Origin of the sequence: Enterobacter sp. 725m/11 (assembly GCF_011683705.1) — a bacterium.
GTDB lineage: Bacteria > Pseudomonadota > Gammaproteobacteria > Enterobacterales > Enterobacteriaceae > Enterobacter > Enterobacter bugandensis.
Window position 1 is genome coordinate 1 of record NZ_JAAQOK010000009.1, and the last position, 57671, is coordinate 57671.

General features: G+C 56.5%; 46 protein-coding genes, 1 tRNA gene, 1 other RNA gene and 1 pseudogene. 30 read left to right on the forward strand and 19 right to left on the reverse strand.

Annotation, left to right across the window (positions count from 1 at the left end):
- Nucleotides 1–220: 220 nt before the first annotated feature.
- Both ychF and pth read right to left on the reverse strand, forming a co-directional pair.
- Nucleotides 221–1315, reverse strand: coding sequence for a redox-regulated ATPase YchF (gene ychF / locus HBA26_RS05400; protein ID WP_003856650.1), 1095 nt, complete (start codon nucleotides 1313–1315; stop codon nucleotides 221–223).
- A gap of 126 nt (nucleotides 1316–1441) precedes the next feature.
- Entirely contained in the window at nucleotides 1442–2026 is a 585-nt protein-coding gene (pth, locus tag HBA26_RS05405) for an aminoacyl-tRNA hydrolase (RefSeq protein WP_008499504.1), read from the reverse strand.
- 274 nt (nucleotides 2027–2300) lie between these two features.
- Between pth and ychH the strand changes: the two genes are divergently transcribed.
- Entirely contained in the window at nucleotides 2301–2576 is a 276-nt protein-coding gene (ychH, locus tag HBA26_RS05410; RefSeq protein ID WP_028013466.1) for a stress-induced protein YchH, read from the forward strand.
- A gap of 121 nt (nucleotides 2577–2697) precedes the next feature.
- Complete coding sequence (locus tag HBA26_RS05415; RefSeq protein ID WP_063154402.1) at nucleotides 2698–3756, forward strand: MerR family transcriptional regulator; 1059 nt, start codon at nucleotides 2698–2700, stop codon at nucleotides 3754–3756.
- Here HBA26_RS05415 and dauA read toward each other — a convergent pair.
- The 4 genes from dauA to lolB all read right to left on the reverse strand — a co-directional run bounded on the left by dauA (nucleotide 3742) and on the right by lolB (nucleotide 8096).
- Nucleotides 3742–5421, reverse strand: a complete 1680-nt coding sequence (gene dauA / locus HBA26_RS05420) for a C4-dicarboxylic acid transporter DauA (RefSeq protein ID WP_063154400.1) — start codon at nucleotides 5419–5421, stop codon at nucleotides 3742–3744. The two genes, HBA26_RS05415 and dauA, sit on opposite strands and share 15 nt — an antisense overlap.
- A 124-nt stretch (nucleotides 5422–5545) precedes the next feature.
- A complete protein-coding gene (prs, locus tag HBA26_RS05425) occupies nucleotides 5546–6493 on the reverse strand; it encodes a ribose-phosphate diphosphokinase (protein WP_003856663.1) in 948 nt (315 codons plus the stop codon).
- Between the two features lie 125 nt (nucleotides 6494–6618).
- Nucleotides 6619–7488 (reverse strand): 4-(cytidine 5'-diphospho)-2-C-methyl-D-erythritol kinase, encoded by an 870-nt coding sequence (gene ispE / locus HBA26_RS05430; protein WP_028013463.1) that lies wholly within the window; start codon nucleotides 7486–7488, stop codon nucleotides 6619–6621.
- Nucleotides 7485–8096, reverse strand: a complete 612-nt coding sequence (lolB, locus tag HBA26_RS05435; RefSeq protein WP_028013462.1) for a lipoprotein insertase outer membrane protein LolB — start codon at nucleotides 8094–8096, stop codon at nucleotides 7485–7487. The genes ispE and lolB overlap by 4 nt, the downstream gene beginning before the upstream one ends.
- Nucleotides 8097–8297: 201 nt before the next feature.
- Between lolB and hemA the strand changes: the two genes are divergently transcribed.
- The 6 genes and pseudogenes from hemA to kdsA all read left to right on the forward strand — a co-directional run bounded on the left by hemA (nucleotide 8298) and on the right by kdsA (nucleotide 13342).
- Nucleotides 8298–9554 (forward strand): glutamyl-tRNA reductase, encoded by a 1257-nt coding sequence (gene hemA / locus HBA26_RS05440; RefSeq protein WP_021240361.1) that lies wholly within the window; start codon nucleotides 8298–8300, stop codon nucleotides 9552–9554.
- A 41-nt stretch (nucleotides 9555–9595) separates the two neighbouring features.
- The gene (prfA, locus tag HBA26_RS05445) at nucleotides 9596–10678 is read left to right on the forward strand and encodes a peptide chain release factor 1 (RefSeq protein WP_021240360.1); all 1083 of its coding nucleotides are present in this window, start codon (nucleotides 9596–9598) and stop codon (nucleotides 10676–10678) included.
- Nucleotides 10678–11508 carry a peptide chain release factor N(5)-glutamine methyltransferase gene (gene prmC, locus HBA26_RS05450; protein ID WP_045261109.1) on the forward strand — a complete coding sequence of 277 codons (831 nt, stop codon included), beginning with the start codon at nucleotides 10678–10680 and terminating at the stop codon, nucleotides 11506–11508. The genes prfA and prmC overlap by 1 nt, the downstream gene beginning before the upstream one ends.
- Nucleotides 11493–11600, forward strand: a pseudogene (locus HBA26_RS22865) (siroheme synthase); the annotation flags it as partial. The gene prmC and the pseudogene HBA26_RS22865, both read left to right, overlap by 16 nt.
- Nucleotides 11601–11641: 41 nt before the next feature.
- Nucleotides 11642–12451, forward strand: coding sequence for an invasion regulator SirB1 (gene sirB1, locus HBA26_RS05460; RefSeq protein ID WP_028013460.1), 810 nt, complete (start codon nucleotides 11642–11644; stop codon nucleotides 12449–12451).
- A gap of 36 nt (nucleotides 12452–12487) precedes the next feature.
- Nucleotides 12488–13342, forward strand: coding sequence for a 3-deoxy-8-phosphooctulonate synthase (gene kdsA, locus HBA26_RS05465; protein WP_028013459.1), 855 nt, complete (start codon nucleotides 12488–12490; stop codon nucleotides 13340–13342).
- A 74-nt stretch (nucleotides 13343–13416) separates the two neighbouring features.
- Here the strand turns inward: kdsA and chaA are convergent, their stop codons facing one another.
- Nucleotides 13417–14517, reverse strand: coding sequence for a sodium-potassium/proton antiporter ChaA (gene chaA / locus HBA26_RS05470; protein WP_008499517.1), 1101 nt, complete (start codon nucleotides 14515–14517; stop codon nucleotides 13417–13419).
- 269 nt (nucleotides 14518–14786) lie between these two features.
- On the opposite strand from chaA, the gene chaB reads away from it, so the two are divergent.
- Both chaB and HBA26_RS05480 read left to right on the forward strand, forming a co-directional pair.
- Nucleotides 14787–15017, forward strand: coding sequence for a putative cation transport regulator ChaB (gene chaB, locus HBA26_RS05475; RefSeq protein WP_049138199.1), 231 nt, complete (start codon nucleotides 14787–14789; stop codon nucleotides 15015–15017).
- A gap of 177 nt (nucleotides 15018–15194) precedes the next feature.
- Nucleotides 15195–15890: a gamma-glutamylcyclotransferase gene (locus HBA26_RS05480; protein WP_028013457.1), complete on the forward strand. Its 696-nt coding sequence runs from the start codon at nucleotides 15195–15197 to the stop codon at nucleotides 15888–15890.
- Nucleotides 15891–15919: 29 nt separating this feature from the next.
- Here HBA26_RS05480 and HBA26_RS05485 read toward each other — a convergent pair whose 3' ends face one another.
- The 3 genes from HBA26_RS05485 to HBA26_RS05495 form a co-directional block, all read right to left on the reverse strand.
- Nucleotides 15920–16159 (reverse strand): DUF1883 domain-containing protein, encoded by a 240-nt coding sequence (locus tag HBA26_RS05485; protein ID WP_013096243.1) that lies wholly within the window; start codon nucleotides 16157–16159, stop codon nucleotides 15920–15922.
- 193 nt (nucleotides 16160–16352) lie between these two features.
- Complete coding sequence (locus HBA26_RS05490; protein WP_126345827.1) at nucleotides 16353–18137, reverse strand: methyl-accepting chemotaxis protein; 1785 nt, start codon at nucleotides 18135–18137, stop codon at nucleotides 16353–16355.
- A 106-nt stretch (nucleotides 18138–18243) separates the two neighbouring features.
- On the reverse strand, nucleotides 18244–18597 hold the full coding sequence (locus HBA26_RS05495) for a DsrE/DsrF/TusD sulfur relay family protein (protein ID WP_028013455.1): 354 nt from the start codon (nucleotides 18595–18597) through the stop codon (nucleotides 18244–18246).
- A 73-nt stretch (nucleotides 18598–18670) separates the two neighbouring features.
- Here HBA26_RS05495 and nasR point away from each other — a divergent pair, with 73 nt between their 5' ends.
- The 7 genes from nasR (at nucleotide 18671) to HBA26_RS05530 (ending at nucleotide 30986) form a co-directional block, all read left to right on the forward strand.
- Nucleotides 18671–19855 (forward strand): nitrate regulatory protein NasR, encoded by a 1185-nt coding sequence (gene nasR, locus HBA26_RS05500; protein WP_045261104.1) that lies wholly within the window; start codon nucleotides 18671–18673, stop codon nucleotides 19853–19855.
- Nucleotides 19856–20082: 227 nt separating this feature from the next.
- Complete coding sequence (locus HBA26_RS05505; RefSeq protein ID WP_045261103.1) at nucleotides 20083–21330, forward strand: CmpA/NrtA family ABC transporter substrate-binding protein; 1248 nt, start codon at nucleotides 20083–20085, stop codon at nucleotides 21328–21330.
- 2 nt (nucleotides 21331–21332) lie between these two features.
- Entirely contained in the window at nucleotides 21333–22211 is an 879-nt protein-coding gene (gene ntrB, locus HBA26_RS05510; RefSeq protein ID WP_028013452.1) for a nitrate ABC transporter permease, read from the forward strand.
- A 9-nt stretch (nucleotides 22212–22220) separates the two neighbouring features.
- On the forward strand, nucleotides 22221–23009 hold the full coding sequence (locus HBA26_RS05515) for an ABC transporter ATP-binding protein (RefSeq protein WP_045630583.1): 789 nt from the start codon (nucleotides 22221–22223) through the stop codon (nucleotides 23007–23009).
- 13 nt (nucleotides 23010–23022) lie between these two features.
- Nucleotides 23023–27009, forward strand: a complete 3987-nt coding sequence (gene nirB / locus HBA26_RS05520; protein ID WP_126345828.1) for a nitrite reductase large subunit NirB — start codon at nucleotides 23023–23025, stop codon at nucleotides 27007–27009.
- Complete coding sequence (locus HBA26_RS05525; protein WP_126345829.1) at nucleotides 27006–29504, forward strand: nitrate reductase; 2499 nt, start codon at nucleotides 27006–27008, stop codon at nucleotides 29502–29504. Before nirB ends, HBA26_RS05525 begins: the two co-directional genes overlap by 4 nt.
- 75 nt (nucleotides 29505–29579) lie before the next feature.
- Nucleotides 29580–30986 carry a YchO/YchP family invasin gene (locus HBA26_RS05530; RefSeq protein ID WP_059354254.1) on the forward strand — a complete coding sequence of 469 codons (1407 nt, stop codon included), beginning with the start codon at nucleotides 29580–29582 and terminating at the stop codon, nucleotides 30984–30986.
- Between the two features lie 3 nt (nucleotides 30987–30989).
- Here the strand turns inward: HBA26_RS05530 and narL are convergent, their stop codons facing one another.
- On the reverse strand, nucleotides 30990–31640 hold the full coding sequence (narL, locus tag HBA26_RS05535) for a two-component system response regulator NarL (protein WP_003856701.1): 651 nt from the start codon (nucleotides 31638–31640) through the stop codon (nucleotides 30990–30992).
- Nucleotides 31633–33429 (reverse strand): nitrate/nitrite two-component system sensor histidine kinase NarX, encoded by a 1797-nt coding sequence (gene narX / locus HBA26_RS05540; protein ID WP_032644884.1) that lies wholly within the window; start codon nucleotides 33427–33429, stop codon nucleotides 31633–31635. The genes narL and narX overlap by 8 nt, the downstream gene beginning before the upstream one ends.
- A 309-nt stretch (nucleotides 33430–33738) precedes the next feature.
- On the opposite strand from narX, the gene HBA26_RS05545 reads away from it, so the two are divergent.
- From HBA26_RS05545 to narI, 5 genes are all read left to right on the forward strand, one after another.
- Complete coding sequence (locus tag HBA26_RS05545) at nucleotides 33739–35136, forward strand: NarK family nitrate/nitrite MFS transporter (RefSeq protein WP_047364940.1); 1398 nt, start codon at nucleotides 33739–33741, stop codon at nucleotides 35134–35136.
- A 381-nt stretch (nucleotides 35137–35517) separates the two neighbouring features.
- Nucleotides 35518–39261, forward strand: coding sequence for a nitrate reductase subunit alpha (locus HBA26_RS05550; RefSeq protein WP_126345830.1), 3744 nt, complete (start codon nucleotides 35518–35520; stop codon nucleotides 39259–39261).
- Nucleotides 39258–40793, forward strand: coding sequence for a nitrate reductase subunit beta (narH, locus tag HBA26_RS05555; RefSeq protein ID WP_028013444.1), 1536 nt, complete (start codon nucleotides 39258–39260; stop codon nucleotides 40791–40793). Before HBA26_RS05550 ends, narH begins: the two co-directional genes overlap by 4 nt.
- Entirely contained in the window at nucleotides 40790–41500 is a 711-nt protein-coding gene (gene narJ, locus HBA26_RS05560) for a nitrate reductase molybdenum cofactor assembly chaperone (RefSeq protein WP_045261096.1), read from the forward strand. Before narH ends, narJ begins: the two co-directional genes overlap by 4 nt.
- On the forward strand, nucleotides 41500–42177 hold the full coding sequence (gene narI / locus HBA26_RS05565) for a respiratory nitrate reductase subunit gamma (RefSeq protein WP_021240339.1): 678 nt from the start codon (nucleotides 41500–41502) through the stop codon (nucleotides 42175–42177). Before narJ ends, narI begins: the two co-directional genes overlap by 1 nt.
- Here the strand turns inward: narI and HBA26_RS05570 are convergent.
- A complete protein-coding gene (locus HBA26_RS05570; RefSeq protein ID WP_126345878.1) occupies nucleotides 42174–43070 on the reverse strand; it encodes a DMT family transporter in 897 nt (298 codons plus the stop codon). The genes narI and HBA26_RS05570 overlap by 4 nt on opposite strands.
- A gap of 107 nt (nucleotides 43071–43177) precedes the next feature.
- Here HBA26_RS05570 and HBA26_RS05575 point away from each other — a divergent pair, with 107 nt between their 5' ends.
- On the forward strand, nucleotides 43178–43621 hold the full coding sequence (locus tag HBA26_RS05575; RefSeq protein WP_041909598.1) for an Lrp/AsnC family transcriptional regulator: 444 nt from the start codon (nucleotides 43178–43180) through the stop codon (nucleotides 43619–43621).
- A gap of 5 nt (nucleotides 43622–43626) precedes the next feature.
- Here the strand turns inward: HBA26_RS05575 and HBA26_RS05580 are convergent.
- From HBA26_RS05580 to HBA26_RS05595, 4 genes are all read right to left on the reverse strand, one after another.
- A non-coding RNA gene (locus tag HBA26_RS05580) (RtT sRNA) lies at nucleotides 43627–43744 on the reverse strand.
- Nucleotides 43745–43788: 44 nt separating this feature from the next.
- A tRNA-Tyr gene (locus tag HBA26_RS05585) sits at nucleotides 43789–43873 on the reverse strand.
- Nucleotides 43874–44031: 158 nt separating this feature from the next.
- Nucleotides 44032–44874 (reverse strand): formyltetrahydrofolate deformylase, encoded by an 843-nt coding sequence (gene purU / locus HBA26_RS05590; RefSeq protein WP_028013439.1) that lies wholly within the window; start codon nucleotides 44872–44874, stop codon nucleotides 44032–44034.
- Nucleotides 44875–44920: 46 nt separating this feature from the next.
- Nucleotides 44921–45379 (reverse strand): YchJ family protein, encoded by a 459-nt coding sequence (locus tag HBA26_RS05595; protein WP_041909602.1) that lies wholly within the window; start codon nucleotides 45377–45379, stop codon nucleotides 44921–44923.
- Nucleotides 45380–45493: 114 nt separating this feature from the next.
- Between HBA26_RS05595 and rssA the strand changes: the two genes are divergently transcribed.
- From rssA to galU, 3 genes are all read left to right on the forward strand, one after another.
- Nucleotides 45494–46396 (forward strand): patatin-like phospholipase RssA, encoded by a 903-nt coding sequence (gene rssA, locus HBA26_RS05600; protein WP_028013437.1) that lies wholly within the window; start codon nucleotides 45494–45496, stop codon nucleotides 46394–46396.
- A 91-nt stretch (nucleotides 46397–46487) separates the two neighbouring features.
- Entirely contained in the window at nucleotides 46488–47501 is a 1014-nt protein-coding gene (rssB, locus tag HBA26_RS05605; RefSeq protein WP_028013436.1) for a two-component system response regulator RssB, read from the forward strand.
- A gap of 200 nt (nucleotides 47502–47701) precedes the next feature.
- Nucleotides 47702–48610, forward strand: a complete 909-nt coding sequence (gene galU / locus HBA26_RS05610) for a UTP--glucose-1-phosphate uridylyltransferase GalU (protein WP_028013435.1) — start codon at nucleotides 47702–47704, stop codon at nucleotides 48608–48610.
- A gap of 198 nt (nucleotides 48611–48808) precedes the next feature.
- On the opposite strand, the gene hns is transcribed toward galU, so the two are convergent.
- On the reverse strand, nucleotides 48809–49222 hold the full coding sequence (hns, locus tag HBA26_RS05615) for a histone-like nucleoid-structuring protein H-NS (RefSeq protein ID WP_028013434.1): 414 nt from the start codon (nucleotides 49220–49222) through the stop codon (nucleotides 48809–48811).
- Nucleotides 49223–49770: 548 nt separating this feature from the next.
- Between hns and tdk the strand changes: the two genes are divergently transcribed.
- A complete protein-coding gene (tdk, locus tag HBA26_RS05620; RefSeq protein ID WP_028013433.1) occupies nucleotides 49771–50385 on the forward strand; it encodes a thymidine kinase in 615 nt (204 codons plus the stop codon).
- A 65-nt stretch (nucleotides 50386–50450) separates the two neighbouring features.
- Here the strand turns inward: tdk and adhE are convergent, their stop codons facing one another.
- Nucleotides 50451–53129 (reverse strand): bifunctional acetaldehyde-CoA/alcohol dehydrogenase, encoded by a 2679-nt coding sequence (gene adhE, locus HBA26_RS05625; RefSeq protein ID WP_028013432.1) that lies wholly within the window; start codon nucleotides 53127–53129, stop codon nucleotides 50451–50453.
- Nucleotides 53130–53607: 478 nt separating this feature from the next.
- On the opposite strand from adhE, the gene HBA26_RS05630 reads away from it, so the two are divergent.
- From HBA26_RS05630 to oppB, 3 genes are all read left to right on the forward strand, one after another.
- Nucleotides 53608–54255, forward strand: a complete 648-nt coding sequence (locus HBA26_RS05630) for a YchE family NAAT transporter (RefSeq protein WP_041909604.1) — start codon at nucleotides 53608–53610, stop codon at nucleotides 54253–54255.
- 771 nt (nucleotides 54256–55026) lie between these two features.
- Nucleotides 55027–56658 (forward strand): oligopeptide ABC transporter substrate-binding protein OppA, encoded by a 1632-nt coding sequence (oppA, locus tag HBA26_RS05635; protein ID WP_028013430.1) that lies wholly within the window; start codon nucleotides 55027–55029, stop codon nucleotides 56656–56658.
- 83 nt (nucleotides 56659–56741) lie between these two features.
- On the forward strand, nucleotides 56742–57662 hold the full coding sequence (oppB, locus tag HBA26_RS05640) for an oligopeptide ABC transporter permease OppB (RefSeq protein ID WP_028013429.1): 921 nt from the start codon (nucleotides 56742–56744) through the stop codon (nucleotides 57660–57662).
- Nucleotides 57663–57671: the final 9 nt, after the last annotated feature.

A 57671-nucleotide genomic window follows, 5' to 3' on the forward strand; every position in this document is an offset into this window, starting at 1 on the left:
TCCGTCGTCGGCAGCGTCAGATGTGTATAAGAGACAGCTATAATTTCACTCTTGTATCGGCAAAAGAAGCTATTGCTGCTAAGTTTTTGCTAGATGACCCTTGGGGAGGAATAAAAGATCATCCTCTCAAAGAAGGTATTTTTTAAATTAATACTATCAGGGGAATTTATCTCGAAAAAAAATCCACGCCAAAGCGTGGATTTTTCCCATTAAAAACAAATCAAACGTTAAACAGGAAGTTCATCACGTCGCCATCTTTAACGATATAATCTTTCCCTTCCGCACGCATCTTGCCTGCTTCTTTCGCGCCTTGCTCACCCTTGTAAGTGATAAAGTCTTCAAACGCGATAGTCTGCGCACGAATAAAGCCTTTCTCGAAGTCAGTGTGTATTTTACCAGCCGCCTGAGGCGCAGTTGCACCTACAGGGATGGTCCACGCACGCACTTCTTTAACGCCAGCGGTGAAGTAGGTCTGCAGGTTCAGCAGCTCATAGCCCGCGCGGATCACGCGGTTCAGGCCCGGCTCTTCCAGACCCAACTCGGCCATGAACTCTTCACGGTCGGCGTCGTCCAGCTCGGCGATATCGGACTCAACGGCTGCGCAAACCGCCACAACCACAGAACCTTCTGCCGCGGCGATTTCACGGACTTTGTCCAGGTACGGATTGTTCTCGAAACCGTCTTCGTTAACGTTGGCGATGTACATGGTTGGCTTCAGGGTCAGGAAGCTCAGGTATTTGATCGCCGCTTTGTCTTCGTCAGTCAGGTTTTTCAGCGCTCGCAGCATGCCCGCGTTTTCCAACTGTGGCAGGCATTTTTCCAGCGCAGCCAGTTCCGCTTTCGCGTCCTTGTCGCCGCCTTTGGCTTTCTTCTGCACGCGGTGAATTGCACGTTCGCAGGTGTCGAGGTCAGAGAGCGCCAGCTCGGTGTTGATAACGTCGATATCGTCAGCCGGATCCACTTTGTTGTTTACGTGGATGATGTTGTCGTTCTCGAAGCAGCGCACAACGTGGCCGATCGCTTCAGTTTCACGGATGTTGGTCAGGAACTGGTTGCCCAGGCCTTCACCTTTGGATGCGCCTTTTACCAGGCCCGCGATGTCCACGAACTCCATGGTGGTTGGCAGAATGCGCTGCGGCTTCACGATTTCCGCAAGCTGGTCCAGACGCGGGTCCGGCATTGGCACCACGCCGGTGTTCGGTTCGATGGTACAGAACGGGAAGTTCGCCGCTTCGATACCCGCTTTGGTAAGCGCGTTAAACAGGGTGGATTTGCCCACGTTTGGCAGACCGACGATACCGCATTTGAATCCCATTTCTAAATCACCTTAATATCTTGATAATCAATCCGTTAACGATAACCGATTGATGAAAAGTAAATAACTACGCCTATTATACACGTAACCCGCATGACGCGCGGTAAAAAAGCCGTATCGGGCGGATTATTGCGCTTTGAAAGCGTGTAAGCGATTTGTCGCTTTGGTTAAGCCGTCTTGCAGCCAGATTTCAGTGCAGCGCGCCGCTTCGTCTACCGCCTCGTCAATCAGTTTTTGTTCGGAAACCGGGGGTTTACCGAGCACGAAACCGACAACTTTGTTTTTATCGCCCGGATGGCCGATTCCCACGCGCAAACGGTGGAAATTCGGGTTATTGCCCAGCTTGCTGATGATGTCTTTAAGACCGTTGTGGCCGCCGTGCCCGCCGCCCAGCTTGAATTTTGCTACGCCAGGCGGGAGATCCAGCTCATCGTGGGCGACCAGAATTTCATCCGGGTTAATGCGATAAAACGTTGCCATCGCCGCCACCGCTTTACCACTCAGGTTCATAAAGGTGGTCGGCACCAGCAGGCGAACATCCGCGCCAGCAAGGTTGATACGTGAGGTGTAGCCGAAGAATTTAGGTTCTTCACGCAGGGGAGCACGTAACCGTTCGGCCAGCAGATCGACGTACCAGGCTCCGGCGTTGTGGCGGGTGGCCGCATACTCCGCGCCCGGGTTGGCGAGGCCGACAATCAGTTTAATCGTCACGATTCAATTCCTAATGGGTTCCAGATCTGGCGCGTAGTTTACTGTCTGGCGCGCCGCTTGACAAAATTCTGCGGTTATCCCGGCGAAATTCGAATAATTACTCATCTGAACAATTAGAATTTCAAACTGTTCAACGCCTTATTTGTAAACTTTTGTCTGTGCGTTATCCGTAATTGTGATCATTCACGCAACTCATAAAAGGGGCGTTGTCTATACTTTACACACAAGGATTAGGGGCTTTTCCCCTGACAACCCAAAGTTCCGGAGGTGACATATGAAACGCAAAAACGCTTCGATGCTCGGTAACGTGCTAATGGGGTTGGGACTGTTCGTGATGGTAGTCGGCGTAGGTTATTCCATTTTAAACCAACTGCCGCAGCTTGATCTCCCACAATACTTCGCGCATGGCGCGGTATTGAGCATCTTCCTCGGTGCAGTATTGTGGCTCGCCGGGGCGCGCGTAAGCGGACATGAGGAAGTGTGCGATAAATACTGGTGGGTGCGCCACTACGACAAACGCTGTCGTCGCGACCAGCATAAGCACAGCTAGTGCCTGATTAAGAACATCGAAACGACTCCATCCGGAGTCGTTTTTTTTTGCATAGCATATTGACCCTCACGTAACGTAAGGCTCCAGAGTGGTGGCACTGGCAAAGTAAAAAGGAGCAGTTATGTTGATTCAGGTGGGTGAGCTGGCGAAACGAGCCGGTATCACCGTGCGGACATTGCATCACTACGAGCAAACAGGGCTGTTGCTGCCTTCTGCCAGAAGCGCGGCAGGTTACCGGCTTTACAATCTGGCGGATGTCCAGCGTCTGCACATGATCCAGGCGCTGGCAAAAGCGGGGCTGGAACTTGCCGAAATCAGGGATTTTCTGGAAAAGGAGTCGCTGTCGTTGACCGAGCTACTCGATGCGCAAATCACGCTGCTGGATAAACAGCTGCGCAGCATACACACGCTGCGCGACCGGCTGGTGGAGCTGCGTACCGGGCTTACCGACGATGCGACGCCGGATCTGGAGTCCTGGCTACAGACTCTGGAGTTAATGAATATGTACGATCGCTGGTTTAGCAAAGAAGAATTACAGCAGTTGCCGTTTGCGGTACAGAAGGATGCGCTGGCGGCTATCTGGTCAGGGCTGGTGGCAGAGGCTAACGCGCTGCTGGAACAGGATATACCCGTTACTGACACGCGGGCGATGGATCTGGCGACACGCTGGATGGAACGTCTTGAACAGGACACGGCGGGCAAGCCGGAGTTTCTCACCCGGCTGAACGAGATGCACAGCGTAGAGCCACAGATGCAGGCGCAGACCGGCATCACCCCGGACATGACAGATTACATCACGCGGGCGTTTGCGGAATCTAAGCTCAGCATATGGGAGAAGTATCTCACTGCCGAAGAGATGGCTTTTACCCGGGCGCATTACTTTGACCGCATGATGGAGTGGCCGCCGCTGGTGGCGAAACTGCATCAGGCGCAGCGGGACAATATCGCTCCTGACTCGAAGGAGGCGCAAAAGCTGGCTGAAAACTGGCTGGCATTGTTCCAGTCCTACGCAGGCACCAACCCCGAGACCCAGCAAAAGTTTCGTACGGCTATGCAGCAGGAGCCGCATCTGATGAAAGGAACCTGGATGACGCCTGCCGTGCTTGCATGGCTCCAGCAGGCGATCGGGGTGATGATGCAGAGACGTTTCTCTGCATCAGATAATTCACAGATCCGCTAACGCGGCTTCACGGTTAGGATAAAAGGCAAGGCGGCCAGGGATCGGCTGCACGCCCGCACGCGCCATGGTGCGCAGGGGCTGGAATTCCAGGTTGCTGACCCGCAGCTCGCAGCCTTCCGGCAGACGTTTCACAAAGCGCTGGAAGGCATCCAGACCGCCGGCATCCAGCACCGGGACGGCATCCCACTTCAGCACCACAACCCGTTTCCCCGCGATGCGGGACTCCAGATCGCTGAACAATCCTTCCGCCGCGGCGAAGAATAGCGGGCCAATCACGCGCAGCACCAGCACATCCTCAGGCACCTCGACGTTTACCGACGAGAGGCGCGTCATCTGCGCGATGCGGCGCATAAACAGCAGGGAAGCCAGCACGATCCCGACGCTGATGGCGATAACCATGTCGAACAGCACGGTCAGCGACATGCAGATTAGCATCACGATGATGTCGTCTTTCGGCGCGCGACGCAGCAGGTTCACCACCTTGTGCGCCTCGCTCATGTTCCAGGCCACCATCAGCAGCAGGGCGGCCATGGCGGAAAGCGGCAGCCAGGAGAGCAGTGGGGCAAGGATCAGCAGCGCCAGAATCACCAGCACGGAGTGGATAACCGCTGAAACGGGGGAGGTCGCACCTGCGCGCACGTTTGCCGCAGAACGGGCGATGGCTGCCGTGGCGGTAATCCCGCCAAAGAATGGTGCGATGAGGTTGCCTAAGCCCTGACCGACCAGTTCGCTGTTGGCTTTGTGCTTGGTGCCGGTCATGCCGTCGAGCACCACGGCGCACAGCAGGGATTCAATCGCTCCCAGCATCGCCATAGAGAACGCGGCGGGCAGCAGGGCGCGAAGGGAATTCCAGCTCAGGGTGAAGCTCGAACCAGGCATGTCCCACGGCAGCACCAGCTGCGGCAGCAGCTGCGGAATGCCGTTACCCTGCGAACCGTCCGCCAGAACATAGTGGAACTGCGAGCCGATAGTCGCGACATGACCGCCGAACATATTGACGATAGCCATCACCGCGCAGCCCAGCAGCAGGGCGGGCAGATGGCCCGGCAGGCGAATACCGAGGCGAGGCCAGACGATCAGCGTCCCCAGGGTGACTATTCCGATGGCGGCGTCGCCCAGGTTGGCCGTTGGCAGCGCCATAAACAGCGCCCCCACTTTTTGCAAATAGTGTTCCGGAATATGAGCCATCTGCAGGCCGAGGAAATCCTTGATCTGCATGGTTCCGATGGTGATCCCAATCCCCGAAGTGAACCCCAGCGTCACGGAAAGAGGAATATATTCAATCAGGCGACCAAAACGGGCCAGACCGAACAGAATCAAAAAGACGCCGGACATCAGGGTGGCAACCAGCAGGCCTGCCAGACCAAACTGTTGTGAAACCGGGTAGAGGATAACCACAAAGGCGGCGGTCGGGCCGGAGACGCTGAAGCGCGAGCCGCCCGTCAGGGCAATAACAATCCCGGCAACGGCCGAGGTATACAGACCGTACTGTGGCGCAACGCCGCTGCCAATCGCCAGCGCCATCGCCAGCGGGATGGCAATAATTCCGACGGTGATCCCGGCAATCAGGTCACGGATAAAGCGTGACGAGGTGTACTTCTCTTTCCAGCAGGCGTCGATGAGGGCGCGAAAGGGCAGAACATGTGAGGAGGCTACGTTTTTCACAATTATCTATCATCCGTGTGCGCATCATCTGTCATATGAATGGCAGGTGAAGGAGGCATTAATCATACAAATAAAACCCAGAGACAAAAAAACCCGCCGCAGCGGGTTTTTTGGCCGTGTTCGATTAGTGTTCGAACATTGCAGAGATGGATTCTTCGTTGCTGATACGACGAATCGCTTCGGCCAGCATCCCGGACAGGGTCAGGGTACGCACGTTTGGCAGTGCCTTGATCTCGTCGCTCAGTGGGATGGTATCGCATACCACAACTTCGTCAATGACGGAGTTGCGCAGGTTGTTCACGGCATTACCGGAGAAGATCGGGTGGGTCGCGTAAGCGAACACGCGCTTGGCACCGCGCTCTTTCAGCGCTTCAGCGGCTTTACACAGCGTACCGCCGGTATCGATCATGTCGTCAACCAGCACGCAGTCGCGGCCAGCCACGTCACCGATGATGTGCATCACCTGAGAAACGTTAGCGCGCGGACGACGCTTGTCGATGATCGCCATGTCGGTATCGTTCAGCAGCTTAGCGATAGCACGGGCACGTACCACGCCGCCGATGTCCGGAGAAACCACGATTGGGTTGTCCAGGTTCAGCTGCAGCATGTCTTCCAGCAGGATTGGGCTGCCGAATACGTTATCAACCGGGACGTCGAAGAAGCCCTGGATCTGCTCTGCGTGCAGGTCAACGGTCAGTACGCGGTCAACGCCGACGCTGGACAGGAAGTCAGCGACAACTTTTGCGGTGATTGGCACACGCGCGGAACGGACGCGACGGTCCTGGCGGGCATAACCAAAGTAAGGGATAACAGCAGTGATACGGCCTGCGGAAGCGCGACGCAGAGCGTCGACCATAACAACCAGTTCCATCAGGTTGTCGTTTGTTGGAGCACAGGTGGACTGGATGATGAAAATATCACCACCGCGTACATTTTCGTTAATTTGTACGCTGACTTCGCCGTCGCTAAAGCGACCTACGGCGGCGTCGCCGAGGGAAGTGTACAGGCGGTTGGCAATACGTTGTGCTAGTTCCGGGGTGGCGTTACCAGCAAAAAGCTTCATATCAGGCACGAGAAGAACCTCAGGCATGCGTCCAGTGGTGGATAGCGTTCGCCGCAAACTGCGGGGCCTAAGCGAAGGCTATCCAGGCGGTGTATTAAAGAGCGCGATGCAACGTCTGGAACAGGGTGACGTTGTCACCGAAACTCAGTCTGCGCCAGAATGGCCTGCTGTAGGGGGGAGGTGTTCATCCCGCGCGCTACAAAACCATGCAGCCAATCCGGCGCTTGCTCAAGCACCTGACGGGCGGCGGATTCGGTGTCAAATTCAGCAAAGACACAGGCCCCTGTACCGGTCAGGCGCGACGGCGCGTATTCTAACAGCCAGGAAAGCACCGCATCAACCTCGCGAAAACGTTTTCTTGCGATATCCTCGCAATCGTTGCTGAATTCACAATTTAATAACGTTTCTATTGACCGTACCGGGGTATTTCTTTTCAGGTCAGGATCTTTAAAGATGACCGGGGTCGGAATGCTCACGCCGGGGTGGGCAACCAGATACCATTTCTCCGGCGGGTTGACCGGGGAGAGGATCTCGCCCACGCCCTCGGCAAAGGCCGCGTGGCCGCGAACAAACACAGGGACATCTGCGCCCAGCGTTAAGCCCAAACCAGCCAGTTCATCCGTCGACAGCCCGCAGCCCCAGAGGTGGTTCAGCGCAACCAGCACGGTGGCGGCGTTGGATGAGCCCCCGCCGAGACCGCCACCCATCGGCAGACGCTTCTCAATGCGGATATCCGCACCGCTTCCCGCCGGCAGACGGCCCGATTCCGCGGCGGCTTTCATCAGCAGGCGCGCGGCGCGGACGATCAGGTTGTCCTCATGCGCCACGCCGTCGACCGGCGTCAGCAGGCAAATCTGCCCATCCTGACGCGGCTCGATGGCAATCGTGTCGCCATAGTCAATAAACTGAAACAGCGTCTGCAGAGTGTGATAGCCGTCAGCACGCTGGCCGGTGATGTATAAAAACAGGTTCAGTTTTGCCGGAGAAGGCCAGTGGGTCATCATTTAACGATCCAGTTGTCCATTTTCAGCTTGATGCGCTGGCTGCCCTGGGTCAGCTCCATGTTTGATGGCAGCGAGGGTTTACTCTTGCTGTCATAGGCGCTGTACACCACTTTCCAGGTTTTGCCGTTCTGGGTGTAGTTGACCTGGCTCAGACGGTATTGATCGTCAAGCGTATAGTCGGTCGCTTCGCCCGGCAGGCCGAGGATCCACTGGCGCAGGCTGTTCAGCGGAATTGGCATCCCGGTCAGCTTGCCAATCATCTCTTCAGCATCGGTCGCCGTGTAGTGCTGGCCTTTGTTATCGGTGATCTGCGCTTCGCCCGGTTTGGCGATAAGCTCCAGCTCGGTGCTGCCAAGCGGGTTCAGCAGCAGCAGGCGATAGTTGTCCTGCCCCGTTTGCTGCCAGAAGAAGCGGGCATAAACCTTTTGTTCGTCAGAGAGATACGCGAAGGCGCCGCGCGTCTGGTACTGCTTCAAATTAAGGACGTCCTGCTGGTGCTGACGCCACTGCGGTGAATCAGGGCTTTTGCCCGGGCCTTTTGGTTGGGTGACAGTACAGGCGGTCAGAACCAGTGCTGCCAGCGGCAGCAGGCGAATCAGTCGGGTCATAATGAGGACAAATCCTTGAGATACGTTGCAGTTATAACTGTTAATGCTAGCGCCCCGCAGTGCTACCGTCTACGTTCAAATTATCTCAAAGCGTTGAGTAACCTATTACTCCGAAAGGAGGCGGTCTCTTTTATTGATCTCGCGCATCCTGTATGATGCGTCCTGCTAACCTTATTAACGCTGGTACTACTCCCGCTCAACATGACCCTATTAGCACTCGGCATCAACCACAAAACGGCCCCGGTTTCGCTGCGAGAACGCGTTACGTTTTCGCCGGATACGCTTGACCTGGCGCTGGACAGCCTGCTTGCACAGCCGATGGTGCAGGGTGGCGTGGTGCTTTCGACGTGCAACCGTACCGAGCTGTATTTGAGCGTGGAAGAGCAGGATAACCTGCACGACGCGCTGATCCGCTGGCTATGTGACTACCACAATCTCAACGAAGACGAGCTGCGCAACAGCCTGTACTGGCATCAGGATAACGATGCGGTCAGCCATCTGATGCGCGTCGCCAGCGGTCTGGATTCGCTGGTGCTTGGCGAGCCGCAGATCCTCGGCCAGGTAAAAAAAGCCTTCGCAGATTCCCAGAAAGGGCATCTCAAGGCCAGCGAGCTGGAGCGTATGTTCCAGAAGTCCTTCTCCGTGGCGAAGCGTGTGCGAACCGAAACCGACATTGGTGCCAGTGCGGTTTCTGTTGCTTTCGCGGCTTGTACCCTTGCACGGCAAATCTTTGAATCCCTGTCGACCGTCACCGTGATGCTGGTAGGCGCGGGCGAAACCATCGAGCTTGTGGCGCGCCATCTGCGCGAGCATAAAGTGAAAAAGATGATTATCGCGAACCGCACCCGCGAACGCGCGCAGGTGCTGGCGGACGAAGTGGGTGCCGAGGTGGTTGCGCTGAGCGATATTGATGAACGTCTGAAAGAGGCGGACATTATTATCAGCTCTACCGCCAGCCCGCTGCCGATCATCGGTAAAGGGATGGTGGAGCGTGCGCTGAAATCCCGCCGTAATCAGCCAATGCTGCTGGTGGATATCGCCGTTCCGCGCGATGTTGAGCCAGAGGTTGGCAAGCTGGCTAACGCCTATCTTTACAGCGTGGATGACCTGCAAAGCATTATTTCGCACAACCTCGCCCAGCGTAAAGCGGCGGCGGTGCAGGCGGAAACCATTGTTGAGCAGGAAACCAGCGAATTTATGGCCTGGCTGCGCGCGCAAAGCGTCAGCGAGACCATCCGCGAGTACCGCGGGCAGGCGGAGCAGGTGCGTGATGACCTGACTGCCAAAGCGTTAGCGGCCCTGGAACAGGGCGGCGACGCGCAGGCGATTATGCAGGATCTGGCGTGGAAGCTGACCAACCGCCTGATCCATGCGCCAACCAAATCTCTTCAACAGGCTGCCCGTGACGGGGATGATGAACGCCTGACTATTCTGCGCAACAGCCTCGGGCTGGAATAGCGCCCTATACCCATTTTCTAAGACAAGGTGCACTTACGCCTATGAAGCCTTCTATCGTCGCTAAACTGGAAGCTCTGCACGAGCGCCATGAAGAAGTACAGGCGCTGCTCGGCGATGCCGGGACTATCGCAGACCAGGAACGTTTTCGCGCGCTTTCGCGTGAATATGCGCAGTTGAGTGATGTATCAAAATGCTTTACCGACTGGCGACAGGTTCAGGAAGATATTGAAACCGCGCAGATGATGCTCGACGATCCTGAGATGCGCGAGATGGCGCAGGAAGAGCTGCAGGATGCAAAAGCGCGTTCCGAAGAGATGGAGCAGCAGCTTCAGGTGCTGCTCCTGCCGAAAGATCCGGACGATGAACGTAACGCGTTTGTCGAAGTGCGCGCCGGTACCGGCGGTGACGAAGCGGCGCTCTTTGCCGGGGATCTGTTCCGCATGTACAGCCGCTACGCCGAATCGCGCCGCTGGCGCGTGGAGATCATGAGCGCCAACGAAGGTGAACATGGCGGCTACAAAGAGGTTATCGCCAAGATCAGCGGCGACGGCGTGTACGGACGTCTGAAGTTTGAATCCGGCGGTCACCGCGTGCAGCGCGTTCCGGCCACCGAATCTCAGGGCCGCATTCATACCTCCGCCTGTACGGTGGCGGTGATGCCGGAGCTGCCGGAAGCGGAACTGCCGGACATCAACCCGGCGGACCTGCGCATCGACACCTTCCGCTCCTCCGGGGCGGGTGGTCAGCACGTTAACACCACCGACTCCGCCATCCGCATTACCCACCTGCCGACCGGCATCGTGGTGGAGTGTCAGGACGAACGTTCGCAGCACAAAAACAAAGCCAAAGCGTTGTCCGTGCTGGGCGCGCGCATCCACGCGGCGGAAATGGCGAAGCGTCAGCAGGCGGAAGCCTCTACGCGTCGTAACCTGCTGGGCAGCGGCGATCGCAGCGACCGTAACCGCACCTACAACTTCCCTCAGGGGCGCGTGACCGACCACCGCATCAACCTGACCCTGTACCGTCTGGACGAGGTGATGGAAGGGAAGCTGGATATGCTGATTGAGCCTATCGTGCAGGAATACCAGGCCGACCAGCTGGCGGCGCTGTCCGAGCAGGAATAATGGATTTTCAGCGCTGGTTACGTGAGGCGGCCGCTGAGCTTTGCAAAAGCGAAAGCCCGAAGCGAGACGCCGAAATTTTGCTTGAGCATGTGACGGGTAAAGCCCGCACGTACCTGCTGGCATTCGGCGAAACTGAGCTAACTGCAGAGCAGGAAGCACGGCTCGCCGCGCTCCTTGCCCGCCGTAAAAACGGCGAGCCGGTGGCGCACCTTGTCGGTGAGCGCGAGTTCTGGTCGCTACCGCTTTACGTCTCGGCGGCGACGCTGATCCCGCGTCCGGATACCGAGTGTCTGGTGGAGCAGGCGCTGGCACGTTTACCCGCAGCGGCCTGCCGCATTCTCGATCTCGGTACTGGCACTGGTGCTATCGCGCTGGCGCTGGCCAGCGAGCGGCCTGACTGCGATGTGACGGCAGTGGATGTGATGCCCGACGCGGTGGCGCTGGCGCTGCGTAATGTGGAACGTCTCAGGCTCAGCAACGTAACGGTGCTGCAAAGCAGCTGGTTTGCCGCGCTGGAGAACCGCTCATTTGCGATGATTGTCAGCAATCCTCCTTACATTGACGAACATGATCCGCACCTTGCGCAGGGAGATGTTCGCTTCGAACCGCTGACGGCGCTTGTGGCCGCCAACGCGGGATTAGCCGATCTTGATCACATTGTGACAACGTCACGAGAGCATTTGCTTCCCGGCGGCTGGCTGCTCGTGGAGCATGGCTGGACGCAGGGAGAATCCGTGCGGGCACTGTTTACCCAGGCAGGCTACGCCGCTGTCGAAACCTGCCGCGACTACGGCGGCAACGAACGCCTGACGCTGGGGCAGTGGTCTTGAGATCCGGGTATCTGCCATTTACTGATAAAGGCGTAAGGCTGACTGAAAGGCAGTTTGGCGTTATCATCTACATCGTTTTGAGTTTTATCGCGCCTGAGCGTCATTGTTCGCTCAGTCGTTACTGGGGTAAGTCATGAGGTCCTTAGCCGATTTCGAATTTAATAAAGTGCCGCTTTGCGATGGCATGATCCTGATTTCGGAGATGATACGCGACGATTTTACGTCGCAGTACGTCTACGATGAGCTGGAGAATCTGGTCAGCCTGGCGCGTGAAGAGATCAATCAGGCGCGCCCGCAGGACTGGCAATTAGAGAAGCTTCTGGAGCTTTTCTACGGCGAATGGGGTTTCTGCGACACGCGTGGCGTGTATCGCCTGTCTGACGCATTATGGCTGGACCAGGTCTTAAAAAATCGTCAGGGCAGCGCCGTTGCGCTGGGCTCTATTTTGCTGTGGGTTGCGCACCGCCTGGATATTCCGCTGGTGCCGGTTATTTTCCCGACGCAGATGATCCTGCGTGCGGAGTGGCTGGACGGTGAGATGTGGCTCATTAATCCGTTTAACGGCGACACGCTGGACGAGCATACGCTGGACGTCTGGCTGAAAGGCAACATCAGCCCGGTGGCCGAGCTCTTTAACGAAGATCTCGACGAAGCCGACAACGCCGAGGTCATTCGCAAGCTGCTGGATACGCTGAAGTCAGCGCTGATGGAAGAGCGTCAGATGGAGCTGGCCTTGCGTGCCAGTGAAGTGCTGCTGCAGTTTAATCCGGAAGATCCGTACGAAATTCGCGACCGCGGGCTTATCTATGCCCAGCTCGACTGCGAGCACGTGGCGCTGAACGATCTGAGCTATTTCGTCGAGCAGTGTCCGGAAGATCCGATTAGCGAAATGATTCGCGCGCAGATCAACGCGATCTCGCACAAACAAATTACACTGCATTAATCTTAATTCCGATTCACACCTGAATAAGGCGATCCTATGAAACAAAAAGTGGTTAGCATTGGTGATATCAAGGTAGCAAACGACCTGCCGTTCGTGCTGTTTGGCGGTATGAACGTGCTGGAATCCCGCGATCTCGCCATGCGTATCTGCGAGCACTACGTGACCGTGACCCAGAAGCTGGGCATTCCGTACGTGTTTAAAGCCTCTTTTGACAAAGCCAACCGCTCCTCCATCAACTCTTACCGTGGCCCGGGCCTGGAAGAGGGGATGAAAATTTTCCAGGAGCTGAAGCAGACGTTTGGCGTGAAAGTGATCACCGACGTGCATGAGTCCTGGCAGGCGCAGCCTGTGGCAGACGTGGTAGACGTAATCCAGCTTCCGGCGTTCCTGGCGCGTCAGACCGACCTGGTTGCCGCGATGGCGAAAACCGGTGCCGTGATCAACGTGAAAAAACCGCAGTTCGTGAGCCCTGGCCAGATGGGTAACATCGTTGATAAGTTTATCGAAGGCGGTAACGACAAGATTATTCTGTGCGACCGTGGCGCTAACTTCGGTTACGACAACCTGGTTGTGGACATGCTGGGCTTCAGCGTCATGAAGAACGTCTCTAACCAGTCGCCGGTGATCTTCGACGTGACCCACGCGCTGCAGTGCCGCGACCCGTTTGGTGCAGCCTCTGGCGGCCGTCGTGCTCAGGTGACCGAGCTGGCGCGCGCCGGTATGGCGACCGGTCTGGCAGGTCTGTTCATTGAAGCGCACCCGGATCCGGCTAACGCGAAATGCGATGGCCCATCCGCGCTGCCTCTGGATAAGCTGGAGCCGTTCCTGAAGCAGATCAAAGCGATTGACGATCTGGTGAAAAGCTTCGACGAGCTGGATACCAGCAACTAATAAAAAAACCCGCTTCGGCGGGTTTTTTTATGGGACATATTGCCGGGTAAGCGCAGCGCCGCTGGGCAAAAAGACTACGCAAAAATTGTCATCAAATACGCTACAAACAGCGCCATATGCGCCGCGCCGTTCAGGACATTGGTGCGGCCAGTGGAGAATGAAATCTGGCACAGCAGCAGCGAGGCCACCATCACAATCATCTCCGGCGCGCCCAGCGCAAACTGCAGCTCGTTACCGGTCATAAAGGCAATCAGCGTCACCACCGGCACGGTGAGTGAAATGGTCGCCAGCACGGAGCCGAAGAACAGATTCATCGCACGCTGCACCTGATTGTTCAGCACCGCCTTCAGCGCACCTAAACCCTCAGGGGACAGGATCAGCAGCGCCACCAGGAAACCGGTAAAGGCCACCGGCGCGTTCAGCTCGGTTAACAGCGTCTCCAGCGGGTTGGCGTTCATCTTGGTGACGGCAATCACCGCAATCAGATGCACGATCAGCCAAACCGTGTGCCACGCGCTGCTGTGGGCCGACGGCTTGCCGTGGTGCGGGTCATCGTCGTCGCTGTCGTCTTCATGCTCATACACAAACAGGCTCTGGTGCGTTTTGGTCTGAATGAGCAGGAACACGCCGTACATGGCGGCGGAAATCAGCGCGACCAGCAGCGCCTGGCCGGTGGAGAAGTTTGCACCCGGCAGCGCCATCGGGAAGACAAGCACAATGATGGCCAGCGGGAAGAGGGCAATCAGATACTGTTTAATGCCGAAAAGATTCATGTACTGAGTCGCAAATTTGCGCCCGCCCAGCAGCAGAGAGAAGCCTACCAGGCCGCCCGTCACAATCATAATGATGGAGTAAAGCGTATCGCGCATCAGGGTCGGGGCGGCATCGCCGGTTGCCATCAGCGCGGAAATCAGGCTGACTTCGAGAATAACGACGGAAAGGCTGAGAATTAAAGAGCCATAAGGCTCGCCCAGGCGGTGGGCTAATACGTCCGCATGGCGAACGACGCTAAATGCGCTGGTTAAGATACCGACTAGGGCAAGAATATTGATACCAACCACCACTGGCAGTGACTGACTGCTTCCCCAGAAGAGCAGCACAGCCAGTGCCAGAACCGGGAAAATGAGAGACGTCTCCTTGTGGCGGGTCTTTACCGCCTCGTGTGTTGCTGTCATGTGCTTCTCCATCAATGCAGGTGCTTGTAATTATAGATAGATTTTAAGGGCAATAAATTAACAGAAATCTGTTAAATAACCTTTATTTTTTACTTAATTTTACCCTTTGTTATGGTTTTCTTGTTTAATGCCTATAATAAGATATCTCTTTTAAATATAGTTTAAATAACAATGAATTATGAAATTCATTCGTTCATTGTTTATGACCAGCTGGCACACCGGCGTATCGTCGTCCACACTTAACTCTTTAGGCAAAAGAGAGGTTAGTGATGCCATATAAAACGAAACGCGAATTACCCGATAACGTGAAAAACGTCCTGCCCGAACACGCGCAGGATATCTACAAAGAAGCGTTTAACAGCGCCTGGGATCAGTACAAAGATAAAGACGATCGGCGGGATAATGCCAGCCGGGAAGAGACGGCGCACAAGGTCGCCTGGGCCGCAGTAAAACATGACTATGAGAAAGGAGACGATGATAAATGGCATAAAAAGAAATAGCCGTGAAATTATTCGCTGCCTTCATTTTGACTTTTCAGGCGGTTGAACTGCCGTTGTATTGCAACTGGTCCGCTAATTGCTTATCGTAATTTGACTGCTGGCAAAATGACCAGCACAGAATGCCGGGAAGGCGAATTACAGATGTCGCAAGGAAGCATGCAGTGGCGGAGGTGGAAAGTGTTAACGCGTGATTTCTTAATGAAGGCAGATTGTAAGACGGCATTTGGTGCTATTGAGGAATCGCTTCTCTGGTCAGCTGAACAACGTGCGGCGTCGCTCGCTGCTACGCTTGCCTGCCGCCCGGATGATGGCCCGGTATGGATTTTTGGCTACGGTTCACTGATGTGGAACCCGGCTCTCGAATTTGTTGAATCGGCAACCGGCACGCTGCCCGGCTGGCATCGCGCATTTTGCCTGCGCCTGACGGCCGGACGCGGCAGCGCCTGTCAGCCAGGGCGCATGCTTGCACTAAAAGAGGGCGGACGCACCACGGGCGTCGCGTATCGCCTTCCGGATGCCACGCTCGAAGAGGAGCTGACGCTGCTCTGGAAGCGCGAGATGATCACCGGCTGCTATATGCCGAGCTGGTGCAAGCTGGAGCTCGACGACGGGCGCACCGTTAACGCGCTGGTATTTATTATGGATCCGCGCCACCCGCTGTATGAAGCGGACACCCGCACGCAGGTGATTGCCCCGTTAATTGCCGCCGCCAGCGGGCCGCTGGGCACCAACGCGCAATATCTCTTCTCCCTCGATCAGGAGCTGACCCGCCTCGGCATGCAGGACGATTGTCTGAATGAGCTGGTGGTGAAAGTGAAGGCGCTGCTGGAAGGGAACCCGCTCAACAGCACGCTGCGACCGGGTTTTGCCTGAGAATACGCCCGGCGAGCCGGGCGTTTAAATTACGCAGCCACGTAGCTGACCGAGTGCTCCAGCGACTGGCTGTGGCTGTCGATCAGCACATCCCACGTACCGGTATACGGCACGGTAAGCCAGGCCTTGTCATCCTGCACGGTCAGAATATCCGCCTGGGATTGCTTCTGTGCTTTCGCACTCATCAGATGAATACGACAGCGCTCTGAGCAACGCACCACCACCGTATCCCCGCCAAACAGTTTCAAACTTGTTTTCACCAGTGCCATTTCTACCCCGTCGATTTTGCCCATCCCGAGCGTGATGTTGTTCACAAAATACTCATTGCATAACACCAAAGCGGGGAGCGAGGGATGCTGATTTTGATCAAAAAATGGCATAACGATTAAACAAAAATGACAAAATTCCTGAAACCTTTCAGCGGACGCGCGTTTACCCTGTTTAACGCGCGTCTGAAGAAAATTAAATGCGGAAATGGCCGGCGGTTTCAGCAAGGTCGCCCGCCTGGCTTTGCAATGCGCTGGCGGCCGCGGCGGACTGCACCACCAGCTCGGCATTCTGCTGCACCATTCTGTCGAGATGGGTCACCGCGTGGTTGATCTCGTGAATGCCTTTCATCTGCTCGCTGGTGGCAATTGAGATCTCGCGCATGATGCCGGAGACGCTGCCGATGCTGGAGCGGATCTCATCCATGCTTTCCCCGGCCAGATGCACGTAGCGCGAGCCGGTGGCCACGCTGTCGGTGGTGGAGTCGATAAGCGATTTGATCTCTTTCGCCGCCTGGGCGCTGCGGCTGGCGAGGTTCCGCACTTCACCGGCAACCACGGCGAACCCGCGGCCCTGCTCACCGGCACGCGCCGCCTCGACGGAGGCGTTCAGCGCCAGAATGTTGGTCTGGAAGGCGATGCCGTCGATCACGCTGGTGATATCGCCAATCTTAGCGGACGCCACTTCGATAGACTGCATGGTGCTGATGGCCTGCGAAACCACTTCACCGCCGCGCGCTGCGGCCGCAGAGGCCTTGCTGGCCTGGTCGTTGGCTTCTGCTGCCGATTCATTTGACTGGGTGACGGAGGCGGTGATCTCTTCCACGGCGCTGGCGGTTTCGCGAAGGCTGGACGCCGCCTGCTCGGTACGTCCGGAGAGATCCTGGTTACCAGCCGCAATCTCCTGCGCGGCGTTTTTCACCGAGGCGCTGGCGTCGCGGAGCTGAACCATTACCACCGAGAGCTTATCGCTGAAGGCGTTAAACGCCTGCGCAATTTGCGCCACTTCGTCATCGCCGCTGTCCGGCAGGCGCTGGGACAGATCGTTAGTGCCGTTGGCAATGTTGTGCATCGCGTCACGAATGTCGGACAGGCGCTTCAGCAGGCGGGCAATCAGGACGTGAACAATGGCGCCGCTCAGGAGTGCGAGGATCACCAGCGAAATCGCCGACGCTTTCAGCAGGGAACGCATGCCGGAGGTGGCATCGCTGCTGTCGAGGGCGACGACCAGGAGCCAGTTCGTGCCCGGCACGGCTGAGGCGATAAAGGTTTTATCCTTGTCATTCAGCGTTCCGTCGACCGGGTTACCGCTCTTCAGCGCCGCAAGGTCGATGCCTTTGATCGTCTCGGCAAACGGCTTCAGCGTCAGGGCCGGCTCGTTGGCGGCAATCACCGTGCCGTCGCTGTTCAGAAGCAACCCGCTGCTGGCCGGCGTGGGGTGGATCCCGCGCACGTTCGCCACCACGCTATCCATGGCGACATCGCCTGCCACCACCGCTTTCAGAGCGCCATTCTCTTTCACCGGCACGGCAAACGTGACCACCAGCTTCCCGGTCCCGGCATCAACGTAGGGTGCCGTTACCACCGGGCCGTCCGTGCTCACCACCTGTTGATACCAGGGACGAACGGTGGGGTCATAATCCGCCGGGACGCCTGTCGGGTCGGAGAATTTCGCCGTCTTGCTGGCGTAGCCCACGTAAACGTTGGTGAAACCGCCCGCCTGGGCAAGCTGCTTAAACACCGGAACCGGATCGTCAGCCAGCGCGATGCTCTGCGCGGAGGTAATCACCGTCATTTTGCTTTTGACCCAGTCGGCAATCGCCATGTTGTGGCTGGCGCGGGTGCTGGTCAGAATATCGCGCTGGGACTGCTGGTTATCCTGGCGCGTGACCTGGAAGTTAATTACGGTATTGAGAAGAAGGGCGACGACGAGGCAGCCTGTCGTCGCGGCGATAATGCGTGCGCGAATGGATCTGAACATAAGTGAAATACCTGCTGTGTTGTTTCCATGCCTATCGGCAACCCCGCAGGTAAACTTGATGCTGAAACCGCGTCCATAAGAAAATAATATTTTTACGGGTTTATTATTAAAAAGTTAATACTTTATCCGCGGTCAGCGTCCATTCGGCCAGTTCAACCAGCGTACCGATTTCTACGCCCTCGATCAGCGGCAGCCCGGTAATGCCGCGCCCGTCGGTGCAGGTCTTACAGAGTTTTACCGGCACGTCCTGCGCGGTCAGGATCTCCAGCATCTGCTGAATGTTGTAGCCTTCCGCCGGTTTTTGACCCTTCAGCCCGGCGGTGACGGCGTCGGACATTAAAAATATCCGCAGTACCAGGTCGCTCTCTTTTTCGCGTAGCGCGATCGCCAGGCGCAGGCTGTTGAAAAGGGATTCGCTGCCGTAGGCCGCACCGTTGGCGACGATCACAATCTTCTGCATGTTGACTCCTGTTTTTATAAAGGCACGAATATTGCTTAATTTCCCCGGAGTTTCGCTGTCCGGGAGAGTAAGCATGACATTAATGGCCGGCATTTCGCCAGGTGCAACCGAATGGCTCCAGCGCGCAAGGCGGATGCGCCGAGAGCAGCTCAGCAGGCTGGCGCAGCTGAACGTGCTGGTGCGCGGAATTAGCCAGCTGGTGCATATGCTCCAGTGCGAGCGCGGCGCATCTAACGTCTGGCTCTGCTCACAGGGTAAGCTCTATGCGCCTGAATGCAAAGCCAGCCGGGCGCTGGTGGACGAAAACCTTGCTGCACTGAACGACATTCTTGGAAAACAGTCCGCCTTTCCGGGAAGCGCCGTTTGCGAACGTATCGGCAATGCGCTGCTCACGCTGGAGACGCTTCCCGCGCTGCGCGACGGTGTAAATCGGCAAACGCTGACGGCTCCGCAGGCAATGGAGCACTACTCCCGCATGCTGCGCCACCTGCTCAGTATCGTACCGCAGCTTAATGACAGCATTGACGACCCGCAAATCGCGGGCCGTTTCGTCGCGCTATATAGCCTGATGCAGGGGAAAGAGCTGGCGGGACAAGAGCGGGCCCTGGGGGCAATTGGCTTCACGCAGGGCTTTTTCGATGATGTGACCCGCCAGCGGCTGGTTGACCGCATTGACGGGCAGCAGGCCTGCTTTGAGATCTTTCTCTCCCACAGCCAGGCCGACGTGCAGACTTCGTTCTCCCTTAATTGTCAGCCCGATCGTGAGACGGAGCAGCTCCGGCGCGTGGCCTGTACCCGCCAGCCTGCTGCAGACAATGGACATACCGCACTCGCCTGGTTTGCGCTGCAAACGGCGCGGCTGGAGCATCTGCGCGCGCTGGAGGAGACGATCATCGCCGATCTGATGGTCGCGGTGGATGAGCGTATTCAGCGCGACGAGGCATACCCGCTTCCCGGGGATGAACAGGACGATCCGCTGGCGCACTACCCGGATAAACCGCTGCTGACCCTGGTTCGCCAGCAGGCACGAGAGATAGAGCAGCTTTCCCGCCAGCTCGCGTCGCTGCGCGATACGCTTGAGGAGCGCAAAACCATTGACAAAGCCAAAAGCGTGCTGATGACCCACCAGAACATGAGTGAAGAACAGGCGTGGACAACGCTGCGCAAAATGGCGATGGACAAGAACCAGCGCATGGTCGATATCGCCCGCGCGCTGCTTACGGTGAAGAGCGTCTGGCAGGTAACACCAAAGGAGTAGCTGCACAATCAGCGGGCATTTTATGCCTGATTGAGGTGCGTGAACGCGGGCAAAACCCGGTTTTCGGCCCTGAAAGAGGGTCTTTAAACCTGGCATTGGCTTTGCATTATTTAATTAACCATTTTTGACGGTGCGCCAACGGCGGTGCATCCGTCTTCGGGATAAAGGCGTCCAGCGGTGCTTCGGCACGGCGGGCGCTTTTTTTTGGCTTTTTTTCGGGAGCGGTTATGGCGGATTTGTCGAGACGGCGATTTTTGCAGGCCAGCATGCTGGCGAGTGGTGCAGCGCTGTTACCGGGTGTTATGCAGGCTGCCTGGGCGGCTGGCTCAGATAAACCGGAACAGGAGACGGTGCGCGTCGGGTTTATCCCGCTGACCGACTGCGCGCCGGTGGTTATCGCAGCGTTAAAAGGCTTTGATAAAAAATACGGTATCACCATCGTTCCCACCAAAGAGGCGAGCTGGGCGGCGGTGCGCGACAAGCTGGTGGCGGGAGAACTGGACGCCGCACACATTCTTTACGGTCTGCTGTACGGGCTGGAGCTGGGCATCGCCGGCAAGCCGCAGCAGATGGCGAACCTGATGACGCTCAATCAGAACGGCCAGGCCATCACGCTTTCAAGCGATCTGGCGGAGAAGGGCGTTCGCGATCTCGACGGGCTGAAAACGCTGATCGGGCAGCAGGCGCCGGGAACCTACACCTTCGCGCACACCTTCCCGACCGGGACGCATGCCATGTGGCTTTACTACTGGCTGGCCAGCGCGGGCATTAACCCCTTTGACGACGTGCGCACGGTGGTGGTGCCGCCGCCGCAGATGGTGATGAACATGCGCATCGGCAACATGGTGGGCTTCTGCGTCGGCGAGCCGTGGAACGCGCGGGCGATTAACGACCGGATCGGCTTTACCGCCGCCACGTCGCAGTCCATCTGGGCCGATCATCCGGAAAAGATCCTCGGCACGCGCCGCGACTGGGTGGAGAAAAACCCGCACGCCGCCCGGGCGCTGGTGAGCGCGGTGCTGGAGGCCGCGCGCTGGATCGAGGCGTCCCAGGAAAACAAACGCGAAACCGCGCAGATCCTCTCCCGCCGGGCGTGGCTCAACTGCAAAGAACAGTATCTCACCGGGCGCATGCTCGGCGAGTATGACAACGGCCTGGGCCAGCGCTGGCAGGACGCGCACCCGATCCGCTTCTTCAACGAGGGGGCTGTGAGCTACCCGTATCTCTCCGACGGCATGTGGTTCTTAACCCAGTTCCGCCGCTGGGGCTTGCTCAAAGCCGCGCCGGACTACGCGGGCATCGCGCAGCGCATCAACCAGACCGCGGTCTGGCAGGATGCCGCCACCGCCGTCGGGGGCGTGTCCACGCCGTCATCACCGTTCCGCAGCAGCACGCTGATGGACGGCACCGTCTGGAACGGCACCGATCCGGAAGGGTACGCCAGCCGTTTCGCTATTCACCGTAAAGGGGCCTGATTATGCCACATCTGCAAAACACGAAACCACAAGAGACGCCAGAGAGCGGGGAAGTGATTGTCCTGCCTCCGGTACAGGTTCGCCGCCGTCCGCCCGCGTTAGCGCGCCGGATGAACGACTTTTTCCAGCGCGTTATCCCGGCGCTGCTTGGCCTCGGGCTGCTGGTGGTGCTCTGGCAACTGGCGGCGATAAACAGCAAAGGCTTCCCGACGCCGCTCAGCACGCTTGATTCCGCCATTACCCTGTTTGCCGACCCGTTTTATCGCGACGGGCCTAACGATATGGGCATTGGCTGGAACGTGCTTGCTTCACTGCAGCGCGTCGCCATCGGCTTTGGCCTGGCAGCGCTGGCGGGTATTCCGCTGGGCTTTTTGATTGGCCGCTTCACCTTTTTCTCGCGCATGTTCAACCCGCTGATTGCGCTTCTGCGCCCGGTCAGCCCGCTGGCCTGGCTGCCCATCGGCCTGCTGCTGTTCCAGAAAGCGGAGCCCGCGTCGAGCTGGACCATTTTCATCTGCTCTATCTGGCCGATGGTGATCAACACCGCCGAAGGCGTGCGCCGCATTCCGCAGGACTACCTCAACGTCGCCCGCGTATTGCAGCTTTCCGAGTGGACGATCATGCGCCGCATACTCTTCCCGGCTGTGCTACCCGCCGTGCTGACCGGGGTGCGCCTCTCCATCGGCATCGCCTGGCTGGTGATTGTCGCCGCTGAGATGCTCACCGGGGGGCTGGGTATCGGCTTCTGGATCTGGAACGAGTGGAACAACCTCAACGTCGAAAACATTCTGATCGCCATCGTCATCATCGGCGTGGTCGGGTTGCTGCTGGAGCAGGGGCTGATGCTGATCGCCCGTCGCTTTAGCTGGCAGGAAAAATAAGGAGCGAACATGAAACCATTAATTCAGGTCCAGGCCGTGAGCCAGCGTTTTTCCACCGCCAGCGGCGAGTTTCTGGCGCTGCAGAACGTCTCTTTTGATATCCACGAGGGCGAAACCGTGAGTCTTATTGGCCACTCCGGCTGCGGCAAGTCGACGCTGCTTAACCTCATCGCCGGGATCGCGCTGCCGACGGAAGGCGGGCTGATTTGCGACAACCGCGAAATCGCCGGGCCGGGGCCCGAGCGCGCGGTGGTGTTCCAGAACCATTCTCTGCTGCCGTGGCTGACCTGCTTCGACAACGTGGCGCTGGCGGTGGATCAGGTGTTCCGTCACACCATGAGCAAGGCCGAGCGCAAAGAGTGGATCGAGCACAACCTCGACCGCGTGCAGATGGGACACGCGCTGCACAAGCGTCCGGGGGAGATCTCCGGCGGCATGAAGCAGCGCGTCGGGATTGCCCGCGCGCTGGCGATGAAGCCGAAAGTGCTGCTGATGGATGAGCCGTTCGGCGCGCTGGATGCGCTGACGCGCGCCCATCTGCAGGACTCGGTGATGCAGATCCAGCAGGCGCTGAACACCACCATCGTTCTCATTACCCACGACGTGGACGAGGCGGTGCTGCTCTCCGATCGCGTGCTGATGATGACCAACGGCCCGGCGGCCACCGTCGGGGAGATCCTGCGCGTTGACCTGCCGCGCCCGCGCAACCGGGTGCAGCTGGCGGACGACAGCCGCTATCACCACATGCGCCAGCAGATCCTCCATTTCCTCTACGAAAAACAGCCGAAAGCGGCGTAACGAGGGGGCGTTGATGCGACTGGTCATTATCGGGAATGGCATGGCGGCAACCCGGCTGATTGCTTCGCTCACCGGGCGAGCTTCCGGTCGGTTCGCTATCACCGTCATCGGTGACGAGCCGGAGCATGCCTATAACCGCATCCAGCTTTCGCCGGTGCTGGGGGGTGAAAAAACGGCTGCGGGCATCTGCCTTCAGGATGACCACTGGTACCAGGAGCGCGGCGTGACGGTGCTGCGGGGCGAAAAGGCACTCGCCGTGAACGTGGACGCGCGGGAAGTGCAAACCACCGCCCGCACGCTGGGCTGGGATGCGCTGGTATTTGCCACCGGGTCAACGCCGTTTGTGCCGCCGATTCCTGGGGGCGATGCGCCGCACGTCTTCACGTTCCGTACCCTGGAGGATACCCGCGCCATTCAGGCGATCGCCGGTCCGGCGGTAGTGCTGGGGGGCGGCGTGCTCGGCGTTGAGACGGCGGCAGCGCTGGCTCGTTCAGGTGACAACGTCACGCTCGTTCATCGCGGCCCGTGGCTGATGGAGCAGCAGCTGGACCAGCAGGCGGGCGTACTGCTTGAAGAGGCGCTGGCGGCGCGGGGCGTGCGCTCTGAACTCGCCTCCGGCATCGCGGGGATTAACGGGAATAGCGTGACGCTGCTCAACGGACGCCGCGTCGCCGCCGCGCGCGTGGTGCTGGCGACCGGCGTGCACCCCAACGTCGCACTGGCGCAGGCCAGCGGTGTTCGCTGCGCGCGCGGCATCGTGGTGGATAGCCAGATGCGGACCTCCGCACCGGACGTCTACGCCATTGGCGAGTGCTGCGAAATTGACGGCCAGACCTTTGGCCTGGTCGCGCCCTGTATGACGCAGGCGGATATTCTCGCCGCGCGGCTGGCGGGTGACACAGCCGCGCCGTTTGCCCTCACCGACAATGGCGTGCGCCTCAAGGTGACCGGCGTGGAGCTGTTCAGCCTCGGGCGCGCGGCGGCGCAGGCGGGCGACGTGGTCTGGAGCTCCTGGGATCCGCTAACCCGTCACTATCGTCGGTTACTGATCCATCAGGGTGCGCTGGCTGGCGTGCTGCTGATGGGCGACTGCCGCAGCGCGGCAACATTTACCGATTTACTGGCAACGGCTGCGCCCGCACGCGCGGACTGGCTGTTCGATCGTTTCACTACGCAACCGCAGGTTGCAGGACAGAACGCTATGACAAAACCTACTCTGGTGGTGGTTGGGCACGGTATGGTCGGCCATCATTTTCTCGAAGACTGCGTTAACCGCAATCTGCATCAGCAGTATCAGATCGTTGTCTTTGGTGAGGAGCGCTATGCCGCCTATGACCGCGTGCATCTGTCGGAATACTTTGGCGGCCGAAGCGCGGCGTCGCTCTCGCTGGTGGAGGGGGAATTCTTTGCCGATAACGGCATTGAGCTGCGCCTCTCGCAGCAGATCGTCGCTATCGATCGCGACGCGCGCGTGGTGCGTACCGCCAGCGGGCATGAGACCCACTGGGACAAGCTGGTGCTGGCGACCGGCTCATACCCGTTCGTACCGCCGGTACCGGGCAACGATCTGCCGGGCTGCTTTGTCTACCGCACCCTTGACGACCTGGACAACATAGCGGCCCACGCGGCGGGCTCGCGTCGTGGCGTGGTGATTGGCGGCGGCCTGCTCGGGCTGGAAGCCGCTAATGCTCTGAAACAGCTCGGGCTGGAAACCCACGTGGTGGAGTTTGCGCCCAATCTGATGGCGGTGCAGCTTGATAATGACGGCGCGGCGATGCTGCGCAGGAAAATCGAGGCGCTGGGCGTTGGCGTTCACACCAGTAAAGCCACCACGGAAATTGCTGCGACGGACGACGGGCTGGTGCTGCGCTTCGCAGACGGTGAACAGCTGGAAACGGACATGGTGGTCTTCTCTGCCGGTATTCGTCCTCAGGACGCGCTGGCGCGCAGCAGCGGGCTGGCTGTCGGCGAGCGCGGCGGGATCTGCATTGATGACGCCTGCCGGACCTCCGATTCGAACGTGCTTGCCATCGGTGAATGCGCCCTGTGGGAGGGGAAAATCTTTGGCCTTGTGGCGCCGGGCTACCAGATGGCGCGCGTGGCCGCCGCCGCGCTCGCGGGCGAAGATAAAACCTTCACCGGGGCAGATATGAGCACTAAGCTCAAGCTGCTCGGCGTGGACGTGGCGTCGTTTGGCGATGCTCATGGGCGCACGCCGGGGGCGCTAAGCTACCAGTGGACGCACGGCCCGCAGCAAATCTACAAGAAAATCGTGGTCAGCCACGACGGAAAAACGCTGCTCGGCGGCGTGCTGGTGGGCGATGCCAGCGAATACGCTACGCTGGTGCAGATGATGCTTAACGGCATCAGCCTGCCGAAAGAGCCGGAAACGCTGATACTACCCGCGTTGTCAGGCAGCGCGCCAAAAGCGCTGGGCGTGGCGGCGCTGCCGGAAAGCGCGCAGATCTGTTCGTGTCATAACGTCAGCAAAGGCGATATCTGCCGGGCGGTGAGCGCGGGCGCAGCGGATATCGGCGCCGTTAAGCAGTGCACCAAAGCGGCGACCGGCTGCGGGGGCTGCAGCGCGCTGGTGAAGCAGGTGATGGAGTTCCAGCTTGCCGAGCAGGGCGTGGAGGTGAAAAAGGACATCTGCGAACACTTCCCGTACTCGCGCCAGGAGATTTACCATCTGGTGCGCGTCAACCATATCCGAACCTTCGACCAGCTTATCAGCCGCTACGGTCAGGGGCACGGGTGCGAGATCTGTAAGCCGCTGGTGGGGTCAGTGCTGGCCTCCTGCTGGAATGAGTATCTGCTCAAACCGGCGCATCTGCCATTGCAGGACACCAACGACCGCTACTTCGCCAATATTCAGAAGGACGGGACGTATTCCATCGTGCCGCGCATGCCCGCAGGAGAAGTGACCGCCGACGGGCTGATCGCCATCGGCCAGATTGCGAAACGCTACGGCCTGTACAGCAAAATCACCGGCGGGCAGCGTATCGACCTGTTTGGCGCCACCCTGGAACAGCTGCCTGAGATCTGGCAGGCGCTGGTGGAGGCCGGGTTTGAAACCGGGCACGCTTACGGGAAATCCCTGCGCACGGTGAAATCCTGCGTCGGGTCGACCTGGTGCCGCTACGGCGTGCAGGACTCCACTGGTCTCGCGGTCAGGCTGGAGCACCGCTACAAGGGCCTGCGCGCCCCGCACAAAATCAAAATGGCCGTTTCCGGCTGCACCCGCGAGTGCGCGGAGGCGCAGAGCAAAGACGTGGGGGTGATTGCCACGGACAAAGGCTGGAACCTCTATCTGTGCGGCAACGGCGGGATGAAGCCTCGCCATGCAGATCTCTTCGCCAGCGATCTGGATGACGAAACGCTGATCCGCACCGTAGACCGTTTCCTGATGTTCTACATCCGCACGGCGGATCGCCTGCAGCGCACCAGCACCTGGATGGACAACCTGGAGGGCGGCCTCGACTATCTGCGTGAGGTGATCCTCAACGACAGCCTGGGCATCGCCCGCGAGCTGGAGCAGGAGATGGCCCGGGTAGTCGAGACGTACCAATGCGAATGGCAAACCACGCTCAACGATCCTGACCGCCTGGCGCTGTTCCGCACCGCGGTGAACGTCGCGCCGTCGGACGAAAGCAAGCGCTGGCAGGAAATCTGCGGCATTGACGATATCCCGGAGCAGGCGGGCATTGGCGCGCGTCTTGGCCGTAAACCGATCGCGCTGTTCCGCTTTGGTCAAACTGTTTATGCCCTGGACGACCTGGAGCCGGGCAGCCGCGCGAACGTGCTGTCACGCGGCATCCTCGGCGATGCGGCGGGCGAACCGGTGGTTATTTCTCCGCTCTACAAGCAGCGCATTCGCCTGCGCGACGGCTGTCAGGTGGAGAACGGCGAACCCGCAGTGCGCGCCTGGCCGGTCAAAATTGAAAATGGCAAGGTGTGGGTCGGCAACGAAGAGCTGGTGATGCGCGCGGAGGCCTCATGACGGAAACCAGGACAACGTGCCCCTACTGCGGGGTCGGCTGCGGCGTGATCGCCAGCGTGGAGGATGGAGCGGTCAGCGTTCGGGGGGACGACACCCACCCTGCAAACTTTGGCCGCCTGTGCGTGAAAGGATCGGCCCTGGGGGAGACAACGGGCTTGCAGGGGCGATTGCTGTACCCCGTTGTCGATGGATTTGAGGTGGACTGGTCCCAGGCGCTGAACGCGGCGGGCGAGCGACTGCGGGAGATCATCGACACATGGGGGCCACGGGCGGTGGCGTTTTACGCCTCCGGCCAGCTGTTAACCGAGGACTACTATGCCGCCAACAAGCTGATGAAAGGGTTTATCGGCGCGGCGAACATCGATACCAATTCCCGGCTCTGCATGTCCTCGGCGGTGGTGGGCTACAGGCGCGCCTTTGGCGAAGACGTGGTGCCGTGCAGCTACGAGGATGTGGAAAATAGCGATCTGGTGGTGCTGGCAGGCTCGAACGCGGCCTGGACGCATCCGGTGCTCTATCAGCGTCTGGTGCAGGCAAAGCACATCAATCCGCAGATGAAGGTGGTGGTGATTGACCCGCGTAAAACCGCTACCTGCGATATTGCCGACCTGCATCTGGCGCTTAAACCCGGCAGCGACGCCGGGCTGTTTGTGGGGTTGCTCAATCTGATTCAGGGCACCGATGAGTGGCCGATTGCCCGCGTGGCGGCGTTTTGCGACCTTCCGGCAGAGGATATTGGTACCTTTTACGACTGGTTTGTTACCGTGCCTCGCGCCATTACGCTCTACACCATGGGGATCAACCAGTCCTCCAGCGGCAGCGACAAGTGCAGCGCCATCATTAACGTTCACCTTGCCAGCGGGAAGTTCAACCGTCCGGGCTGCGGCCCGTTTTCGCTGACCGGACAGCCAAACGCCATGGGCGGCCGGGAAGTGGGCGGGCTGGCGAACCAGCTGGCGGCGCATATGAGCTTCGAGCCGGACGATCTTTCGCGGGTGGCGCGTTTCTGGGGAACGGAACGGCTGGCGCAGACGCCGGGCCTGATGGCGGTGGAACTGTTTGACGCCATCGCCCGCGGCGAGGTGAAGGCGGTGTGGATCATGGGCACCAATCCTGCCGTGTCGCTGCCGGACAGCCACGCGGTGTGTCAGGCGCTGGCGGCCTGTCCGCTGGTGATTGTCTCTGAGGTGATGAAAGATACCGACACCAGCCGGTTCGCCCATATCCGTTTTCCGGCGCTGGGCTGGGGGGAGAAGGACGGCACGGTGACCAATTCCGAGCGGCGCATTTCGCGCCAGCGCGCGTTTCTGCCCGCGCCGGGTGAGGCGAAGCCGGACTGGTGGATCGTGGCTCAGATTGCAAAACGGCTGGGCTACGGCGAGGCCTTTGCCTGGCAACATCCGCAGGAGATTTTTTGCGAACATGCGGCGCTGACGGCGTTTGAAAATAACGGCACGCGGGCGTTGAACCTTCAGGAACTGGCGGGGTTAACCCGTGAAGCGTGGGAGACGCTTGAGCCGTACCAGTGGCCGACGGGGAATTTACCGCGCCGAAACGTAGTGCCTGTCGATCCGCTGCCGCACGGCGCGACGGCTACCGCGCTATACCCGGCGATCCTCAACACTGGCCGTATCCGCGACCAGTGGCACACCATGACCCGTACGGGACACGTGCCCCGGCTGATGCAGCATATCGCGGAGCCGTTTGTTGAGGTCTGCGCCGCAGACGCCATTCGGTTTTCACTGTGCGACGGCCAGCTGGCGCGGATCGGCTCGCCGCGCGGCGTGATGGTGGCCAGAGTACGAATCAGCGACGGAATACGGGAAGGCGAAGCGTTTGCCCCGATGCACTGGAACGCTGAGTTTGCCCGCCAGGGAAAGGTTAACGCGCTGGTGGAAGGGCGCATCGATCCGGCTTCCGGGCAGCCGGAGAGTAAGCAAACCGCCGTCAGAATCATGCCCTGGCAGCCCGCCTGGCAGGGGGAGCTCTATGCCCGGGAATGGCCGGAAATCCCCTCTTCGGTTCACTGGTGGCGTAAAGCCTCGCGAATGACGATAGCGGGTGAAAAGCCGCTGCTGTCGTGGGTCATGGACTATGCCAGCGGCCGGGGCTGGCAGCTGCAGGTTGCGCAAACCGGGGAACGCAGCAGCGTGCTGGCCTGGCATAACGGCCATCTGATGCTGGGTTTTTGGGAAGGCACCGCCTTGCCCGATCTGGCGCACCCGGTGATAGAAGCCGCTTTTCAGTCACCACCCTCGACGCCCGCTGAGCGCCATGCGCTGCTGAACGGGCAGGGCGTGGGGAAGGTTACAGATCCGGGGCGCATCATCTGCAGCTGTTTCAGCGTTGGAGAAAACGCGATACGGGAGGCGATTGCCGGAGGCTGCGGTTCCGTTACCGCGCTGGGGGCGACGCTACGGTGCGGCACGAACTGCGGTTCGTGCGTGCCTGAGCTCAAAACAATGTTTCAGGAAATTCCGGAAAATTCCCCGTAAAGCTGCAAAGAGGGAGAAATCACGTTAAGGTACCTGGTGTTCTTACGTAAGCACCGGGTAATTCTTACGACATTGATGACTGTTTCTCCCCCTTTCCGAACGCTGGTTTTACTCTCCCTTGTTACTGCCGGAGCCGTTCACGGTGCGCCGAATTCCTTTATCCAGCAGGCACAAAATCCCTTTGATAATAACGGGGATAATCTCCCCGATCTCGGTATGGCAGCCCCCACCGGGGAAGGGGAAAAGCATCTCGCTGAAATGGCGAAAGCCTTTGGTGAAGCCAGTATGACCGACAACGGCCTGACTACGGGCGAGCAGGCGCGGCAGTTTGCCTTCGGTCAGGTGCGCGACGCGGTGAGCGGCGAGGTGAACCAGCAGATTGAATCCTGGCTGTCGCCCTGGGGGAATGCCAGCGTCAATTTGCTGGTGGATAACGACGGGAAATTCAACGGCAGCAGCGGGAGCTGGTTTATTCCCTGGAACGATAACAACCGTTACCTGAGCTGGAGCCAGCTCGGCCTGACGCAGCAGACGGATGGCCTGGTCAGTAACGCCGGAATCGGCCAGCGCTGGGTGGCCGGAAAATGGCTGCTGGGCTACAACACCTTTTACGACAACCTGCTGGATGAGAACCTGCAGCGTGCCGGGCTGGGTGCGGAGGTGTGGGGAGAAAATCTGCGCCTGTCGGCTAACTATTATCAGCCTTTTGCCGGCTGGCGCGACAGCTCTGACGTCCAGGAGCAGCGCATGGCGCGGGGATATGACGTGACCGCCAAAGCCTGGCTGCCGTGGTTTCATCACCTGAACACCAGCGTCAGCTTTGAGCAATATTTTGGCGACAACGTTGACCTCTTCAACAGCGGAACCGGGTATCATAACCCGGTGGCGGTCAATCTCGGGCTTAACTATACCCCCGTGCCGCTGGTGACGCTGACCGCCGGGCATAAGCAGGGCGAAAGCGGAGAGAGCCAGAATAACCTCGGGCTGAAGCTCAACTATCGCTTCGGCGTGCCGCTGGTTAAGCAGCTCTCCGCCGGAGAGGTCGCGGCCACGCGATCCCTGCGCGGAAGCCGCTATGACTCGCCGGAGCGTAACAGCCTGCCGGTGATGGAGTTCCGCCAGCGTAAAACGCTCTCCGTCTGGCTGGCAACCCCGCCGTGGGATCTCAAAGGGGGCGAAACCGTCATGCTGAAGCTGCAGGTTCGCAGCACTCACGGTATTCGTCAGATCCACTGGCAGGGTGATACCCAGGCATTGAGCCTGACGTCCCCGGGGAAAAGTGACAGCACCGATGGCTGGAGCGTGATCATGCCTGCCTGGAATGACGCTGAAGGGGCGACAAACCGCTGGCATCTCTCGGCGGTGGTGGAAGATGCGAAGGGCCAGCGCGTCTCATCCAATGAGATCACGCTCGCTGTGGTGCAGCCGCTGGTCGCATTACCTGACGACGACCCGCGTTGGAAGCTGCTGCCGGATGAGTAATGCTTAAAAAATACGTTCCTGATGGACCCACACCGCGGCTTCAACGCGGGATTTTAGCTTCATTTTCTTGAGCATATGCTTCACGTGCACTTTAACCGTGCTTTCGGTGATATCCAGGCGGCGGGCGATCATTTTGTTCGGCAGGCCCTGGGCAATCAGCTTCAGAATATCGCGTTCGCGCGGGGTTAACTGGCTGACGTCGCGGTCAGAGGTGGCGCGGTTCGCCCGCAGGCTGGCGGCCAGCACCGGCGTCAGGGCCTCGCTCAGCACCATCTCGCCTGCGGCGGCCTGCTGCAGCGCCTTGAGCAGGTCTTCTGGCTCCATATCCTTCAGCAGATAGCCATCCGCGCCGCGCTTCAGCGCCGTGACCACATCCTCTTCGTGGTTGGAGACGCTAAAGACCACCACGCGACCGGAAAGGGATTTCTCGCGCAACTTGTCGAGGGTTTCCAGACCGTTCATGCCGGGCATGTTGAGATCGAGCAGGATCAGATCCGGATCGAGGGATTCGGCCAGCTCAATACCCTGTTCACCGTTGCTGGCTTCGCCAACCACGGTAATGTCGGGTGCCATGCTGACCAGCTGTTTTACGCCAGTACGCAGCATCGGATGGTCGTCGATCAACAGGATGGATGCCGGTTCCTGATTAGTCATGGGTTTCTCCTTGAGCAGTTGTAAGCGGTTTTTCGGGAATAAAGGTGACCACAACTTCCGTGCCACCCGTCTCTCTCCGTCGAACCTGGCAATCACCGCGCAGGCTTTGGGCGCGGTCTCGCATAATGATTAAACCATAGTGGTTAGTGCGTTCGGCATTTTCCGGCACGCCGCGACCGTTGTCGTGAACCGTCAGCCTGACCTGATTAGCGTGCTGGCTGACGGTAACCGTAACCGCCGTCGCTTCAGCGTGTTTGAGCACGTTGCTCAGCGCTTCGCGGGCGATCTGCAGCAGATGAATCGCCTGATGGGAAGGGACAAACCGCGGCGGCAGCTGGTAATCCAGCTTCACCGGGAAGCCAAGCCGGGCACTAAATTCCTGGCAGCTGGATTCCAGCGCCGGGCGCAGCCCCGGCTCGGTCAGCTGCAGGCGGAAGGTGGTCAGCAGCTCGCGCAGCTGTACCCAGGAGGTGTTCAGCTCGTTGCGGATCTGGCTCAGCAGCTGTTTGTTGCTTTCCGGCATTTCCGCGTCCTGCATCTGCAGGCAGCTCACCTGCATTTTCATACAGGAGAGCGACTGGGCGATAGAGTCGTGGAGCTCGCGGGCGATGGTCGCGCGCTCTTCCATGACGATCAGCTGCTGCTGTTTTTCCTGGTGCCTGTCGAGCGCCAGCGTGGCCGTTAACTGTTCAACCAGGGTGTCCACCAGCTGCTGCTGGTCGTGGCTCAGATGACGTCCGGCTGGCAGGGTGGCCAGCAGAATACCGTACTGGGTGTGGCTGTCCGTCAGCCGCCACTTCAGGGTAGTGCCGCCAGAAGCCTGCAGCGGCAGGCCGCGCGGGCACAGGTGACAGCCTTTATCATCGCAGGACATGTCGGACTGACAGGTAAACTCCTGATGATTATCTTCATCTTCCACATCGTAAACCCGCAGCTCCAGGTCATGCAGCAGAGTCAGATTTTGCAGGCCGTTCAGCACCGGCGAAAGGCGTTCACATAGCGGCACCTGCATGTGCAGCCGACGGTTGGCTTGCCACAGGAAGGAGAGGATCTCATTTTTCTGCTCCAGCCCGGCGGTTTTTTCCTGCACGCGCTGTTCCAGCACCGCGTAGCTTTCGGAGAGCTCCGCCGACATGGTGTTCAGCGCCTGGCCGAGCATGGCCATCTCGTTGCGGCCGCTGATGTGCGTACGCTGGGTAAAATCTCTGTTCGTTACGGCGCGCGCCATCGCCAGCAGCTGTTTCCAGGGATTCAGCAGCCGCGCCCGGAGCCAGATAATGGTGAAGATCAGTAGCAGGCCCATAAACAGCGCCATGGCACGGTGTACCATTACCACCCGGTCGATGCGTAATTCGGTGGTTTGGTCGAAAGAGGAGACCAGCGCGTCAATGCGGGAGACGAAACCCGCTACGTCCTGCGCAACGGTTTCGGTGCTGCGCGCCTGTTTCAGACCGGGTTCCAGCTGGGTGTGCCAGTAGCCCTGCAGGGCTTTAAGCTGGGACTGCTGGCCGGCGCGGATGGCGGCGTTTTCCAGTTCGGGGCTGAAGGCCGTGCGCTCCATTTCATCAATTAAGGGCCGATCGTCCTGCGTCAGGGGGACCGACGCCAGCAGACGATAACTCTGCATGCGTAGAGAACCTGCCTCGTTGATGGCATGTGCATTACCCTGTACCCCTTGTACCAGCCAGCCGGAAATCGCCATGCCGGCCACGCCAAGGGCGGTAGACAGCAAAACAATCAGGGCTAGCTGATTGACGAGAGTCAGCGGTGATAAACATCTTTTTAACATAGAGTTGCCGGGCTCCTGACGTGGCCTGCTTGCAGGAATGGCGCTATTCTGGTGCATACCCTGGAGTATACCCATACCAATAAAGGATTACCCCTAAATTGCCAACGGAGTATAGGTGAAGAAGCGGTGGTAGCAAGGAACCTTCAGTGCAGTGAAAAACCACGTCTTTTTTACCGAATTATCCTACTCACTAAGGATAACCCCTTTTTTTGCGCCGCAAATCCCCGCACTTTTCCTTTGATTTATATCAACTTACCGCCGCCCTAAAACCCTAATGTTTGCAGCATCATTCGAGAATCAGAGGTGTCTATGAGTCACTCATCCGCTCCCGAAAGGGAAAATGGTGCCGTTATTACAGACTGGCGTCCAGAGGATCCGGCGTTCTGGCAACAGCGCGGCCATCGTGTAGCAAGCCGGAATCTGTGGATTTCCGTTCCGTGTCTGCTTTTAGCGTTTTGCGTATGGATGTTGTTTAGCGCGGTCGCGGTAAACCTGCCGAAAGTAGGGTTTACGTTCACGACCGATCAGCTGTTTATGCTTACCGCATTGCCGTCGCTGTCTGGCGCGCTGCTGCGTGTCCCTTACGCGTTTATGGTCCCGGTATTCGGTGGCCGTCGCTGGACGGCGTTCAGTACGGGCATCATGATCGTCCCTTGCGTGTGGCTAGGCTTCGCGGTGCAGGATACCTCCACGCCGTTCAGCGTGTTCGTGATTATCTCCCTGCTGTGCGGTTTCGCCGGGGCTAACTTCGCCTCCAGCATGGCGAACATCAGCTTCTTCTTCCCGAAAGCGAAGCAGGGCGGCGCGCTGGGTATTAACGGCGGTCTGGGCAACATGGGCGTAAGCGTGATGCAGCTGATTGCGCCGCTGGCGATCTCTGTTTCTATTTTTGCCGCCTTCGGTGGCGGCGGCGTTGAGCAGGCGGATGGTTCTTCCCTCTACCTGCAGAACGCGGCCTGGATTTGGGTTCCGTTCCTGGTGGTCTTCACCCTCGCTGCGTGGTTCTTTATGAACGATCTGAGCGCGTCGAAAGCATCCCTGAGCGAGCAGCTTCCGGTGCTGAAGCGTGGACACCTGTGGGTGATGGCGCTGCTGTATCTGGCTACCTTCGGTTCGTTTATCGGCTTCTCAGCGGGCTTTGCCATGCTGTCGAAAACCCAGTTCCCGGACGTGCAGATCCTGCAATTCGCCTTCTTCGGTCCGTTCATTGGCGCACTGGCGCGTTCGCTGGGCGGCATGATCTCTGACCGTCTGGGCGGGACTCGCGTTACGCTGGTGAACTTTATTGTGATGGCAGTCTTCTGCGCGCTGCTGTTCCTTACGCTGCCTTCTGACGGGCAGGGCGGTAACTTCTTTGCCTTCTTCGGCGTGTTTATGGTGCTGTTCCTGACGGCCGGGTTGGGGAGTGCTTCCACCTTCCAGATGATCTCCGTGATCTTCCGCAAGCTGACGATGGATCGCGTGAAAGCGCAGGGCGGAAGCGAAGAGCAGGCCATGCGTGAAGCGGCGACGGATACGGCTGCGGCCCTGGGCTTTATCTCGGCTATTGGCGCAATTGGCGGCTTCTTTATTCCGAAAGCGTTCGGCATCTCGCTTGACCTGACCGGCTCTCCGGCTGGCGCCATGAAAGTCTTCCTCGTCTTCTATATCGCCTGCGTCGTGATTACGTGGCTGGTATATGGCCGTAATACCAAGAAAAATAAGTAAGTGTGATTATCCGTTAACGCGGCCTTCGGGCCGCGTTTTTTTTGACTGAATAATAGTTACAACATACTGAAAGCTTTTACCGCAGTCATCTGCGGGTAACACTGTGATCGCCATCGCTTTGCAGGGATGTCTACCCCTTAATACCTGAGATGTTAAATTTTGCCGGGGTTATTGTACGATGAATAATAAATATCTTTATAAATCATTTATTTATTCGTTTTAAAAATATACCGCTTTGGTGGTATTTGGTCTAACCCCTCCTTTTACAGTCCCTCTTCGTCTTGATCGTTATCAATTCTCCCCCTCTTTCAGGGCGTTACCTTCGCTGCAAATCAGCAATGTCGATTTAGAGAGCCACAGGCTCCATACAGGAGATACCCGATGAGCAAATTTTTGGACCGGTTTCGCTACTTCAAACAGAAGGGTGAAACTTTTGCCGATGGGCACGGCCAGGTTCTGGATACCAACCGGGACTGGGAAGACGGTTACCGCCAGCGCTGGCAGCATGACAAAGTCGTCCGTTCTACCCACGGCGTAAACTGCACTGGCTCATGTAGCTGGAAGATTTTCGTTAAAAACGGTCTGGTGACCTGGGAAATGCAGCAGACCGACTATCCGCGCACCCGTCCGGATATGCCAAACCATGAACCGCGCGGCTGCCCGCGCGGGGCCAGCTACTCCTGGTATCTCTACAGCGCCAACCGTCTGAAATACCCGCTGATGCGCAAACGCCTGATGAAAATGTGGCGTGAAGCGAAAGTGCAGCACAGCGACCCGGTTGATGCCTGGGCCTCTATCATTGAAGATGCCGACAAAGCGAAAAGCTTCAAGCAGGCGCGCGGTCGCGGTGGTTTCGTTCGTTCTTCCTGGAAAGAGGTGAACGAGCTGATTGCCGCCTCCAACGTCTATACCGTAAAAACCTACGGTCCTGACCGCGTGGCGGGCTTCTCGCCAATCCCGGCGATGTCGATGGTCTCTTACGCTTCCGGCGCGCGCTACCTGTCGCTTATCGGCGGGACCTGCCTGAGCTTCTACGACTGGTACTGTGACCTGCCGCCAGCGTCACCGCAGACCTGGGGTGAGCAGACCGACGTGCCGGAATCCGCCGACTGGTACAACTCCAGCTACATTATCGCCTGGGGCTCTAACGTGCCGCAGACCCGTACCCCGGACGCGCACTTCTTTACCGAAGTCCGCTACAAAGGGACCAAAACCGTTGCGGTCACCCCGGACTACGCGGAAATCGCCAAGCTGTGCGACCTGTGGCTGGCACCGAAACAGGGTACCGATGCCGCGATGGCGATGGCGATGGGCCACGTCATGCTGCGCGAATTCCACCTCGACAAACCGAGCCAGTACTTCACCGACTACGTGCGTCGCTACACCGACATGCCGATGCTGGTGATGCTGGAAGAGCGTGAGGGCTACTATGCCGCGGGCCGCACGCTGCGCGCCGCCGATCTGGTGGACGCGCTGGGCCAGGAAAACAACCCTGAGTGGAAAACCGTTGCCTATAACAGCAACGGCGAGCTGGTGGCGCCAAACGGCTCTATCGGCTTCCGCTGGGGCGAGAAGGGCAAGTGGAACCTTGAGCAGCGCAACAGCACCACCGGTGAAGAGACGGAGCTGCGCCTCAGCATGCTGGGCAGCCAGGACGAGATCGCCGAGGTTGGCTTCCCGTACTTTGGCGGTGAAGGTTCCGAGCACTTCAACAAGGTTGAACTGAAAAACGTGCTGATGCACAAGCTGCCGGTTAAGCGCCTGCAGCTGGCCGACGGTTCTACCGCGTTGGTCACCACCGTCTATGACCTGACCATGGCGAACTACGGCCTGGAGCGCGGTCTGAACGACGAAAACTGCGCAACCAGCTATGACGATGTGAAGGCCTATACCCCGGCCTGGGCGGAGCAGATCACCGGCGTACCGCGCGCGCAGATCGTTCGTATCGCCCGCGAGTTTGCGGAAAACGCCGACAAGACCCACGGTCGTTCGATGATCATTGTGGGTGCCGGTCTGAACCACTGGTATCACCTCGATATGAACTATCGCGGTCTGATCAATATGCTGATCTTCTGCGGCTGCGTCGGTCAGAGCGGCGGCGGCTGGGCGCACTACGTGGGCCAGGAAAAACTGCGTCCGCAGACCGGCTGGCAGCCGCTGGCGTTTGCCCTTGACTGGCAGCGTCCGGCACGTCACATGAACAGCACCTCCTACTTCTATAACCACTCCAGCCAGTGGCGCTACGAGACGGTTACCGCGCAGGAACTGCTGTCGCCGATGGCGGATAAATCCCGCTACAGCGGCCACCTGATTGATTTCAACGTGCGCGCTGAACGCATGGGCTGGCTGCCGTCTGCGCCGCAACTGGGCACTAACCCGCTGCGCATTGCACAAGAGGCGAAGCAAGCGGGCATGTCGCCGGTGGATTACACCGTCAAATCCCTGAAGGAAGGCTCCATCCGCTTCGCGGCAGAACAGCCTGAGAACGGCAAAAACCATCCGCGCAACCTGTTCATCTGGCGCTCCAACCTGCTGGGCTCGTCCGGTAAAGGTCACGAGTACATGCTGAAATACCTGCTGGGCACCGAGAACGGTATTCAGGGTAAAGACCTCGGCAAGCAGGGCGGCGTGAAGCCAGAAGAAGTGGAATGGAAAGACAACGGTCTGGACGGCAAGCTGGATCTGGTGGTGACGCTGGACTTCCGTCTGTCCAGCACCTGCCTGTACTCCGATATCGTGCTGCCAACCGCCACCTGGTACGAAAAAGACGACATGAATACCTCGGACATGCATCCGTTTATTCATCCGCTGTCTGCCGCCGTTGACCCGGCGTGGGAATCGAAAAGCGACTGGGATATCTACAAAGACATCGCGAAGAAATTCTCCGAAGTCTGCGTAGGTCACCTGGGCAAAGAGACCGACGTGGTGACGCTGCCAATCCAGCACGACTCCGCTGCCGAACTGGCGCAGCCGCTTGACGTGAAGGACTGGAAAAAAGGCGAATGCGACCTGATCCCGGGCGTGACCGCGCCGCACATCATTCCGGTTGAACGTGATTACCCGGCAACCTACGAGCGCTTTACCTCCATCGGCCCGCTGATGGAGAAAATCGGTAACGGCGGCAAAGGCATCGCCTGGAACACCCAGAGCGAAATGGACCTGCTGCGCAAGCTCAATTACACCAAAGCAGACGGCCCGGCCAAAGGCCAGCCAATGCTCAACACGGCAATTGATGCGGCGGAGATGATCCTGACCCTGGCACCGGAAACCAACGGCCACGTGGCGGTGAAAGCGTGGGCGGCCCTGAGTGAATTTACCGGTCGCGACCACACGCATCTGGCGAAGAATAAAGAGGAAGAGAAAATCCGCTTCCGCGATATCCAGGCTCAACCGCGCAAGATTATCTCCAGCCCGACCTGGTCTGGTCTGGAAGATGAGCATGTGTCCTATAACGCTGGTTATACCAACGTTCACGAGCTGATCCCATGGCGCACGCTTTCTGGTCGTCAGTCACTGTATCAGGACCACCAGTGGATGCGCGACTTCGGTGAAAGCCTGCTGGTGTACCGTCCGCCAATCGACACCCGCTCCGTGAAAGCGGTAATGGGCGCGAAATCGAACGGTAACCCTGAGAAGGCGCTGAACTTCCTGACGCCGCACCAGAAGTGGGGTATCCACTCCACCTACAGCGACAACCTGCTGATGCTGACCCTGTCGCGCGGTGGTCCGATTGTCTGGATGAGCGAAGCGGACGCCAAAGATCTGGGTATCGAAGATAACGACTGGATTGAAGTGTTCAACAGCAACGGCGCCCTGACGGCGCGTGCGGTGGTGAGCCAGCGCGTGCCGGCCGGGATGACCATGATGTACCACGCGCAGGAACGTATCGTGAACCTGCCGGGTTCAGAGATCACCGAGCAGCGCGGCGGTATTCACAACTCCGTGACCCGTATTACGCCGAAGCCGACCCACATGATCGGTGGCTATGCGCAGCTGGCCTACGGCTTTAACTACTACGGCACCGTAGGATCGAACCGCGATGAGTTCGTGGTGGTACGTAAGATGAAGAATATTAACTGGTTAGACGGCGAAGGTAATGACCAGGTACAGGAGAGCGTAAAATGAAAATTCGTTCACAAGTCGGCATGGTGCTGAATCTGGATAAGTGCATCGGCTGCCACACCTGTTCAGTGACCTGTAAAAACGTCTGGACCAGCCGCGAAGGTATGGAGTACGCCTGGTTCAACAACGTGGAAAGTAAGCCGGGCACCGGCTTCCCGACCGACTGGGAAAACCAGGAGAAGTGGAAGGGCGGCTGGATCCGCAAAATCAACGGCAAGCTGCAGCCGCGCATGGGTAACCGCGCAATGCTGCTGGGTAAAATCTTCGCTAACCCGCACCTGCCGGGGATTGAGGATTATTACGAGCCGTTTGATTACGACTACCAGAACCTGCACAACGCGCCGGAAAGCAAACACCAGCCGATCGCCCGCCCTCGCTCGCTGATCACTGGGCAGCGCATGGACAAAATTACCAGCGGTCCAAACTGGGAAGAAATTCTGGGCGGCGAGTTCGAAAAGCGCGCCAAAGACCAGAACTTCGAGAACATGCAGAAGGCGATGTACGGCCAGTTCGAAAACACCTTCATGATGTATCTGCCGCGCCTGTGCGAACACTGCCTGAACCCGGCGTGCGTCGCGACCTGCCCGAGCGGTGCCATCTACAAGCGTGAAGAAGACGGCATCGTACTGATCGACCAGGACAAGTGCCGCGGCTGGCGCATGTGCATCACCGGCTGCCCGTACAAAAAAATCTACTTCAACTGGAAGAGCGGTAAGTCAGAGAAGTGCATCTTCTGCTACCCGCGTATCGAAGCCGGTATGCCGACCGTCTGCTCTGAGAGCTGCGTAGGTCGTATTCGTTACCTCGGCGTGCTGCTGTACGACGCGGACGCGATTGAGAATGCCGCAAGCACCGAGAATGAGAAAGATCTCTATCAGCGTCAACTGGACGTATTCCTCGATCCGAACGATCCGAAGGTGATTGAGCAGGCCCTGAAAGACGGCATTCCGCAGAGCGTGATTGACGCCGCACAGCAGTCGCCGGTGTACAAAATGGCGATGGACTGGAAGCTGGCTCTGCCGCTGCACCCGGAATACCGCACCCTGCCGATGGTCTGGTACGTGCCGCCGTTGTCTCCGATTCAGTCTGCGGCGGACGCGGGCGAGCTGGGCAGCAACGGTATTCTGCCGGACGTGGAAAGCCTGCGTATCCCGGTTCAGTACCTGGCCAACCTGCTGACCGCCGGAGATACCCAGCCGGTGCTGCTGGCGCTGAAACGTATGCTGGCAATGCGTCACTTCAAACGTGCGGAAACCGTTGACGGCGTGAACGATACCCGCGCGCTGGAAGAGGTCGGCCTGACCGAAGCGCAGGCGCAGGAGATGTACCGCTATCTGGCAATCGCTAACTACGAAGATCGTTTCGTGGTGCCAAGCAGCCACCGCGAGCTGGCTCGCGAGGCCTTCCCGGAGAAAAGCGGGTGTGGCTTTACCTTTGGCGACGGTTGCCACGGGTCAGACAGTAAATTCAACCTGTTCAACAGCCGCCGCATCGACGCCATGGATGTGACCAGCAAAACGGAGCCGCACCAATGATTGAACTCGTCATTGTTTCGCGTCTGCTCGAGTACCCTGATGCTGCGCTTGCGCAGCATCAACAGGAACTCTTTGATGCACTCGCGTCATCTGAAAACCTGGATAAAGAGGATGCCCAGAAGCTGGGCGTTTTCCTCCGCGATCTGCTGGCGCGCGATCTGCTCGACGCGCAGGCGGACTACAGCCAGCTGTTTGACCGTGGTCGTGCGACGTCTCTGCTGCTGTTTGAGCACGTTCACGGTGAATCCCGCGACCGCGGTCAGGCGATGGTGGACCTGATGGCCCAGTACGAGCAGCACGGCCTGCAGCTCGACAGCCGCGAGCTGCCGGACCACCTGCCGCTGTACCTGGAGTATCTGGCGCAGCTGCCGAAAGAAGAGGCGCTGGGTGGTCTGCAGGATATCGCCCCGATTCTTGCGCTGCTCGGCGCGCGTCTACAGCAGCGTGAGAGCCGCTATGCCGTACTGTTCGATCTGCTGGTGAAGCTGGCGAACGCCTCTGTAGACAGTGAAAAAGTGGCGGAGAAAATCGCGGATGAAGCCCGGGATGATACCCCGCAAGCGCTGGATGCGGTCTGGGAAGAAGAGCAGGTGAAATTCTTTGCTGACCAGAACTGCGGCGAGTCTGAAATCTCCGCTCACCAGCGTCGTTTTGCCGGCGCGGTTGCCCCGCAATATTTGAATATCTCTAACGGAGGACGGCACTAATGCACTTCCTGAATATGTTCTTCTTTGACATTTACCCGTATATCGCGGGCACCGTATTCCTGGTGGGAAGCTGGCTGCGCTATGACTACGGCCAGTACACCTGGCGTGCTGCCTCCAGCCAGATGCTGGATCGCAAAGGGATGCACGTCGCGTCTAACCTGTTCCACATCGGTATTTTGGGGATTTTTGCCGGTCACTTCCTTGGGATGCTGACGCCGCACTGGATGTACGAAGCGTGGCTGCCGATTGAAGTGAAGCAGAAGATGGCGATGATCGCCGGCGGTGCTTGCGGCGTGATGACCCTGGTGGGTGGCCTGCTGCTGCTGAAACGTCGTCTGTTCAGCCCGCGCGTGCGTGCAACCACCACTGCAGCGGACATCCTGATCCTCTCCCTGCTGATGGTGCAGTGCGCGCTGGGTCTGCTGACTATTCCATTCTCTGCGCAGCATATGGACGGCAGTGAAATGATGAAGCTGGTGGGGTGGGCGCAGTCCGTCGTGACCTTCCACGGCGGAGCGTCTGAGCACCTGGACGGCGTGGCGTTTATCTTCCGCGTTCACCTGGTGCTGGGGATGACGCTGTTTGTGCTGTTCCCGTTCTCCCGACTGGTGCATATCTGGAGCGCGCCGGTGGAGTACCTGACGCGCAAATATCAGATTGTGCGTGCCCGTCGCTAATTCAGCGTCTTGATACCAACCCCGCTTTCGCGGGGTTTTTTTTCGCCCCAGCCCAGGTTGTTGCCCGCTGCAGCAAACAGGATCAGCGCGCCGCCCGCCAGCTGCGTCAGGTTCAGCGAGTGTCCGAACACCAGGTTATCGACAACGATCGCCACCACCGGATAGATAAACGACAGGGAGCCGGTAATGGGGGTAGGTAGCTTCTGAATCGCGCTGTAGAGCAGCTGATACATAATGCCGGTATGGACGATGCCGAGCGTCAGCAGGATCGGCCAGGGAAAATCACCGGAAAATGACGGCCAGCTGGCAAACGGCAGAAGCATCACGACGCCCGTCAGCACCTGAATAAAGGCAATATGCTGCGGTGCGATAGTTTTCAGTTTGCGCGCAATGATTGCCGTCAGCGCGTAGAAGAAGGCCGCGGCCATTGCCAGACCGATACCCGCCAGCCATTCAGTGTCGTGGGTACCGGTCAGCTCGCTGGAGAGCAGTATCACCACGCCGCCGAAGGCGAGGAACAGCCAGCCCCATTTCACCACGCTGACGCGCTCGCCTAAAAACATCCCCATCAGGACCAGCATAAACGGCTGAGTGTTATAGACCACGGTCGAAAGACCAATAGAGATCCGCTCATAGGCTGCGAAGAGCAGTAGCCAGTTCACCACTAATGCCACACCGCCGAGAATCGCCAGCAGCAGCGTGGTGCGGGTGAGGGGGCTAAAGGGCTTTTGACTTACCCGGATAAAAATGAAAAGCGCTATTGCACCAATAAGGCAGCGCCAGAACACCACTTCCGTCACCGGCAGACCGCTGAGCAAAACAAACGCGCCGATAGAGCCGGAAATTAACATCGCCAGACTCATCTGCCAGACGCCTTTATGTAAATCACGCATCATTCACCTCCTGATTAATAACGCTATTGTCGAAAATCGCTGTTGGGTTTTACAGGGGTGAGATAAGGTTGAAGGTGTTAACTGCTTTTTTAAATTAGGTGAAACGAGTGGAATACCTTATTGATGATATCGATCGGCAAATTTTAGCCTGCCTGGTTGAGGATGCGCGCATGTCGTTGAAGGTGCTCAGCGGCCGCATTGGCCTGACCTCACCCAGCACGGCGGAGCGTCTGAAGCGGCTGGAGGAGCGCGGTGTGATTCAGGGGTATGGCGCACGGGTGAATCTCGCGGCGCTGGGGTATACGCTGCAGGCGCTGGTACGGGTTCGCCCCTTACCGGGTCTGTTGCATAAGGTGGATAAGTACATTCAGGCGATGCCGGAGTGTATTGAGAGCGACAAGGTGACCGGGGAAGACTGCTTTGTGATTAGGCTGGTGGTGCGATCGATAGAACAACTGGATGCGCTGCTGGACGGGCTGGCGGAGCATGCCCAATGTAATACGTCGATTGTGAAAAGTTCGCCAGTGAAGCGTCGTTTGCCGCCAATGTAGTCGTCTGTCGCCGGGTGGCGGCTGCGCCTCGCCCTTCGGGTCGTTGCCTGCGGCAACGCTTTCTCGCTGCGCTCGAATCGAACCTTAGTCGAAGCTTCTCATCCTTCCCCTTACGGAAATACATGATGCACGGTGCGAGCAGAATGTTAAGTGTCGTTTGAAAGTGATGGTGGTGGGGGAAGGATTCGAACCTTCGAAGTCGATGACGGCAGATTTACAGTCTGCTCCCTTTGGCCGCTCGGGAACCCCACCACGGGGTAATGCTTTTTTACTGGCCTGCTTCCTGCTGGAAGCGGGGCGCATCATATCAAATGAGACGCCCCTGTAAAGCATTCCTTTAGGGAAAAGAAGCTGTTTGCCTGCTTTTTATCCGTAAAGGCGCAAAGCTAATCAATTCATTTTCCGAAAGATTAAAGAATGATGGTTCTGTTACCGTAGACAAAGACACGCTGCGCCAGCACCTGATACAGGGCACGACTCAACACGTTCTTCTCAACGTCACGTCCGGCGCGCATCATATCTTCTGCGGTGTAGGTGTGATCCACGTGAATCACGTCCTGCATGATGATGGGACCTTCGTCCAGATTGTCATTCACGTAGTGCGCGGTTGCGCCGATGATCTTCACGCCGCGCTCGTACGCCTGGTGATAAGGCCGCGCGCCAATAAAGGCCGGCAGGAACGAGTGGTGAATGTTGATAATCTTGTTCGGGAAGCGGGCGACGAAGGAAGGCGTCAGCACGCGCATATATTTCGCCAGCACCACGTAGTCCGGGTTATGCGCTTCAATGGCAGCAGCCATCAGGTTGTCGTGCTCTTCACGGGTATGGCCTTCATGGCTCACCAGCTCGAACGGAATATCAAAACGCTCAACCAGCGTGCGCAGGGTTTCGTGGTTGCCAATAACAGCGGCAATTTCTACGTCCAGGCCGCCGTAATTGGCCTTCATCAACAGATCGCCCAGGCAGTGAGCTTCTTTCGTCACCAGGATCACAATGCGACGACGGCCCGCAGGATTCAGCTCACGCACGGAACCGTCCGGTAGCGCGCTGTCCAGATCGGCCAGCAGGGTGGTGTCGTTGAAAATGCCTTCCAGTTCGGTACGCATGAAGAAGCGACCGGTACGGTGGTCAACGAACTCGTTGTTCTGCACGATATTCAGTTCATGCTTGTAGCAAATATTGGTGATTCGTGCGATCAGCCCTTTTTGATCGGGACAGATAGTGCGCAGAACTTTACGTTGTAATGATTGCATCGCCGGGAAATCCTGTTTGTATTTGCGAAGTCTGGGTTGTCAGGCGTTACTGCCCGCAACACTTTTTGAATTTTTTTCCTGAACCACAAGGGCAGGTATCGTTACGACCAAACTGTGGGCGCGTACCGTCAATATAATACCACTGCCCGCTTTCCTTTAAGAACCGGGAACGCTCGATAATGGCGCCAGGCCTGGCGTTCTCGGTAAAACGGGCAACAAAGCTGACAAAGCCTTCGTCGTGGTGGCTACCGGGTGAAGATTCAAACACGGTAAGCCCAAGCCAGTGGGTGTTGGCGAACCCGGCTTCGATCTCCTGTCGGAAATCGGCAGCGTGGCAGGACGGGTGCCAGGTTTTTATCAGGTAGTCTGCGTCTTTGATCACAAAAGCAGTATACCGTGAACGCATGAGGTGTGACGGATCCGGTGCAACCTGATTGCCAGAAAGATATCGCTGGCAACATAGGCTATACTCCAGAGCGCTACCACAGGGGCAGAGTTGAGACACGATTCTCTTCCTGGAACAAAAAATAAGGGCGTAAAACGCCTCGGGTAGCACTATGTTAACTGAGCAGTTGCGTTGACGCTATGTCAGGAATCCAGGGGAAGTAAAACAGGGCTAATGAGAAAGGTTAAAATTGGACTGGCGCTGGGATCAGGTGCAGCCCGGGGATGGTCTCATATCGGCGTGATTAATGCCTTAAACAAGATGGGCGTTGACGTTGATATCGTAGCAGGATGTTCAATCGGATCGCTTGTCGGCTCCGCCTACGCGTGCGGCAAGCTTCCGGATCTCGAAACCTGGGTGCGCTCCTTCAGCTATTGGGACGTGCTGCGTCTGATGGATCTCTCCTGGCAGCGCGGTGGGCTGTTGCGCGGTGAACGCGTCTTTAACCAGTTCCGCCGGGTGATGCCTCTCGAAGACTTTACTGACTGCCGGATGCCTTTCGGTGCCGTCGCAACCAATCTCAGCACAGGCCGTGAACTCTGGCTGACCGAAGGGGATATTCACCTTGCGGTGCGTGCTTCATGCAGTATTCCTGGGCTTATGGCGCCCGTGCCCCATAACGGTTACTGGCTTGTCGATGGTGGTGTCGTGAACCCGGTTCCCATCTCTCTGACGCGCGCCATGGGGGCGGACATCGTCATCGCCGTTGATTTGCAGCACGACGCTCATCTGATGCAGCAAGACCTTATGCCGGTCAATCTGCAGAGCGAAGATGCCGACGTCGAAAAGCTTGCCTGGCATGAACGCCTGCGCGGAAGAATTGGTCGCCTGGCCGCACGACGCTCGGTTGCCGCACCGACGGCCATGGAGATCATGACCACCTCAATTCAGGTTCTTGAGAATCGCCTTAAACGTAACCGTATGGCTGGCGATCCTCCGGATATTCTTATTCAGCCTTACTGTCCGCAAATCTCTACCCTTGATTTCCATCGGGCTGAGGCCGCCATCGCAGCGGGCTCGCTAGCCGTCGAAAAGAAAATAGACGAGTTGCTGCCGTTTGTGCGAACAGCACGTTAAGCACCTTTTTTTGACTACTTCAGCAAAATCTGACAGGCGATAGTGCCGATAGCATGCCACTATTTAGTAACTGTCAGCCAGGGGAGGAACCATGACGCAGCCATTGGCCGGAAAACACATTTTGATTGTTGAAGACGAGCCCGTTTTCCGATCGCTACTGGATTCGTGGTTATCCTCGCTGGGAGCAAACACTTTACTGGCTGAAGATGGTGTCGACGCGCTGGAAAAAATGACCGGTATTACGCCCGATCTGATGATTTGCGACATCGCGATGCCGCGAATGAATGGGCTGAAACTGGTTGAACATCTGCGCAACGAGGGTGACCAGATGCCCATTCTGGTGATCTCCGCGACAGAAAATATGGCGGATATTGCCAAAGCATTACGTCTTGGCGTTCAGGATATTTTGCTGAAACCCGTCAAAGATCTGAACCGGTTACGTGAAACGGTATTAGCGTGCCTTTATCCAAATATGTTTAATTCCCGCGTTGAGGAAGAGGAACGCCTTTTTCAGGACTGGGACGCGCTGGTGAGTAATCCGCCAGCGGCGGCGAAATTGTTGCAAGAACTTCAGCCTCCCGTTCAGCAAACTATTTCCCACTGCCGCGTAAACTATCGCCAGCTGGTGGCGGCCGATCAGCCTGGGCTGGTGCTGGATATTGCACCTCTGTCTGATTCCGACCTCGCATTTTATTCTCTGGACGTAACCCGTGCAGGGGATAATGGCGTATTAGCTGCATTGTTACTTCGCGCGCTCTTTAATGGATTATTGCAGGAACAGTTATCACATCAGGGACAACGGCTCCCTGAGTTAGGCAGTTTACTCAAACAGGTAAACCAGCTTTTTCGTCAGGCCAATTTACCCGGACAGTTCCCGCTGCTGGTTGGTTATTACCATAGCGGTTTAAAGAATCTTATCCTCGTTTCTGCAGGTCTCAACGCGTCACTGAATACCGGGGAACACCATATTCAGGTGAGTAACGGGGTGCCGCTTGGAACACTGGGAACGGCGTATCTAAATCAAATTAGCCATCGCTGTTCTTCCTGGCAGTGCCAAATTTGGGGTGCCGGGGGAAGGCTTCGCTTAATGTTGTCCACGGAATAAGCAATTGGATCTTAATTTTAAGATTGCTTTACCTGTGTTTTCTCGGGAGTGCTACTATCGCTGCCCAGATTCATGCGTATTTGTCCTAATTCATCGGCAACGCGTTCTTTTCAGACCCGGACTGCGGGGCGAGGCTGATATACTCAACGCGTTATTTATTGCATAAAAGTTCAAAACTTGAACAGCTCAGGAGAATTTGAATGGCTGCCCTAAATTCGAAAGTCAGAAAGGCCGTCATCCCGGTAGCGGGATTGGGGACCAGGATGTTACCAGCAACTAAGGCGATTCCTAAAGAGATGCTGCCTCTGGTTGATAAGCCATTAATCCAGTATGTCGTTAATGAGTGTATCGCGGCCGGCATTACTGAAATTGTGCTGGTTACGCATTCATCTAAAAACTCTATCGAAAACCACTTCGATACAAGTTTTGAACTCGAAGCCATGCTGGAAAAACGCGTTAAGCGTCAGCTGTTAGAAGAAGTTCAGTCTATTTGCCCTCCGCACGTCACCATTATGCAGGTTCGTCAGGGGCTGGCTAAAGGTCTGGGCCACGCGGTTATGTGTGCACATCCGGTTGTGGGTGATGAGCCCGTCGCGGTTATTCTGCCTGACGTGATTCTGGATGAATACGAATCCGATCTTTCCCAGGACAACCTGGCTGAGATGATCCACCGCTTCGACGAAACGGGCTGCAGCCAGATCATGGTTGAGCCAGTTGAAGACGTGACCGCTTACGGTGTGGTTGACTGCAAGGGCGTGAACCTTGAGCCAGGCGAAAGCGTGCCAATGGTTGGTGTCGTAGAGAAGCCTAAAGCCGACGTAGCGCCTTCTAATCTGGCAGTGGTGGGTCGCTATGTCCTGAGTGCTGAAATCTGGCCACTGCTGGCGAAAACGCCTCCAGGAGCAGGGGATGAAATCCAGCTGACGGATGCCATTGATATGCTGATCGAGAAAGAGACCGTTGAGGCTTACCACATGAAAGGTAAGAGCCATGACTGCGGTAATAAGCTCGGTTATATGCAGGCGTTCGTTGAATACGGCATTCGCCATAATACGCTGGGTGAAGAATTTAAAGGCTGGCTCAAAGAGAGTATGGGTATTAAGAAATAATCCAGGCGTAAATCTATGAAACCGGTGTGGCGCTGCCCACCGGTTTTTTTATGCCCATAAAACGCCATGACCAGCCTGTTTGTAAGCGAAACTAAATAGCCAAATAACGCTTTATGACGGAGTGTAAGAGGATGTTAGTGATAAATTGCGGGCAAAAAAAATCCCACCAGATGCGGGATTTTTCTGAATTCGGCTTGATTAATCCTTGATCAGGAAGTCATCCAGCTGTTTACCTTGCTCATCCATAGCTTTCTTGATTACAGCAGGAGTACGGCCCTGGCCGGTCCAGGTTTTAGTTTCGCCGTTCTCATCTACATAGCTATATTTAGCAGGACGGGCAGCGCGTTTTGCTTTGGTACCGGTTTTTGCAGCAGCAATGCTGTTCAGCAATTCATTTGGATCGATACCATCAGCAATCAGCATTTCACGATATTGCTGCAGTTTACGCGTACGCTCTTCGATTTCAGCAGCAGCAGCGCTTTCTTCTTCGCGACGTTCATTAACTACAACTTCTAATTTTTCCAGCATTTCTTCGAGCGTTTCAAGGGTACATTCTCTTGCCTGCGCACGAAGAGTACGGATGTTGTTCAGAATTTTAAGTGCTTCGCTCATTGTAGTAATCTCAAACTTATAATGGGGGGTGGTTTGTTGACCTAATAATAGAGCCATAAATTCAGATGTGCAATAGCCAGGAATGTAAGGAATTCAAAAAATACTAAATAAAGCCGCTATTATTAATTACGCTAACTTAAATTTCCTCTTTGGCAGTCTCGCTTGTTATCACGATAACCTGCTTAACCCCACCGCTTGCATCTTTTTTTTGTGACATTTGCCGCAGGAATTATAGTTGCGGCGGATAAATATCAGCCTTTTGTATTAGTTCCAGCCGACGGTGTTAAGGCAGGAATAGTTAATAAATAGTGAATTTTAATGAACGCAGATTCCACTATAAAAAGAAGTGTTATGTTTGGCTAACCATATAACCTATTCACCAGCATGACCGTCATTACTCTCTGTTTTAGCGGATTATTTTTGCGAAAAGAGGGCGTTTTACACCTTTCAGCACGGCATCGTTTGTGCGGCGTGTCGCTGATGACCAGACAAAATATGGTACAATGAATCATCGGGAATATTACACATTGATTAGGGTTTTACGGCCAATGGCACAACTTTATTTCTACTATTCGGCAATGAATGCCGGGAAATCCACCGCACTGCTGCAATCCTCATACAATTACCAGGAACGAGGAATGCGTACCGTTGTTTATACCGCTGAAATCGACGATCGCTTCGGTGCAGGGAAGGTGAGTTCCAGAATAGGCCTCTCTTCGCCAGCCAGGCTGTTTAACCCGCAAACTGACCTGCTGGAGGATATCCGCGCTGCGCATGCGTCAGAGCCCATTCACTGCGTGCTGGTTGATGAGAGCCAGTTCCTGACGCGTGAACAGGTGCATGCGCTCTCTGAAGTGGTTGATGAGCTCGATATCCCCGTTCTGTGCTACGGGCTGCGTACGGACTTCCGCGGGGAGCTGTTTGCTGGAAGCCAGTATTTGCTTGCCTGGTCAGATAAGCTGGTTGAACTGAAAACTATTTGTTTCTGCGGACGCAAGGCCAGCATGGTGCTTCGTCTCGACCAGGCTGGAAAACCTTATGCGGACGGTGAGCAGGTGGTGATTGGTGGCAATGAACGCTATGTGTCGGTCTGTCGTAAACATTATAAGGAAGCGTTGTCCGTAGGCTCGCTGACGGCGATCCAGCACGACAACAGAAAATAATACCCGCCGTTATTCAGACATAAAAAAACCCGCCATACAGGCGGGTTTTTTCCTCAGGCTGTCAGTTAAGCGCTTTTCTTCGCTTTCTTGTCAGCTTTAATGACCGGAGCTTCTGTTTTCACAGCAGCAACGTCACCTTCTTTGAACTCACGACCGTAGTAGGTATCCAGCAGAATCTGTTTCAGCTCGGAGATCAGTGGGTAGCGCGGGTTAGCACCAGTACACTGGTCATCGAAGGCATCTTCAGACAGCTTGTCTACGTGAGCGAGGAAGTCAGCTTCCTGAACGCCTGCTTCACGGATAGATTTAGGAATACCCAGTTCAGCTTTCAGGCTTTCCAGCCATGCCAGCAGTTTCTCAATCTTCGCAGCAGTACGGTCGCCCGGTGCGCTCAGACCAAGGTGGTCAGCGATTTCAGCATAACGACGGCGCGCTTGCGGACGGTCATACTGGCTGAACGCAGTCTGCTTGGTTGGGTTGTCGTTGGCGTTATAGCGGATAACGTTGCTGATCAACAGGGCGTTCGCCAGACCGTGAGGAATGTGGAACTGTGAACCCAGCTTGTGCGCCATAGAGTGGCAAACACCCAGGAAGGCGTTCGCAAACGCGATACCGGCGATGGTTGCTGCACTGTGGACACGTTCACGTGCTACAGGGTTTTTAGAACCTTCGTTGTAGGACGCTGGCAGGTTTTCTTTCAGCAGTTTCAGAGCCTGCAGAGCCTGACCGTCAGAGAACTCAGACGCCAGTACAGAAACGTAGGCTTCCAGCGCGTGAGTCACGGCATCCAGACCACCGAACGCACACAGAGACTTCGGCATTTCCATTACCAGGTTGGCATCAACGATAGCCATATCTGGCGTCAGCGCGTAGTCAGCCAGCGGGTATTTCTGACCTGTTGCGTCATCTGTTACTACCGCGAATGGCGTCACTTCTGAGCCGGTACCGGAAGTAGTGGTGACGGCGATCATTTTCGCTTTCACGCCCATTTTCGGGAACTTGTAGATACGTTTACGGATGTCCATAAAGCGCAGCGCCAGCTCTTCGAAGTGGGTTTCCGGATGTTCGTACATAACCCACATGATTTTCGCGGCGTCCATTGGGGAACCACCACCCAGTGCGATAATCACATCTGGTTTGAAGGAGTTCGCCAGTTCAGCACCTTTGCGTACAACGCTCAGGGTTGGGTCAGCTTCAACTTCGAAGAACACTTCAGTTTCGACGCCAGCCGCTTTCAGCACAGAGGTGATCTGGTCAGCGTAGCCGTTGTTGAACAGGAAACGGTCAGTCACGATGAGCGCACGTTTGTGGCCATCAGTAATCACTTCATCCAGCGCGATTGGCAGAGAGCCACGGCGGAAGTAGATAGATTTCGGAAGTTTGTGCCACAACATGTTTTCAGCTCGCTTAGCAACGGTTTTCTTGTTGATCAGATGTTTTGGACCAACGTTTTCAGAGATGGAGTTACCACCCCAGGAACCACAACCCAGAGTCAGGGAAGGTGCGAGTTTGAAGTTATACAGGTCACCGATACCACCCTGAGAAGCAGGGGTGTTAATCAGGATACGGGCAGTTTTCATCATCTGACCGAAGTGGGCAACACGCTCTGGCTGGTTATCCTGGTCGGTGTACAGACATGAGGTATGACCGATACCGCCCATGGCAACCAGCTTCTCGGCTTTTTCTACCGCGTCTTCGAAATCTTTCGCACGGTACATAGCAAGCGTAGGAGACAGTTTTTCGTGAGCAAACGGCTCGCTTTCGTCGACAACTTTAACTTCACCGATCAGGATCTTGGTGGTCGCCGGAACGGTAAAGCCCGCGAGTTCAGCGATTTTATAGGCTGGCTGACCTACGATGGCAGCGTTCAGCGCGCCATTTTTGAGTATGATGTCCTGAACCGCTTTCAGCTCTTTGCCCTGCAGCAGGTAGCCGCCGTGGCTGGCGAAACGCTCGCGTACTGCATCGTACACGGAATCAACAACAACTACAGACTGTTCAGATGCACAGATAACGCCGTTATCGAAGGTTTTAGACATCAGCACAGACGCAACAGCACGTTTGATGTCAGCGGTTTCATCGATAACAACGGGGGTGTTACCTGCGCCTACACCGATTGCTGGTTTACCGGAGCTGTATGCTGCTTTAACCATACCAGGACCACCGGTCGCCAGAATCAGGTTAATGTCCGGGTGATGCATCAGCGCGTTAGACAGTTCAACAGAAGGTTGGTCGATCCAGCCAATCAGATCTTTTGGTGCGCCCGCAGCAATTGCTGCCTGCAGAACGATGTCTGCTGCTTTATTTGTTGCGTCTTTCGCACGTGGATGTGGAGAGAAGATGATTGCGTTACGGGTCTTCAGGCTGATCAGCGATTTGAAGATAGCCGTTGAAGTAGGGTTAGTCGTTGGAACAATACCGCAAATGATGCCGATAGGTTCGGCGATGGTGATCGTCCCGAAGGTGTCGTCTTCAGACAGAACGCCACAGGTTTTCTCATCTTTATAGGCGTTGTAGATATACTCAGAAGCAAAGTGGTTTTTGATCACTTTATCTTCAACGATACCCATGCCAGATTCGGCAACGGCCATTTTAGCGAGAGGGATTCGAGCATCTGCAGCAGCCAGAGCGGCCGCGCGGAAGATTTTATCAACCTGTTCTTGGGTGAAATTGGCATATTCACGCTGGGCTTTTTTAACGCGCTCGACGAGGGCGTTCAGTTCAGCGATATTAGTAACAGCCATAATGCTCTCCTGATAATGTTTAAACTCTTTTAGTAAACCAGCGCTCGATACGTCAGACAGTATAGACAGTGCCAATACGACTTGCGTTACATAAAGTAAAACAAAGGGTTACTTTATGCTCCAGTACACTAATTTACTAAAAGAGCCTTACCTTAGCATCATCCCTTTTTGCCAGGTGACCTCCCTGGGGGCGTAATCAAGATTACTCACTTCTGAGTACGGAAATCATGATCTGCGTCAATTTTCCACCAAGCTGATACCTTTCAGCAGGGTTATTTAATGGATATATTTCCACTGTTAATTAATTAAGTAACTATTGGAAGTGACGCTATCATTGTCTCAACATATGTTTAACATTCTGAAATGCTAACGTTTTGGCACAGATTTCTGGTGAAGTATGCTAATAAAAAGCGTATCTTCAGCGCGATTTTTCCTAACAATGTAACTGTCCCGGGCATGCGCAAAAGCGGAGCAAAACGTGATCCAAACGCTCTTTGATTTTCCAACGTATTTCAAATTTTTTATTGGTCTGTTTGCCCTGGTCAACCCGGTGGGGATCATTCCTGTCTTCATTAGTATGACCAGTTACCAGACGGCGGCGGCCCGGAACAAAACCAATCTTACCGCTAACCTGTCTGTGGCAATCATTTTGCTCACCTCGCTTTTCCTGGGTGATGCCATTCTCCAGCTCTTTGGCATCTCGATTGACTCCTTCCGCATTGCGGGCGGGATCCTGGTGGTGACCATTGCCATGTCCATGATCAGCGGTAAGCTGGGTGAGGATAAGCAGAACAAGCAGGAAAAGTCAGAAACCGCCATCCGCGAAAGTATCGGCGTGGTTCCGCTGGCATTGCCCCTCATGGCCGGGCCGGGTGCCATCAGTTCAACTATTGTCTGGGGCACGCGTTACCATAGCCTCATGCATTTGATTGGTTTTTCTGTCGCGATTGCCGTTTTCGCGCTCTGTTGCTGGGGCGTCTTCCGCATGGCGCCGTTGCTGGTACGCCTACTGGGGCAGACCGGCATCAACGTTATTACGCGTATCATGGGGCTGCTGTTAATGGCACTCGGGATCGAATTCATTGTCACGGGTATTAAAAGCATTTTCCCCGGCTTGTTACATTGATATTTCATACGAAAGAACGGCGCTTCGGCGCCGTTTTTTTTGTATCAATATCAGCAAATCATATAAATAAAGTTGAAAAGCTTACCTGTCATAATAAATTCTACTAATAATGTTCATCTCATATATTTCATAGAGTTATGAATTCATCTCAAGCCTGCCTGCACAGAAAATCTTCGAACGCACTGTTATTTTACTCACACGATAGTCTTGGGCTTGCTGCGGGATAACCGAAATGATATTAGTAATTTCAACATTTCGTTAGATGAATGTGCTAAATAATAATCAATTGTTAAATTTTCGTACAAAACTACGCGATGATAATGCAGCGACGCGCCAGAAGGGAAAATCTTCCATATTAGTTTGAATTTTAAGTGTTTTTTAGGGTGCTCAACGTATGGAAGGGCTGGGCAGGACGATACGACCTGGGCCGTAAAAGAGAATTGCTTAACAAATTTGCAAAATGTATTGGCGCGTGTTTACGCCATTTGATACTTTCCGGCCTACTATTTTGCAGCCTAAAACAAGTAGATGAGAATTATTTTCATATAATCCTCTTCTCAGATATCCAGCACAGGTCTCAAACAGGGGAGGCCTGGCAAGAATCGACGCAAGACGGCCATACGAGCGGTCAGTAATAAAAAAGTCGGTGATAGCAAGCAGTAAAAAAAGAACCTGACAGCAGCAAAAAAAACTCCTGCGCTGTACAGGCCCCAACAGGGGATTAGACAGCTGGCGAAAGCCAGTAATTATAATGAGTGGAGTACCAACACAATGTCCATCATCACAAAAAAAAATCTGGTAGCGGCGGGGATTTTAACTGCGCTAATCGCGGGAAACGCTGCAATGGCTGCGGACGTTCCTGCAGGTGTTCAACTGGCGGAAAAACAGACGCTGGTGCGTAACAACGGTGCGGAAGTGCAGTCTCTCGATCCGCATAAAATTGAAGGCGTTCCTGAGTCAAACGTTAACCGCGACCTGTTCGAAGGTCTGCTGGTGACTGACGTAGACGGCCACCCGGCACCGGGTGTGGCAGAAAAGTGGGAAAACAAAGATTTCAAAGTCTGGACCTTCCATCTGCGTAAAGATGCCAAATGGTCCGACGGTACACCGGTTACCGCCGAAGATTTCGTGTATAGCTGGCAGCGCCTGGCGAATCCAAATACCGCCTCTCCGTATGCGAGCTATCTGCAGTATGGCCACATCGCCAATATCGATGACATTATCGCCGGTAAAAAGCCGGTCACCGACCTGGGCGTGAAGGCGATCGATGCTAATACCTTTGAAGTGACGTTGAGCGAACCTGTTCCGTACTTCTATAAGCTGCTGGTTCACCCATCCGTCTCGCCGGTACCAAAATCCGCCGTGGAAAAATTTGGTGAAAAATGGACGCAGCCTGCCAATATCGTGACCAACGGCGCCTATAAGCTGAAAGACTGGGTGGTCAACGAACGTATGGTGCTGGAGCGTAACCCGCAGTACTGGGATAACGCGAAGACCGTGATTAATCAGGTCACCTACCTCCCAATCTCTTCCGAAGTGACCGACGTTAACCGCTACCGCAGCGGTGAAATCGACATGACCTATAACAACATGCCGATTGAACTGTTCCAGAAGCTGAAGAAAGAGATCCCGAAAGAAGTTCACGTCGATCCATATCTGTGCACCTATTATTACGAAATCAACAACCAGAAAGCACCGTTCACCGACGTGCGCGTTCGTACCGCGCTGAAGCTGGCACTGGATCGCGATATCATCGTGAACAAAGTGAAAAACCAGGGCGATCTGCCGGCGTACAGCTACACGCCTCCGTATACCGATGGGATGAAACTGGTTGAGCCTGAGTGGTTCAAATGGTCGCAGGAAAAACGTAACGAAGAAGCGAAAAAACTGCTGGCTGAAGCAGGATACACCGCAGACAAGCCGCTGACGTTCAACCTGCTGTATAACACATCAGATCTGCATAAAAAACTGGCGATTGCCGTCGCGTCTATCTGGAAGAAAAACCTTGGCGTGAACGTTAAGCTGGAAAACCAGGAGTGGAAAACCTTCCTCGATACGCGTCATCAGGGGACCTTCGACGTGGCGCGTGCGGGCTGGTGTGCGGACTATAACGAACCGACATCATTCCTGAACACCATGCTCAGCGACAGTTCAAACAACACGGCGCACTATAAGAGCCCGGCGTTTGACAAGATCATCGCTGAAACTCTGAAAGTGTCTGACGATGCGCAGCGCGCAGAGCTGTACGCGAAATCAGAAGAACAGCTCGATAAAGACTCTGCAATTGTACCGGTTTACTACTACGTTAACGCCCGTCTGGTGAAACCGTGGGTAGGGGGTTATACCGGTAAAGACCCGTTGGATAATATTTCCGTTAAGAATCTTTATATTATCAAGCATTAATGGCAATACGTGGGGCGAGCCTGGCTTGCCCCACTGTGTCTACTTTGTAACATTCATCAGGCACACGCCAGAAGGTACGGGCAATGTTGAAATTTATCCTGCGTCGCTGTCTAGAAGCGATACCAACGTTATTTATTCTAATTACGATTTCCTTCTTTATGATGCGTCTCGCGCCGGGAAGTCCATTTACCGGTGAACGTACGTTGCCGCCAGAAGTCATGGCCAACATCGAGGCGAAGTATCACTTAAACGATCCCATCACCACCCAATACTTCAACTATCTGAAGCAGCTGGCGCACGGTGATTTTGGACCGTCATTTAAATATAAAGACTATTCCGTTAACGATCTGGTGGCCTCCAGCTTCCCGGTCTCGGCAAAACTGGGTGCTGCAGCATTCATTCTGGCCGTCGTTCTCGGGGTCACTGCAGGCGTTATCGCCGCGCTCAGACAAAATACCAAATGGGATTATGCCGTAATGGGGGTGGCAATGACCGGGGTAGTCATACCCAGCTTCGTTGTCGCGCCATTGCTGGTGATGATATTTGCCATCACGCTGAAATGGCTGCCCGGGGGCGGCTGGAACGGCGGGGCATTGAAGTTCATGATTTTGCCGATGGTGGCATTATCGCTGGCCTACATCGCCAGTATCGCGCGTATTACCCGTGGTTCAATGATCGAAGTGCTGCACTCAAACTTCATCCGCACCGCGCGCGCGAAAGGGCTGCCGATGCGCCGGATCATCTTCCGCCACGCGCTCAAGCCGGCGCTGCTGCCTGTGCTCTCCTATATGGGACCGGCATTCGTCGGCATCATTACGGGTTCAATGGTTATCGAAACAATTTACGGCCTGCCGGGTATTGGTCAACTTTTCGTAAACGGGGCGCTTAACCGTGACTACTCGCTCGTTCTGAGCCTCACGATCCTCGTGGGCGCACTGACCATTCTCTTTAACGCCGTTGTCGATGTGCTTTATGCCGTTATCGACCCGAAAATTCGTTACTAACGCTGGAGC

Excerpts from the sequence above, each read along its gene's own strand:
- ychF (WP_003856650.1), bottom strand. The coding sequence starts at position 1,315 with ATGGGATTCAAATGCGGTATCGTCGGTCTGCCAAACGTGGGCAAATCC.
- ychH (WP_028013466.1), top strand. The coding sequence starts at position 2,301 with ATGAAACGCAAAAACGCTTCGATGCTCGGTAACGTGCTAATGGGGTTG.
- HBA26_RS05415 (WP_063154402.1), top strand. The coding sequence starts at position 2,698 with ATGTTGATTCAGGTGGGTGAGCTGGCGAAACGAGCCGGTATCACCGTG.
- ispE (WP_028013463.1), bottom strand. The coding sequence starts at position 7,488 with ATGATGACCCACTGGCCTTCTCCGGCAAAACTGAACCTGTTTTTATAC.
- lolB (WP_028013462.1), bottom strand. The coding sequence starts at position 8,096 with ATGACCCGACTGATTCGCCTGCTGCCGCTGGCAGCACTGGTTCTGACC.
- hemA (WP_021240361.1), top strand. The coding sequence starts at position 8,298 with ATGACCCTATTAGCACTCGGCATCAACCACAAAACGGCCCCGGTTTCG.
- prfA (WP_021240360.1), top strand. The coding sequence starts at position 9,596 with ATGAAGCCTTCTATCGTCGCTAAACTGGAAGCTCTGCACGAGCGCCAT.
- prmC (WP_045261109.1), top strand. The coding sequence starts at position 10,678 with ATGGATTTTCAGCGCTGGTTACGTGAGGCGGCCGCTGAGCTTTGCAAA.
- sirB1 (WP_028013460.1), top strand. The coding sequence starts at position 11,642 with ATGAGGTCCTTAGCCGATTTCGAATTTAATAAAGTGCCGCTTTGCGAT.
- kdsA (WP_028013459.1), top strand. The coding sequence starts at position 12,488 with ATGAAACAAAAAGTGGTTAGCATTGGTGATATCAAGGTAGCAAACGAC.
- chaA (WP_008499517.1), bottom strand. The coding sequence starts at position 14,517 with ATGACAGCAACACACGAGGCGGTAAAGACCCGCCACAAGGAGACGTCT.
- chaB (WP_049138199.1), top strand. The coding sequence starts at position 14,787 with ATGCCATATAAAACGAAACGCGAATTACCCGATAACGTGAAAAACGTC.
- HBA26_RS05485 (WP_013096243.1), bottom strand. The coding sequence starts at position 16,159 with ATGGCACTGGTGAAAACAAGTTTGAAACTGTTTGGCGGGGATACGGTG.
- HBA26_RS05490 (WP_126345827.1), bottom strand. The coding sequence starts at position 18,137 with ATGTTCAGATCCATTCGCGCACGCATTATCGCCGCGACGACAGGCTGC.
- HBA26_RS05495 (WP_028013455.1), bottom strand. The coding sequence starts at position 18,597 with ATGCAGAAGATTGTGATCGTCGCCAACGGTGCGGCCTACGGCAGCGAA.
- nasR (WP_045261104.1), top strand. The coding sequence starts at position 18,671 with ATGACATTAATGGCCGGCATTTCGCCAGGTGCAACCGAATGGCTCCAG.
- HBA26_RS05505 (WP_045261103.1), top strand. The coding sequence starts at position 20,083 with ATGGCGGATTTGTCGAGACGGCGATTTTTGCAGGCCAGCATGCTGGCG.
- ntrB (WP_028013452.1), top strand. The coding sequence starts at position 21,333 with ATGCCACATCTGCAAAACACGAAACCACAAGAGACGCCAGAGAGCGGG.
- HBA26_RS05515 (WP_045630583.1), top strand. The coding sequence starts at position 22,221 with ATGAAACCATTAATTCAGGTCCAGGCCGTGAGCCAGCGTTTTTCCACC.
- nirB (WP_126345828.1), top strand. The coding sequence starts at position 23,023 with ATGCGACTGGTCATTATCGGGAATGGCATGGCGGCAACCCGGCTGATT.
- HBA26_RS05525 (WP_126345829.1), top strand. The coding sequence starts at position 27,006 with ATGACGGAAACCAGGACAACGTGCCCCTACTGCGGGGTCGGCTGCGGC.
- HBA26_RS05530 (WP_059354254.1), top strand. The coding sequence starts at position 29,580 with ATGACTGTTTCTCCCCCTTTCCGAACGCTGGTTTTACTCTCCCTTGTT.
- narL (WP_003856701.1), bottom strand. The coding sequence starts at position 31,640 with ATGACTAATCAGGAACCGGCATCCATCCTGTTGATCGACGACCATCCG.
- narX (WP_032644884.1), bottom strand. The coding sequence starts at position 33,429 with ATGTTAAAAAGATGTTTATCACCGCTGACTCTCGTCAATCAGCTAGCC.
- HBA26_RS05545 (WP_047364940.1), top strand. The coding sequence starts at position 33,739 with ATGAGTCACTCATCCGCTCCCGAAAGGGAAAATGGTGCCGTTATTACA.
- HBA26_RS05550 (WP_126345830.1), top strand. The coding sequence starts at position 35,518 with ATGAGCAAATTTTTGGACCGGTTTCGCTACTTCAAACAGAAGGGTGAA.
- narH (WP_028013444.1), top strand. The coding sequence starts at position 39,258 with ATGAAAATTCGTTCACAAGTCGGCATGGTGCTGAATCTGGATAAGTGC.
- narJ (WP_045261096.1), top strand. The coding sequence starts at position 40,790 with ATGATTGAACTCGTCATTGTTTCGCGTCTGCTCGAGTACCCTGATGCT.
- narI (WP_021240339.1), top strand. The coding sequence starts at position 41,500 with ATGCACTTCCTGAATATGTTCTTCTTTGACATTTACCCGTATATCGCG.
- HBA26_RS05570 (WP_126345878.1), bottom strand. The coding sequence starts at position 43,070 with ATGCGTGATTTACATAAAGGCGTCTGGCAGATGAGTCTGGCGATGTTA.
- purU (WP_028013439.1), bottom strand. The coding sequence starts at position 44,874 with ATGCAATCATTACAACGTAAAGTTCTGCGCACTATCTGTCCCGATCAA.
- rssA (WP_028013437.1), top strand. The coding sequence starts at position 45,494 with ATGAGAAAGGTTAAAATTGGACTGGCGCTGGGATCAGGTGCAGCCCGG.
- rssB (WP_028013436.1), top strand. The coding sequence starts at position 46,488 with ATGACGCAGCCATTGGCCGGAAAACACATTTTGATTGTTGAAGACGAG.
- galU (WP_028013435.1), top strand. The coding sequence starts at position 47,702 with ATGGCTGCCCTAAATTCGAAAGTCAGAAAGGCCGTCATCCCGGTAGCG.
- hns (WP_028013434.1), bottom strand. The coding sequence starts at position 49,222 with ATGAGCGAAGCACTTAAAATTCTGAACAACATCCGTACTCTTCGTGCG.
- tdk (WP_028013433.1), top strand. The coding sequence starts at position 49,771 with ATGGCACAACTTTATTTCTACTATTCGGCAATGAATGCCGGGAAATCC.
- adhE (WP_028013432.1), bottom strand. The coding sequence starts at position 53,129 with ATGGCTGTTACTAATATCGCTGAACTGAACGCCCTCGTCGAGCGCGTT.
- oppA (WP_028013430.1), top strand. The coding sequence starts at position 55,027 with ATGTCCATCATCACAAAAAAAAATCTGGTAGCGGCGGGGATTTTAACT.
- oppB (WP_028013429.1), top strand. The coding sequence starts at position 56,742 with ATGTTGAAATTTATCCTGCGTCGCTGTCTAGAAGCGATACCAACGTTA.